At 63.0% G+C, this 55,478-nt stretch carries 52 protein-coding genes and 1 pseudogene (1 of these 53 only partly in view); 29 read left to right on the top strand and 24 right to left on the bottom strand.

Annotated features, from left to right (window positions below; translation table 11 throughout):
• Positions 1-83: 83 nt before the first annotated feature.
• Entirely contained in the window at positions 84-758 is a 675-nt protein-coding gene (gene rpiA, locus LU682_RS27990) for a ribose-5-phosphate isomerase RpiA (RefSeq protein WP_003249004.1), read from the bottom strand.
• Between the two features lie 133 nt (positions 759-891).
• Here rpiA and ilvA point away from each other — a divergent pair, with 133 nt between their 5' ends.
• Positions 892-2,406 carry a threonine ammonia-lyase, biosynthetic gene (ilvA, locus tag LU682_RS27985; protein ID WP_010955682.1) on the top strand — a complete coding sequence of 505 codons (1,515 nt, stop codon included), beginning with the start codon at positions 892-894 and terminating at the stop codon, positions 2,404-2,406.
• 147 nt (positions 2,407-2,553) lie between these two features.
• A complete protein-coding gene (locus LU682_RS27980) occupies positions 2,554-2,979 on the top strand; it encodes a DUF2269 domain-containing protein (RefSeq protein ID WP_010955681.1) in 426 nt (141 codons plus the stop codon).
• A gap of 130 nt (positions 2,980-3,109) precedes the next feature.
• On the opposite strand, the gene LU682_RS27975 is transcribed toward LU682_RS27980, so the two are convergent.
• The gene (locus tag LU682_RS27975; RefSeq protein WP_010955680.1) at positions 3,110-3,766 is read right to left on the bottom strand and encodes a histidinol-phosphatase; all 657 of its coding nucleotides are present in this window, start codon (positions 3,764-3,766) and stop codon (positions 3,110-3,112) included.
• Positions 3,767-3,907: 141 nt separating this feature from the next.
• On the opposite strand from LU682_RS27975, the gene LU682_RS27970 reads away from it, so the two are divergent.
• Positions 3,908-4,387, top strand: coding sequence for an RNA pyrophosphohydrolase (locus LU682_RS27970; protein WP_003249017.1), 480 nt, complete (start codon positions 3,908-3,910; stop codon positions 4,385-4,387).
• Positions 4,388-4,409: 22 nt separating this feature from the next.
• Positions 4,410-6,689, top strand: a complete 2,280-nt coding sequence (ptsP, locus tag LU682_RS27965; protein WP_003249020.1) for a phosphoenolpyruvate--protein phosphotransferase — start codon at positions 4,410-4,412, stop codon at positions 6,687-6,689.
• A gap of 133 nt (positions 6,690-6,822) precedes the next feature.
• Here ptsP and LU682_RS27960 read toward each other — a convergent pair whose 3' ends face one another.
• Complete coding sequence (locus LU682_RS27960; protein WP_060489062.1) at positions 6,823-7,569, bottom strand: NRDE family protein; 747 nt, start codon at positions 7,567-7,569, stop codon at positions 6,823-6,825.
• Between the two features lie 130 nt (positions 7,570-7,699).
• Here LU682_RS27960 and LU682_RS27955 point away from each other — a divergent pair, with 130 nt between their 5' ends.
• From LU682_RS27955 to LU682_RS27945, 3 genes are read left to right on the top strand one after another with little or no spacing between them, the layout of a single operon-like run.
• A complete protein-coding gene (locus tag LU682_RS27955; RefSeq protein WP_003249024.1) occupies positions 7,700-8,482 on the top strand; it encodes a sulfite exporter TauE/SafE family protein in 783 nt (260 codons plus the stop codon).
• Between the two features lie 16 nt (positions 8,483-8,498).
• A complete protein-coding gene (gene lgt / locus LU682_RS27950) occupies positions 8,499-9,305 on the top strand; it encodes a prolipoprotein diacylglyceryl transferase (RefSeq protein WP_010955678.1) in 807 nt (268 codons plus the stop codon).
• A 51-nt stretch (positions 9,306-9,356) separates the two neighbouring features.
• A complete protein-coding gene (locus tag LU682_RS27945; protein WP_010955677.1) occupies positions 9,357-10,328 on the top strand; it encodes a thymidylate synthase in 972 nt (323 codons plus the stop codon).
• A 56-nt stretch (positions 10,329-10,384) separates the two neighbouring features.
• Here LU682_RS27945 and cadR read toward each other — a convergent pair whose 3' ends face one another.
• Positions 10,385-10,828: a cadmium resistance transcriptional regulator CadR gene (gene cadR, locus LU682_RS27940; RefSeq protein ID WP_010955676.1), complete on the bottom strand. Its 444-nt coding sequence runs from the start codon at positions 10,826-10,828 to the stop codon at positions 10,385-10,387.
• Between the two features lie 83 nt (positions 10,829-10,911).
• Here cadR and LU682_RS27935 point away from each other — a divergent pair, with 83 nt between their 5' ends.
• The 6 genes from LU682_RS27935 to LU682_RS27910 all read left to right on the top strand — a co-directional run bounded on the left by LU682_RS27935 (position 10,912) and on the right by LU682_RS27910 (position 19,540).
• Entirely contained in the window at positions 10,912-13,164 is a 2,253-nt protein-coding gene (locus tag LU682_RS27935; RefSeq protein WP_010955675.1) for a heavy metal translocating P-type ATPase, read from the top strand.
• Between the two features lie 9 nt (positions 13,165-13,173).
• Positions 13,174-14,043, top strand: coding sequence for a LysR family transcriptional regulator (locus LU682_RS27930; protein ID WP_010955674.1), 870 nt, complete (start codon positions 13,174-13,176; stop codon positions 14,041-14,043).
• A gap of 213 nt (positions 14,044-14,256) precedes the next feature.
• Complete coding sequence (locus LU682_RS27925; RefSeq protein ID WP_010951689.1) at positions 14,257-15,315, top strand: IS110-like element ISPpu11 family transposase; 1,059 nt, start codon at positions 14,257-14,259, stop codon at positions 15,313-15,315.
• A 396-nt stretch (positions 15,316-15,711) separates the two neighbouring features.
• Positions 15,712-16,770, top strand: a complete 1,059-nt coding sequence (locus LU682_RS27920; protein ID WP_232914927.1) for a putative 2-aminoethylphosphonate ABC transporter ATP-binding protein — start codon at positions 15,712-15,714, stop codon at positions 16,768-16,770.
• Between the two features lies 1 nt (position 16,771).
• Positions 16,772-18,496: a putative 2-aminoethylphosphonate ABC transporter permease subunit gene (locus tag LU682_RS27915; protein WP_010955672.1), complete on the top strand. Its 1,725-nt coding sequence runs from the start codon at positions 16,772-16,774 to the stop codon at positions 18,494-18,496.
• An 18-nt stretch (positions 18,497-18,514) separates the two neighbouring features.
• Positions 18,515-19,540 carry a putative 2-aminoethylphosphonate ABC transporter substrate-binding protein gene (locus LU682_RS27910; RefSeq protein ID WP_010955671.1) on the top strand — a complete coding sequence of 342 codons (1,026 nt, stop codon included), beginning with the start codon at positions 18,515-18,517 and terminating at the stop codon, positions 19,538-19,540.
• A gap of 137 nt (positions 19,541-19,677) precedes the next feature.
• Here LU682_RS27910 and LU682_RS27905 read toward each other — a convergent pair whose 3' ends face one another.
• Positions 19,678-21,042 (bottom strand): GTPase/DUF3482 domain-containing protein, encoded by a 1,365-nt coding sequence (locus LU682_RS27905; protein ID WP_049588316.1) that lies wholly within the window; start codon positions 21,040-21,042, stop codon positions 19,678-19,680.
• Positions 21,035-22,426, bottom strand: a complete 1,392-nt coding sequence (locus LU682_RS27900; RefSeq protein WP_010955669.1) for a DUF2868 domain-containing protein — start codon at positions 22,424-22,426, stop codon at positions 21,035-21,037. Before LU682_RS27900 ends, LU682_RS27905 begins: the two co-directional genes overlap by 8 nt.
• A gap of 54 nt (positions 22,427-22,480) precedes the next feature.
• On the opposite strand from LU682_RS27900, the gene LU682_RS27895 reads away from it, so the two are divergent.
• On the top strand, positions 22,481-22,996 hold the full coding sequence (locus LU682_RS27895) for a dihydrofolate reductase (protein ID WP_010955668.1): 516 nt from the start codon (positions 22,481-22,483) through the stop codon (positions 22,994-22,996).
• Positions 22,997-23,127: 131 nt separating this feature from the next.
• Here the strand turns inward: LU682_RS27895 and LU682_RS27890 are convergent, their stop codons facing one another.
• Complete coding sequence (locus tag LU682_RS27890) at positions 23,128-24,519, bottom strand: L-cystine transporter (RefSeq protein ID WP_010955667.1); 1,392 nt, start codon at positions 24,517-24,519, stop codon at positions 23,128-23,130.
• A 244-nt stretch (positions 24,520-24,763) separates the two neighbouring features.
• Here LU682_RS27890 and LU682_RS27885 point away from each other — a divergent pair, with 244 nt between their 5' ends.
• The 3 genes from LU682_RS27885 (at position 24,764) to darG (ending at position 27,295) form a co-directional block, all read left to right on the top strand.
• Positions 24,764-25,819 carry an HAD family hydrolase gene (locus LU682_RS27885; RefSeq protein ID WP_010955666.1) on the top strand — a complete coding sequence of 352 codons (1,056 nt, stop codon included), beginning with the start codon at positions 24,764-24,766 and terminating at the stop codon, positions 25,817-25,819.
• A 97-nt stretch (positions 25,820-25,916) separates the two neighbouring features.
• Positions 25,917-26,207, top strand: coding sequence for a DarT ssDNA thymidine ADP-ribosyltransferase family protein (locus tag LU682_RS27880; protein WP_049588314.1), 291 nt, complete (start codon positions 25,917-25,919; stop codon positions 26,205-26,207).
• Positions 26,207-27,295 carry a type II toxin-antitoxin system antitoxin DNA ADP-ribosyl glycohydrolase DarG gene (darG, locus tag LU682_RS27875; protein WP_010955665.1) on the top strand — a complete coding sequence of 363 codons (1,089 nt, stop codon included), beginning with the start codon at positions 26,207-26,209 and terminating at the stop codon, positions 27,293-27,295. The genes LU682_RS27880 and darG overlap by 1 nt, the downstream gene beginning before the upstream one ends.
• A gap of 67 nt (positions 27,296-27,362) precedes the next feature.
• Here darG and ilvD read toward each other — a convergent pair whose 3' ends face one another.
• Together ilvD and LU682_RS27865 are read right to left on the bottom strand one after the other, a co-directional pair.
• Complete coding sequence (gene ilvD / locus LU682_RS27870; RefSeq protein WP_010955664.1) at positions 27,363-29,204, bottom strand: dihydroxy-acid dehydratase; 1,842 nt, start codon at positions 29,202-29,204, stop codon at positions 27,363-27,365.
• Positions 29,205-29,474: 270 nt separating this feature from the next.
• Positions 29,475-30,671 carry a class I SAM-dependent rRNA methyltransferase gene (locus LU682_RS27865; protein WP_232914926.1) on the bottom strand — a complete coding sequence of 399 codons (1,197 nt, stop codon included), beginning with the start codon at positions 30,669-30,671 and terminating at the stop codon, positions 29,475-29,477.
• 175 nt (positions 30,672-30,846) lie between these two features.
• Here LU682_RS27865 and LU682_RS27860 point away from each other — a divergent pair, with 175 nt between their 5' ends.
• A complete protein-coding gene (locus LU682_RS27860; RefSeq protein ID WP_172835041.1) occupies positions 30,847-31,665 on the top strand; it encodes an HDOD domain-containing protein in 819 nt (272 codons plus the stop codon).
• 3 nt (positions 31,666-31,668) lie between these two features.
• A complete protein-coding gene (gene mutM / locus LU682_RS27855) occupies positions 31,669-32,481 on the top strand; it encodes a bifunctional DNA-formamidopyrimidine glycosylase/DNA-(apurinic or apyrimidinic site) lyase (protein ID WP_010955661.1) in 813 nt (270 codons plus the stop codon).
• Between the two features lie 90 nt (positions 32,482-32,571).
• Here mutM and LU682_RS27850 read toward each other — a convergent pair whose 3' ends face one another.
• From LU682_RS27850 to LU682_RS27830, 5 genes are all read right to left on the bottom strand, one after another.
• Entirely contained in the window at positions 32,572-32,823 is a 252-nt protein-coding gene (locus LU682_RS27850) for a YfhL family 4Fe-4S dicluster ferredoxin (RefSeq protein WP_003249063.1), read from the bottom strand.
• 101 nt (positions 32,824-32,924) lie between these two features.
• Positions 32,925-33,410 (bottom strand): pantetheine-phosphate adenylyltransferase, encoded by a 486-nt coding sequence (gene coaD, locus LU682_RS27845; RefSeq protein WP_010955660.1) that lies wholly within the window; start codon positions 33,408-33,410, stop codon positions 32,925-32,927.
• Positions 33,411-33,522: 112 nt separating this feature from the next.
• Complete coding sequence (locus LU682_RS27840; protein ID WP_010955659.1) at positions 33,523-35,121, bottom strand: GMC family oxidoreductase; 1,599 nt, start codon at positions 35,119-35,121, stop codon at positions 33,523-33,525.
• Between the two features lie 20 nt (positions 35,122-35,141).
• Positions 35,142-35,627: a hypothetical protein gene (locus tag LU682_RS27835; protein WP_010955658.1), complete on the bottom strand. Its 486-nt coding sequence runs from the start codon at positions 35,625-35,627 to the stop codon at positions 35,142-35,144.
• A 10-nt stretch (positions 35,628-35,637) separates the two neighbouring features.
• Positions 35,638-37,068, bottom strand: coding sequence for a coniferyl aldehyde dehydrogenase (locus LU682_RS27830; protein ID WP_010955657.1), 1,431 nt, complete (start codon positions 37,066-37,068; stop codon positions 35,638-35,640).
• Between the two features lie 150 nt (positions 37,069-37,218).
• On the opposite strand from LU682_RS27830, the gene LU682_RS27825 reads away from it, so the two are divergent.
• Together LU682_RS27825 and LU682_RS27820 are read left to right on the top strand one after the other, a co-directional pair.
• Positions 37,219-37,884 (top strand): TetR/AcrR family transcriptional regulator, encoded by a 666-nt coding sequence (locus LU682_RS27825; RefSeq protein WP_010955656.1) that lies wholly within the window; start codon positions 37,219-37,221, stop codon positions 37,882-37,884.
• Between the two features lie 35 nt (positions 37,885-37,919).
• Positions 37,920-38,774 carry a sulfurtransferase gene (locus LU682_RS27820; protein WP_010955655.1) on the top strand — a complete coding sequence of 285 codons (855 nt, stop codon included), beginning with the start codon at positions 37,920-37,922 and terminating at the stop codon, positions 38,772-38,774.
• Between the two features lie 102 nt (positions 38,775-38,876).
• Here LU682_RS27820 and LU682_RS27815 read toward each other — a convergent pair whose 3' ends face one another.
• The 6 genes from LU682_RS27815 to LU682_RS27790 all read right to left on the bottom strand — a co-directional run bounded on the left by LU682_RS27815 (position 38,877) and on the right by LU682_RS27790 (position 46,125).
• On the bottom strand, positions 38,877-39,869 hold the full coding sequence (locus LU682_RS27815; protein WP_010955654.1) for a hydrolase: 993 nt from the start codon (positions 39,867-39,869) through the stop codon (positions 38,877-38,879).
• Between the two features lie 60 nt (positions 39,870-39,929).
• Positions 39,930-41,300, bottom strand: a complete 1,371-nt coding sequence (locus tag LU682_RS27810) for a M16 family metallopeptidase (protein WP_010955653.1) — start codon at positions 41,298-41,300, stop codon at positions 39,930-39,932.
• Positions 41,293-42,594 (bottom strand): M16 family metallopeptidase, encoded by a 1,302-nt coding sequence (locus LU682_RS27805; RefSeq protein WP_010955652.1) that lies wholly within the window; start codon positions 42,592-42,594, stop codon positions 41,293-41,295. The genes LU682_RS27810 and LU682_RS27805 overlap by 8 nt, the downstream gene beginning before the upstream one ends.
• A 90-nt stretch (positions 42,595-42,684) precedes the next feature.
• Complete coding sequence (gene rsmD, locus LU682_RS27800; RefSeq protein WP_010955651.1) at positions 42,685-43,287, bottom strand: 16S rRNA (guanine(966)-N(2))-methyltransferase RsmD; 603 nt, start codon at positions 43,285-43,287, stop codon at positions 42,685-42,687.
• Positions 43,287-44,777: a M16 family metallopeptidase gene (locus LU682_RS27795; protein ID WP_010955650.1), complete on the bottom strand. Its 1,491-nt coding sequence runs from the start codon at positions 44,775-44,777 to the stop codon at positions 43,287-43,289. Before LU682_RS27795 ends, rsmD begins: the two co-directional genes overlap by 1 nt.
• On the bottom strand, positions 44,770-46,125 hold the full coding sequence (locus LU682_RS27790) for a M16 family metallopeptidase (RefSeq protein ID WP_232885746.1): 1,356 nt from the start codon (positions 46,123-46,125) through the stop codon (positions 44,770-44,772). Before LU682_RS27790 ends, LU682_RS27795 begins: the two co-directional genes overlap by 8 nt.
• A gap of 231 nt (positions 46,126-46,356) precedes the next feature.
• Here LU682_RS27790 and ftsY point away from each other — a divergent pair, with 231 nt between their 5' ends.
• The 4 genes from ftsY (at position 46,357) to rpoH (ending at position 50,503) form a co-directional block, all read left to right on the top strand.
• Positions 46,357-47,841 carry a signal recognition particle-docking protein FtsY gene (gene ftsY / locus LU682_RS27785; protein ID WP_010955649.1) on the top strand — a complete coding sequence of 495 codons (1,485 nt, stop codon included), beginning with the start codon at positions 46,357-46,359 and terminating at the stop codon, positions 47,839-47,841.
• 2 nt (positions 47,842-47,843) lie between these two features.
• Positions 47,844-48,515 carry a cell division ATP-binding protein FtsE gene (gene ftsE, locus LU682_RS27780; RefSeq protein WP_003249079.1) on the top strand — a complete coding sequence of 224 codons (672 nt, stop codon included), beginning with the start codon at positions 47,844-47,846 and terminating at the stop codon, positions 48,513-48,515.
• Positions 48,512-49,537 (top strand): permease-like cell division protein FtsX, encoded by a 1,026-nt coding sequence (ftsX, locus tag LU682_RS27775; RefSeq protein ID WP_010955647.1) that lies wholly within the window; start codon positions 48,512-48,514, stop codon positions 49,535-49,537. Before ftsE ends, ftsX begins: the two co-directional genes overlap by 4 nt.
• A 111-nt stretch (positions 49,538-49,648) precedes the next feature.
• Positions 49,649-50,503 (top strand): RNA polymerase sigma factor RpoH, encoded by an 855-nt coding sequence (rpoH, locus tag LU682_RS27770; protein WP_003249083.1) that lies wholly within the window; start codon positions 49,649-49,651, stop codon positions 50,501-50,503.
• 198 nt (positions 50,504-50,701) lie between these two features.
• Here the strand turns inward: rpoH and mtgA are convergent.
• Positions 50,702-51,447, bottom strand: a pseudogene (gene mtgA / locus LU682_RS27765) (monofunctional biosynthetic peptidoglycan transglycosylase).
• A gap of 29 nt (positions 51,448-51,476) precedes the next feature.
• Here mtgA and LU682_RS27760 point away from each other — a divergent pair.
• From LU682_RS27760 to trmB, 4 genes are all read left to right on the top strand, one after another.
• Complete coding sequence (locus LU682_RS27760; RefSeq protein WP_010955645.1) at positions 51,477-51,848, top strand: DUF423 domain-containing protein; 372 nt, start codon at positions 51,477-51,479, stop codon at positions 51,846-51,848.
• Positions 51,849-51,950: 102 nt separating this feature from the next.
• Positions 51,951-52,151, top strand: coding sequence for a sulfur carrier protein ThiS (thiS, locus tag LU682_RS27755; RefSeq protein WP_003249090.1), 201 nt, complete (start codon positions 51,951-51,953; stop codon positions 52,149-52,151).
• Positions 52,152-52,205: 54 nt separating this feature from the next.
• A complete protein-coding gene (locus LU682_RS27750) occupies positions 52,206-53,018 on the top strand; it encodes a thiazole synthase (protein ID WP_003249091.1) in 813 nt (270 codons plus the stop codon).
• 9 nt (positions 53,019-53,027) lie between these two features.
• Positions 53,028-53,750: a tRNA (guanosine(46)-N7)-methyltransferase TrmB gene (gene trmB, locus LU682_RS27745; protein WP_004575478.1), complete on the top strand. Its 723-nt coding sequence runs from the start codon at positions 53,028-53,030 to the stop codon at positions 53,748-53,750.
• A 173-nt stretch (positions 53,751-53,923) separates the two neighbouring features.
• On the opposite strand, the gene LU682_RS27740 is transcribed toward trmB, so the two are convergent.
• The 3 genes in view from LU682_RS27740 to rdgB are tightly spaced (at most 9 nt apart) and all read right to left on the bottom strand, a layout consistent with a single transcriptional unit that may run on beyond the window.
• The gene (locus tag LU682_RS27740) at positions 53,924-54,250 is read right to left on the bottom strand and encodes a DUF3392 domain-containing protein (protein WP_003249095.1); all 327 of its coding nucleotides are present in this window, start codon (positions 54,248-54,250) and stop codon (positions 53,924-53,926) included.
• A gap of 9 nt (positions 54,251-54,259) precedes the next feature.
• On the bottom strand, positions 54,260-55,435 hold the full coding sequence (gene hemW / locus LU682_RS27735; RefSeq protein ID WP_010955643.1) for a radical SAM family heme chaperone HemW: 1,176 nt from the start codon (positions 55,433-55,435) through the stop codon (positions 54,260-54,262).
• Positions 55,432-55,478 carry the end of an RdgB/HAM1 family non-canonical purine NTP pyrophosphatase gene (rdgB, locus tag LU682_RS27730; RefSeq protein ID WP_010955642.1) on the bottom strand. Its footprint extends 550 nt past the window's final position, so only the last 47 of its 597 coding nucleotides appear in the window; its start codon lies off the right edge, out of view; it ends in the stop codon at positions 55,432-55,434. Before rdgB ends, hemW begins: the two co-directional genes overlap by 4 nt.

Genomic DNA, 55,478 nt, shown 5'->3' with positions numbered 1-55,478 from the left:
CGGGTAAACCCGCTCCTACAGGGATCGCCACGGTTCCAGGCCGGTGGGGTACCTTGTAGGAGCGGGTTTACCCGCGAAGGGTTTTACTCGGCCTTCAGGCTCTTCACGCCTTCAGCGGTGCCCAGCAGCAGCAGATCCGCCGGCCGCGCCGCGAACAGGCCGTTGGTCACCACGCCGACGATGGCGTTGATCTGCGCTTCCAGCTCCACCGGGTTGGTGATCTGCAGGTTGTACACATCCAGGATCACGTTGCCGTTGTCGGTGACCACGCCTTCACGGTACACCGGGTCGCCACCCAGCTTCACCAGCTGACGCGCCACGTGACTGCGGGCCATGGGGATCACTTCGACCGGCAGCGGGAAGGCCCCCAGTACCGGCACCAGCTTGCTGCCGTCGGCGATGCAGATGAAGGTCTTGGCCACGGCCGCGACGATCTTTTCGCGGGTCAGCGCTGCGCCGCCGCCCTTGATCAGGTGCAGGTGTGCGTCGCTCTCGTCGGCACCGTCCACGTAAAACTCAAGCTCGCTTACGCTGTTCAGTTCGTAGACCGGGATGCCATGGCCCTTCAGGCGCTGGGCAGTGGCTTCGGAGCTGGCGACTGCGCCGTCGAACGCGGTCTTGTGCTGAGCCAGGGCATCGATGAAGAAGTTGGCGGTCGAACCGGTACCGACGCCTACGACGCTCTTTTCATCCAGCTTGGGCAGAATGAAGTCGACAGCGGCCTGGGCGACGGCCTGTTTGAGTTGGTCCTGGGTCATGCGGGCTCCGGAAGGGGCAGGGCGGTTTCAAAGTTGCCTAGTATAACGGCTCGCACGGCTTTGCTGTGGTCGCCCGACGTAGCGCTGGGGTAGACTCCCAGCCCTCGTCCCGCGGCCCAGTGATGCTTTCCCGATGCTCGAACAGTACGTCAAGAAGATCCTCACCTCGCGCGTCTATGACGTTGCCGTCGAAACCCCGTTGCAGAGCGCCGGGCAGCTGAGCAAGCGCCTGGGCAACCAGATTCTGCTCAAGCGCGAAGACCTGCAGCCAGTATTCTCGTTCAAGATCCGCGGCGCGTATAACAAGCTGGCCCAGCTGAGCCCGGAAGAACTGGCCCGCGGGGTGGTGACCGCCTCTGCCGGCAACCACGCCCAAGGCCTGGCCCTGGCCGCGCGTGAAATGGGCATCAAGGCCACCATCGTGATGCCCAAGACCACTCCGGAGATCAAGGTCGAAGGCGTGCGCTCGCGCGGTGGCAAGGTGGTGCTGCATGGCGACTCGTTCCCTGAGGCACTGGCCTATTCGCTGAAACTGGTCGATGAAAAGGGCTTCGTCTACGTTCACCCTTACGACGATCCGCACACCATCGCCGGGCAGGGCACCGTCGCCATGGAAATCCTGCGCCAGCACCCTGGCCGGCTGGATGCGATCTTCGTGCCGGTGGGCGGTGGCGGCCTGATCGCCGGCATTGCTGCCTATGTGAAGTACCTGCGCCCGGAAATCAAGATAATCGGTGTCGAGCCGGACGATTCCAACTGCCTGCAGGCGGCCATGGCTGCCGGTGAGCGTGTGGTGCTGCCGCAGGTCGGGCTGTTCGCCGATGGCGTGGCGGTGGCGCAGATTGGCCAGCACACCTTCGATATCTGCCGCCACCATGTGGACGAAGTCGTCACTGTCAGTACCGATGAAATCTGCGCAGCAATCAAGGATATCTACGACGATACCCGCTCGATCACCGAGCCTGCTGGCGCGCTGGGTGTGGCGGGCATCAAGAAGTACGTCGAGCTATACGGCGTCAGCGGCCAGACCTTGGTGGCCATCGACTCCGGTGCCAACGTCAATTTCGATCGCCTGCGCCATGTGGCCGAACGTGCCGAGCTGGGTGAAAAGCGCGAGGCGATCATCGCCGTGACCATCCCTGAGCGCCCGGGTAGCTTCAAGGCCTTCTGCGAGGCTATCGGCAAGCGTCAGATCACCGAGTTCAACTACCGCAAGCACACCTCTGACGAAGCGCATATCTTCGTTGGGGTGCAGACCCACCCGGAAAACGACCCGCGCGCGGCGCTGGTGCAGCAACTGACCGAACAGGGCTTCCCGGTTACCGATCTGACCGACAACGAATTGGCCAAGCTGCATATTCGTCATATGGTCGGCGGCCACTCGGCCGGTGCCAGCGACGAAATGGTGCTGCGCTTCGAATTCCCCGAGCGGCCAGGGGCACTGTTCAACTTCCTCAACAAGCTGGGCGGGCGCTGGAACATCTCGATGTTCCACTACCGCAACCATGGCGCGGCTGACGGGCGCGTGGTGGCGGGGCTGCAGGTGCCGGAGGACGAACGTCACCTGGTGCCGGCAGCGCTGGCCAAGATCGGTTACCCGTACTGGGACGAGACCGAAAACCCGGCCTACAAACTGTTCCTGGGCTGAGCGGCTAAGCTAGGGCTGATGGCCCTTTCGCGGGCTTGCCCGCTCCCACAGGTACTGCGCAGGCCTCAAGGCCTGAGATACCTTGGCAGGAGCGGGTAAGCCCGCGAAGAAGCTACCGCAAAATGCCAGTTTAAGGACGACCGAGAGATGGAACACCTGACCACGCTCAAGACCCTGCACATCATCGCCACCGCGCTGCTGTTTCTGGGCGCCCTGGGCCTGGCGATCTGGACCTGGCGCGCTCGCCGTCAGGGCGATGCCGAAGCCTACGCCAAGCTGCTGCGCCGGCCGTTGGTGTTCGTCTGGTTGGTGATGGGCCTGTGCCTGGTGAGCATGCCGTTCACCGGCTGGTGGCTGGTACACCTGGTGGGCTGGCCACTGGGGCAGACCTGGGTGTTGGCATCCAGTGTCATCTATACATTTGGCGCGTTTGCCGTGTGGTGGCTGCTGGTGCGGCTGAACCGGCTGCGCAAGGCCGAGGTGGTAGGGTTGCGGTTTACCCTGGCGCTGGCGGTATTCAGTGGGGTTTGCTTCCTGTCCATTGCCGGGCTGATGGGGGCCAAGCCGGTCTGACAGCCTTGTGCTGATTGTGCCGGCCTATTCGCGGGTGAGCCCGCTCCTACAGGTACAGCGCAGCCCTCAAGGCCTGTGGTGATTCCTGTGGGAGCGGGCGTGCCCGCGAAAAGACCGGCACGGGAAAACCTCAATCCCGCAGCGAGATCACCGGCCACCCACGCTTATCCGCCTCGGCCCGCAGGTCCGGGGCCGGGTCCACTGCCACTGCATGCGTCACCCGCTGCAACAACGGCAGGTCATTCATCGAGTCGCTGTAGAAGTAGCTGTCCTCAAGATCAAAGCCGTTCTCCAGCATCCAGCGCTCCAGCCGCGTCACTTTGCCTTCACGGAAACACGGTATATCGGTACTACGCCCGGTGTAGCGGCCGTCGCGCACCTCGCATTCGGTTGCCAGCAACACCCGCACCCCCAGGCGCCGGGCGATCGGTGCGGTGACGAAGCGGTTGGTAGCGGTGATGATCACCAGCTGGTCGCCCGCCTCGCGGTGCTGCTGCAGCAAGGCCAGGGCCTTGGGCAGGACGATGGGCTCGATGCAGTCGCGCATGAAGTCGCGGTGCCACTCGTCGAGCCGGGCCATGGGTGTTGCCGCCAGGATCTCCATGGAAAAGGCCAGGTAGGCCTGCAGGTCCAGGGTGCCATTGAGGTAATCCTGGTAGAAGCTGTCGTTGCGTTGCTTGTAGGCGACCGGGTCGAGAATGCCGCGCTCGCAAAGATAGTCACCCCAGGCATGGTCGCTGTCGCCACCGAGGAGGGTATTGTCCAGGTCGAATAAAGCCAGGCGCATCGCGGTCACTCGCATCAGCCACAGGGTAGGCCCGCAGAATACGGAGTTTTCACGCAGCTGCACATAAGCTTGGCGGGCGCGTTGCTGCGCTCGCAAGCTTTGTGGAACAATGCGTTGACATGCGTTTGCGAGGTTGCTGCCGTGATCGACCCGGATGGTTTTCGCCCCAATGTCGGGATCATTCTCACGAATGATGCCGGGCAGGTGCTATGGGCTCGACGGATCAACCAGGATGCCTGGCAATTCCCCCAGGGTGGTATCAACCCTGACGAGACGCCGGAAGACGCCCTGTACCGCGAGCTGAACGAAGAAGTTGGCCTTGAACGCGACGATGTAGAAATTCTTGCCTGCACCCGTGGCTGGTTGCGTTATCGTTTACCCCAGCGATTGGTACGTACCCACAGCCAGCCGCTGTGCATCGGCCAGAAGCAGAAGTGGTTCCTGCTGCGCCTGGTGAGCAACGAACAACGGGTGCGGATGGACCTGACCGGCAAGCCGGAATTCGACGGCTGGCGCTGGGTGAGCTATTGGTATCCGCTGGGCCAGGTTGTGACATTCAAGCGCGAGGTGTACCGGCGCGCCCTGAAAGAGCTAGCACCGCGTCTGTTGACGCGCGACTGACGACGGAGTTCGACCCCGAGCCATGCTCAATACGCTGCGCAAGATCGTCCAGGAAGTAAACTCCGCCAAAGATCTCAAGTCGGCGTTGGGGATCATTGTCTTGCGCGTCAAGGAAGCCATGGGCAGCCAGGTCTGCTCGGTCTACCTGCTCGACCCGGAAACCAACCGCTTCGTGCTGATGGCTACCGAAGGCCTGAACAAGCGCTCCATCGGCAAGGTCAGCATGGCCCCCAACGAAGGCCTGGTTGGCCTGGTCGGTACCCGGGAAGAGCCGCTGAACCTGGAAAACGCCGCCGACCACCCGCGTTACCGCTACTTTGCCGAAACCGGCGAAGAGAAATTCGCCTCCTTCCTGGGTGCGCCGATCATTCACCACCGCCGTGTGGTCGGGGTACTGGTCATCCAGCAAAAGGAGCGCCGTCAGTTCGACGAGGGCGAGGAAGCCTTCCTGGTCACCATGAGCGCCCAGCTTGCCGGGGTTATCGCCCACGCCGAGGCTACCGGCTCGATCCGTGGCCTGGGCCGTCAGGGCAAAGGTATTCAGGAAGCGCGCTTCGTGGGTGTGCCGGGTTCGCCTGGTGCCGCGGTGGGGCGTGCGGTGGTGATGTTGCCGCCGGCCGACCTGGAAGTGGTCCCGGACAAGACCGTCGATGACATCGACGCCGAACTCAAGCTGTTCCAGAACGCCCTGGAAGGTGTGCGCGACGACATGCGCAAGCTGTCGGCCAAACTGGCCACCCAGCTGCGCCCGGAAGAGCGTGCGCTGTTCGACGTCTATCTGATGATGCTTGAAGACGCAGCCCTGGGCGGTGAGGTGACCGAGGTCATCAAGACCGGCCAATGGGCCCAGGGCGCCCTGCGCCAGGTGGTTGGTGAGCACGTCAACCGCTTTGAGCTGATGGACGACGACTACCTGCGTGAGCGTGCCTCCGACGTCAAGGACCTGGGGCGCCGCCTTTTGGCCTACCTGCAGGAAGCGCGCTCGCAGTCGCTGGTGTATGCCGACAACACCATCCTGGTCAGTGAGGAACTGACACCGGCCATGCTCGGTGAAGTGCCGGAAGGCAAGCTGGTCGGCCTGGTCTCGGTACTCGGCTCGGGCAACTCCCATGTCGCCATCCTCGCGCGGGCCATGGGCATCCCCACGGTGATGGGCCTGGTCGACCTGCCATACTCCAAGGTCGACGGTATTGAACTGATCGTCGACGGCTACAAGGGCGAGGTGTTCACCAACCCCAGCGAAGTGCTGCGCAAGCAGTACAGCGAAGTGGTCGAGGAGGAACGCCAGCTGGCCCAAGGGCTGGATGCACTGCGCGAACTTCCGTGCGTCACCCCCGACGGCCATCGCATGCCCCTGTGGGTCAACACCGGCCTGCTCGCTGACGTGGCCCGTGCCCAGCAGCGCGGCGCCGAAGGGGTAGGCCTGTACCGCACTGAAGTGCCGTTCATGATCAACCAGCGCTTCCCCAGTGAGAAAGAGCAGCTGGCCATCTACCGTGAGCAACTGGCGGCCTTCCACCCGCTGCCGGTGACCATGCGTACCCTCGACATCGGTGGCGACAAGGCACTGTCGTACTTCCCCATCAAGGAAGAAAACCCGTTCCTTGGCTGGCGCGGCATCCGCGTCACCCTCGACCACCCGGAAATCTTCCTGGTACAGACCCGCGCCATGCTCAAGGCCAGCGAGGGCCTGAACAACCTGCGCATCCTGCTGCCGATGATTTCCGGCATTCACGAGCTGGAAGAGGCGCTGCACCTGATCCACCGCGCCTGGGGTGAAGTGCGTGACGAAGGTACCGATGTACCGATGCCACCAGTGGGTGTGATGGTGGAAATTCCAGCGGCTGTGTACCAGACCAAGGAATTGGCGCGGCAGGTGGACTTCCTGTCGGTAGGCTCCAACGACCTGACCCAGTACCTGCTGGCGGTGGACCGCAACAACCCGCGGGTCGCCGACCTGTACGATTACCTGCACCCGGCGGTACTGCAGGCGCTGAACACGGTGGTGCGCGACGCCCATGGCGAAGGCAAGCCGGTGAGCATCTGCGGCGAGATGGCCGGTGACCCGGCGGCGGCGGTCCTGTTGATGGCCATGGGCTTCGACAGCCTGTCGATGAACGCCACCAACCTGCCGAAGGTGAAGTGGATGCTGCGCCAGATCAATATGGGCAAGGCCAAGGAACTGCTGGCCGAGGCCTTGAGCCATGACAACCCGCAGGTTATCCACAGCTCGCTGCAACTGGCCCTGAAGAACCTTGGGTTGGCGCGGATGATTGGGCCTGGGGCTAATAAAACCCTGTGAGGGTGATGCTGTTTGTGCCGGCCTCTTCGCGGGTGAACCCGCTCCTACCACGTACACACATCTGGGGTTGGACCCAGGCCGTTGTAGGAGCGGGTTCACCCGCGAAGAGGCCCGAACAGACAACATCAAATACTCAGACCAACAACTCAATTTCCCCCAAATGCCCGCCAAAAGGCCCGAAACTGCGCTCAACCAGCCGCCTTTGCCCCTGATCATCCACAATCAGCACTGTGCTCGCCCGGGTCCCGTAATTCTGGCTGGCGATGAAGACGCTCGACAGCAACTTCTCGGTCGCCAACCCCACGCCTGTTTCGGGTAGGTCACCATCAGCCGCGGGCTCGTTATCCGCGAGTAAAGCCAGCAGCCTGTGCGGCTCCGGCGTGTCCAGCAGGTTTTCCAGCCCGTCACGTGCCTTCACCAGCTTCGGCCACGGTGTATCCAGCCCGGCGTTCGAAAGCCCATAAACCCCAGCCTTCAGCAGGCGCGGCGTGGCCTCACGGGCATGCAGATAACCCAGTCGCTGCCCATCACCCACCAGCAAATTGAACCCCGAGTACTGCCCGCTACGGCTGGCCACCTGGTCCAGGTAAGCCTCGACTCCTAGCTCGCCCTGCAGAAACGCTGCCACCAGCTCACCCCGCGAGCGAGGCCCCTGCGCCTGGCCCGGGTCGCGGATGTTGGTCAGCGCGGCAAAGCGCCCCTGTGGGCCTACGCCCAGCCAGGTACCGCCTGCCTCCAGGTCGCGCCCGGCATGCACCCCAGGTGCATCCTCCCAGGCCGCCAGGGGCTGAGTGGGGCGGGCATAGAATTCGTCGCGGTTGGCCGCCACGATCAGCGGCAGGGCGTGCCCCGGCCGCCAGGCAAATACGATCAGGCACATAGGTTGGGCCTCTGTGTTTTTTGGTCACTGTACCCACAGGAACGATGCGGATCCATCCTGACACAGAGTTCACTAGAGCCCCGAGCCCGGCTTCCGTTACCATGCCGGATTGATTTCTAGGGGACGCCGAATGGAATTCGTGCTCTATCTGTTGTTGGGCGCCTGTGCCGGTGTGCTGGCCGGGCTGTTCGGCGTGGGCGGCGGCATCATCATCGTGCCGGTGCTGGTGTTCAGCTTTACCCTGCAGGGTTTCGACGCTTCGGTGCTGACTCACCTGGCCGTCGGCACGTCTTTGGCCACCATCGTCTTCACTTCGATTAACGCCGTGCGGGAGCACCACCGCAAGCGCGCGGTGCAATGGCCGATCTTCATCTGGATGACCATCGGCATCCTCCTGGGGGCCGGTGTCGGTGCCAAGACCGCTTCGCTGATCCAGGGGCCACTGCTGCAAAAGATCATCGGTGTGTTCGCCCTGGTCATCGCCGCGCAGATGGCCCTTGACCTCAAACCCAAGGCCAGCCGTGGCGTCCCCGGCAAACCTGGGCTGATCGGTGCAGGTGGCGTGATTGGCTGGGCCTCGGCCATTTTCGGCATTGGCGGTGGTTCGCTGACGGTGCCGTTCCTCACCTGGCGTAGCCTGCCCATGCAGCAGGCAGTGGCCACGTCATCGGCCTGTGGCCTGCCGATTGCTGTGGCCAGTGCCCTGAGCTTCATGCTGCTGGGTTGGCACGAGGAGCACCTGCCGCCCCACAGCCTGGGTTACGTGTACCTGCCGGCGCTGGTCGGCATTGCCGTGACCAGCATGTTCTTCGCCCGCTTCGGCGCGCGCCTGGCGCACAAGCTGTCGCCCCGTTTGTTGAAACGCCTGTTCGCAGCCCTGTTGTTCTGTGTTGGCCTCAGCTTTTTGATTTGAATCGAGAGGAAGTTCCATGCTGCCTTACCCGCAGATAGACCCCGTGGCCTTGGCCATCGGGCCGCTGAAAATCCATTGGTACGGCCTGATGTACCTGATCGGCATCGGCGGTGCCTGGCTGCTGGCCTCACGCCGGCTGAACCGCTTCGACCCCACCTGGAACCGCGAGAAGCTGTCCGACCTGGTGTTCTGGCTGTCGATGGGGGTGATTGTCGGCGGGCGCCTGGGCTATGTGCTGTTCTACGACCTGCACGCCTACCTGGCCAACCCGACGCTGATCTTCGAGGTATGGAAAGGCGGTATGTCGTTCCACGGTGGCTTCATCGGCGTGATGCTGGCGGCCTTGTGGTTCGGCAAGCGCAACAACAAGTCGTTCTTCGAGCTGATGGACTTCGTCGCCCCGCTGGTGCCGATTGGCCTGGGGGCCGGGCGTATCGGCAACTTCATCAACGCCGAACTGTGGGGCAAACCCACCGACGTCCCATGGGCGATGATCTTCCCGCCGTTCAGCGACCCGGCCCAGTTGCCGCGCCACCCATCGCAGCTCTACCAGTTCGCCCTTGAGGGCGTGGCGCTGTTCGTCATCCTGTGGCTGTTCTCGCGCAAGCCACGGCCGACCATGGCGGTGTCGGGAATGTTCTCGTTGTGCTATGGCATCTTCCGCTTCGCCGTGGAGTTTGTCCGGGTGCCGGATGCACAACTCGGTTACATCGCGTTCGGCTGGCTCACTCAAGGCCAGTTGCTGTGCATTCCGATGATAGTCGGTGGCCTCGTCTTGATCTGGTGGGCTTATAATCGCAAGCCTACGGCGAAACCCGCCTGATTAATCCCACGGCAGGGGCGATCCCCCTGCCGTTTTTGCTACAGGTAAGCCATGAAACAGTATCTGGACCTGGTCCGCGACGTCATTGATAACGGCACGTTGCAGGGAAACCGCACCGGCATCCGCACCATCAGCCTGCCGGGCGCGATGCTGCGTTTCGACCTGCAGAAGGGCTTTCCGGCCATTACCACGCGCAAGCTGGCGTTCAAGTCGGCGATCGGTGAAATGGTCGGTTTCCTGCGTGGGGTGAAAAACGCCGGTGAGTTCCGCGAGCTGGGCTGCAAGGTCTGGGACCAGAACGCCAACGAAAACGCCCAGTGGCTGGCCAACCCGTTCCGTCAGGGCCATGACGACCTGGGCGAGATCTATGGTGTGCAATGGCGCCAGTGGCCGGGCTACAAGCGCATCCCGCTGAGCAACCCGGCGGCCATCGAAATGGCCGAGCAAGCCGGTTTCCGCCGCATTGCCCAGGACGAAGAGGACGGCGTCGCGTTCGTCATCCTGTACAAGGCGATCGACCAGGTACGCCAGTGCCTGGACACCATCGCCAACGACCCGGGTAGCCGCCGCATCCTGTTCCACGGCTGGAACTGCGCGCAACTGGACGAAATGGCACTGCCACCGTGTCACTTGCTGTACCAGTTCCACCCGAATGTCGAGACCAGGGAAATTTCCCTGACCCTCTACATCCGCTCCAACGACCTGGGGCTGGGCACGCCGTTCAACCTCACCGAAGGCGCGGCGCTGCTGTCGCTGTTCGGCCGCCTGACCGGCTATACACCGCGCTGGTTCACCTACTTCATCGGCGATGCCCATGTGTATGAAAACCACCTGGACATGCTGAACGAGCAGCTCAAGCGCGAGCCGTTGGAAGCGCCGAAGCTGGTGATCAGCGACCGTGTTCCGGCATTTGCCGAAACTGGCAAGTATGAGCCGGAGTGGCTGGAGAAGATTGAGCCGAGTGATTTCTGGCTGGAAGGCTATGAGCACCATGCGCCGATGACAGCGCCGATGGCGGTCTGATAGATCTCTATTGTTAGAACTGACCTCTTCGCGGGTTCACCCGCGAAGCTTTTGGCTCAATGCCCGTGACTCCGCCCCACATGGGAATGTTCGGTATCCGGTACCGATACCGCCCCGTTTGTCTCCAGTTGCTGCAAGATCGCGCATTCACTCCCCTGCGCGTTGCAGCGCCGCCGCAGCTCCACCAGCTGCTCCTGCAATGCCACCAAGCCATCGATCCGCGCCTGAACATGCTCGATATGCTCGTCGATCAGCGCATTGACGCTGCCGCACGCGTCGTCGGGGCTGTCGCGCAGGCGTAGCAGGCTGCGAATTTCGTCCAGGGTCATGTCCAGCGTGCGGCAGTTGCGGATGAAGGTCAGCCGCTCCACATGGGCCTGGGTGTACAACCGGTAGTTGCCCTCGCTGCGCGCCGGCTCTGGCAGCAGGTTTTCACGCTCGTAGTAGCGGATGGTTTCCACCGCGCAGTCGGTGGCTTTGGCCAGTTCTCCGATCTTCATCACGAAATCTCCAGCAAGTGGCTTGACCCTATAGTGGCTACAGGGTGTTCACTTGGCAACAGGCTCAATTTAAGGATGACCCCATGAACCAGCCTGTCAGCCACGAACACAAGCATCCGCACGATCACGCTCATGGTGATGACGACCATGGCCATGCTGCCCACGGCCACAGCTGCTGCGGCGCCAAAGCCGCGCCGCCGCTGGTGCAACTGAGCGAAACGGCCAGTGCCCAGGCACAACTCAGTCGTTTCCGCATCGAGGCCATGGACTGCCCCACCGAGCAGACCCTGATCCAGGACAAACTGAGCAAGCTGGCCGGTATCGAACAGCTGGAATTCAACCTGATCAACCGCGTGCTTGGCGTGCGCCACACCCTGGACGGCACCGCCGATATCGAGCGGGCGATCGACAGCCTGGGCATGAAGGCCGAGCCGATAGCGGCCCAGGACGACGGCAGTGCCAGCGTGCCACAACCGGCCAAGGCCCACTGGTGGCCACTGGCATTGTCGGGCGTCGCCGCGATCGCCGCCGAAATCGTGCACTTTGCTGCACTGGCCCCTGAGTGGGTGGTGGCGGGGCTGGCGCTTGCCGCGATCCTCGGTTGCGGCCTGGGTACCTACAAGAAGGGCTGGATTGCCCTGAAAAACCGGAACCTCAACATCAATGCGCTGATGAGTATCGCCGTGACGGGGGCCGTATTGATCGGCCAGTGGCCGGAAGCGGCTATGGTGATGGTGCTGTTCACCGTTGCCGAACTGATCGAAGCGCGCTCGCTGGACCGTGCGCGCAATGCCATTGGCGGGTTGATGCAGCTGACCCCGGACATGGCCACGGTGCAGCAGGCCGATGGCCAGTGGCGCGAGCTGGACGTGCGTGAGGTGGCCATCGGCGCACTGGTGCGGGTGCGCCCCGGTGAGCGCATCGGACTGGACGGTGAAGTGACCCGCGGGCAATCCAGCGTCGATCAGGCGCCGATTACCGGTGAAAGCCTGCCTGTGGAGAAGGGGGTGGGTGACAAGCTGTTCGCTGGCACCATCAACCAGGCGGGGGCGCTGGAGTTTCGCGTCACCGCCGCTGCCGGGCAGTCGACCCTGGCGCGGATCATCAAGGCGGTGGAGGAAGCGCAAGGCGCGCGGGCGCCTACCCAGCGCTTTGTCGACCGTTTTTCGCGCATCTACACCCCGGTGGTGTTCGCCATCGCCTTGGCCGTGGCGCTGATACCACCGCTGTTCCTGGCTGGCGCCTGGTTCGACTGGGTTTACCGCGCCTTGGTGCTGCTGGTGGTGGCCTGCCCGTGCGCGCTGGTGATCTCGACCCCGGTGACCATCGTCAGTGGCCTGGCCGCCGCCGCGCGCAAAGGCATCCTGATCAAGGGTGGCGTGTACCTGGAGGGTGGCCGCCACCTTGATTTCCTGGCCCTGGACAAGACCGGCACCATCACCCATGGCAAGCCGGTGCAGACCGACGCCAAGGTGCTGGCGCCGCTGTTCGAAGACCGTGCGCAAGCCTTGGCGGCCAGCCTGGGCGAGCGTTCGGACCACCCGGTGTCCCGCGCCATTGCCGAGTTCGGCAAGCAGCAAGGCCTGGCCTTGAGCGAGGTCAGTGACTTCGTTGCGCTGGCCGGGCGTGGCGTGCGTGGCGTCATTGCCGGTGAGGTCTACCACTTGGGCAACCACCGCCTGGTCGAGGAGCTGGGGCTGTGTTCGCCAGCGCTGGAGGCCCAACTGGATGCGCTGGAGCGCCAGGGCAAGACCGTGGTCCTGCTGCTTGACCGCTCCGGGCCACTGGCACTGTTCGCCGTGGCCGACACGGTCAAGGACAGCAGCCGTCAGGCGATCGCCGAATTGCATCAGCTGGGTATCAAGACTGTCATGCTGACCGGTGACAATCCGCATACTGCGCAGGCCATTGCTGCCGTGGTGGGAATCGACCGCGCCGAGGGCAACCTGTTGCCGGCCGACAAGCTGAAAACCATTGAGGCGTTGTACGCACAAGGCCATCGGGTGGGCATGGTCGGTGACGGCATCAACGACGCCCCGGCGCTGGCCCGCGCCGAAATCGGTTTTGCCATGGCTGCTGCCGGCACCGACACCGCCATCGAGACGGCCGATGTGGCGCTGATGGACGATGACTTGCGCAAAATCCCGGCCTTCGTCAGGCTGTCGCGCCAAAGTGCGGCGATCCTCATGCAGAACATCGTGCTGGCGTTGGGCATCAAGGCGATATTTCTGGCGATCACCTTCGCCGGCATGGCCACGATGTGGATGGCGGTGTTCGCTGATATGGGCGTGAGCTTGCTGGTGGTGTTCAACGGCTTGCGCCTTTTGCGCAAATAGAGGACGTACATGCTGAGTTCCGAGCTGAAGGCCTTCTACATGGTGGCCCGTCTGGGCAGCATCACCCAGGCGGCGAAGAAGCTTGGCCTCAGCCAGCCCACGGTGACCACGCAGATCCGCAGCCTGGAAGGCCAGTACGCCGTGGAGCTGTTCTACCGCGGCGGGCGGCGCCTGGTGTTGAGCGAGGAGGGCTTACGCCTGCTGCCGATGGTCAAGGCGCTGCTGCAGCAGGAAGCCGACATCGAGTTCGAGCTGCGCAACAGTGGCCAGGCCCAGGGCAGCCTGCGCATTGCTGCCACTGCGCCTTACTACATTCTCGACCTGGTCAAGATCTATCGCGAACGCCTGCCGCAGGTTGAAGTGGCGGTGGAGATCGGCAACTCGCAGCAGGTGCTGGAAATGCTCGAGGATTACCGGGTGGACATTGCCGCGTCGTCGCAATGGGTGGAGGACGCACGGTTGGTGCGGCGGATACTGGGCACTGACCCTTTGGTGGTGGCGGTGCACCGCAACCATCCGCTGGCCCATCGCCAGACGGTGTCGATCGAGGTGGTGTCGGGGCATTGCCTGCTGATGCGGGAGAAGGGCTCGACCACACGCAAGCTGACCGAGCAGATGATGCAGGAGGCTGGGGTCAAGGCCAGCGCCATGATGGAAATCGGCAGCCGCGAGTCGATCCGCGAAGCGGTGCTGCGCAATATCGGCATCAGCGTGATTGCCCGCCATGAGGTGCCGCACAATCCCGAACTCCGGGTGCTGGCGCTGGAAAATGCGCCGGTGATGCATGAGTACCTGTATTGCCTGAAGGAGCGGCGCCAGGCCCGGTTGCCGGCGGCATTCCTGGGGGTGGCGCAGGAAGTGGCCGGTTCGCAGTTCTAGATTCGTGTTGGCTTGTTCGCGGGTAGACCCGCTCCTGCATTTCTGCGTACATGCATGCCTGCATTTCTGCGAACACGCATTCCGTTGTAATCGATGGACTCGCCCCCGCCGAGGCATCACAGTGCCACGGTGGTGTTCGAAGAAGCCAACGGCAGCGAGGGCGAGACCATGAAAAAGCATAGTTCGAAACACGATTCCCTGTCTTCCACTGATGTGGAGCTTTGCACAACCATCTGCGTAGACCTGGCCAAACAGGTCTTCCAATTAGCAGGCGAGGACGCTACTGGTCGGGTGATCTACGAAGATCGCATCAAATCCCGCCAAGCGTTCCACGATTTCCTGCTCAGGCTGCCAACGACCGTGGCCGTCTTGATGGAGTGCGGTCCAGGTGCGCAAGCCTGGGCCAGGCTGCTGCAGGCCAAAGGTAATCCGGTTCGCATCCTGCCGGCGCAACGTGTCGCCGAACATCGCAGCGGTGCAAAGAACGATCGTAACGACTGCTATGCCATTTTGCGTGCCGGTCGCGATACGAGCATCGCTTCGATACCGATCAAGAGCACCACAGCACTGGCTATTCAAGCGCTGCACCGTATCCGGCGCGGTAACATCAAGCGACATACCGCGCTGGGTAATCAGATCCGTGGTTTGCTACTTGAGCATGGCGTATCCATGCCCCAGGGCGATGCCGCGATCAATAAGCATGTGCCTCAGGCGCTTGAGGATGCTTCCTTGCCTCTACCCGACCTGTTGCGCGAGTTGCTCGATGAGTTGCTGATGGACTGGTTGTCTCTAGGTGAACGCATAACGGCGCTGAGCCGCCGGCTCGAAGCGACCGCCCAAGAGGATAAAGTCGCTCAGCGGCTGATCACCATTCGCGGCGTCGGCCCTATCATTGCCACGGCGATCGTGGCGAAACAGACCGACCCCAGCCGCTTCGCCAGTGGCCGAATGTATTCCGCCTTCTTCGGTATCGTGCCCGATCAGCACAGCAGCGGAAACAAAATCAGATTGGGCAAGATGAGCAAGCGCGGTGACGGCTACATACGCAGCCTGATGATCCAGGGCGCGCATTCCGTCTTGAGCCAGCTAAGGCCTGATTCCGATCAGCCAGATGATCGCCGCCTCTTGCGCTGGCTATCCCGCCTTGGGCGCAAGGAGGCGGCGATCAGGCTGGCTAATCGAAATCTGCGGATTATCTGGGCCCTGTTACAGAGCGATCAGGTTTACCAACGCAAACCGAACGAAAAACCGGAGGCGGCTATGAGCCTCTGACCAACCGGGTAATGCCACCGGGGCGCTAGGCGCTCCAACCCCTGCTAGTGAACATTGACCCTAGGTAAGACCGTCGCAGACCGATGCCTCCGCTCCTACAGGCCTGATAGTGGCCTCAATGTAAACGGCACACTGCGAGCTCACCACGATGTTGGCCAGAAGCAAAAAGCTTCCTCGAATAGGCCTGATACATAGATGCAACCGGGTTCCTATGTTCAAAAAAGCAGCTAGACAGTGTGGGCGAGTCCATACATAGGAGCGGGTTTACCCGCGAAGAGGCCGGTACAGGCCACTACTAAATCTACCTATACCACTATCACCGGCTTTTGCCTTAAAGCCACAGAACCTTCGCACAGCCTGCCTAGCATGGCCCCATCTCTTCGATGAGGCCATGCCATGAACCACACCACCCCCGGCGCACAGATTAAAGTGCGCAACATCCACAAGCGCTTCGGTGCCTTTACGGCGCTCAACGATGTCTCTCTGGACATCGCCGCGGGCGAACTGGTGTGCCTGCTCGGCCCATCCGGCTGTGGCAAGACCACGCTGCTGCGTTGCATTGCCGGCCTGGAGCGCCAGGATCGCGGTACGCTGTACATCGGCGAACGCGATATCTCCGATCTGTCCCCCCAGGCGCGGGACTACGGCATCCTGTTCCAGTCCTACGCGCTGTTTCCCAACCTTACCGTCGAAGCCAATATCGCCTATGGCCTGACGGGCAGTGGTCGCGAGCAGGCCCGCCAGCGGGTTGCCGAAATGCTCGAACTGGTAGGCCTGTCTGGCAGCGAGAAGAAGTACCCAGGCCAGCTCTCCGGTGGCCAGCAGCAACGTGTGGCCCTGGCCCGCGCGCTGGCACCGTCGCCATCGCTGCTGCTGCTCGATGAGCCGATGTCGGCGCTGGACGCCCGGGTGCGCGAGCACTTGTGCACCGAACTGCGTCAGCTGCAGCGCCAACTGGGCATCACCACGTTGATGGTTACCCACAACCAGGACGAGGCCATGTTGATGGCCGACCGCATCGTGGTGATGAACAACGGCCAGGTCGAGCAGTACGCCACCCCGCAGGAAATCTATGACCACCCGGCCACGCCGTTCGTGGCCGAGTTCGTCGGCCAGGGCAACTGGCTGCCGTTCCAGCGCAGCAGCGACAGCCATGCCCTGGTCGGCGACATGAACATGCGCCTGGCGCCGGGTTCAGCCCAGGCCAGCAGTGGCCGGCTGTTCTGCCGCCCGGAAGCGATCACGGTCAACCCGGTGGTGCACGAAGAAAATCTGTTCCCGGCCATGGTCCGCGAAATCACCTTCCTCGGTAACCGCTGCCGCATGAGCTTTGAACTCAAGGCCCTGCCAGGCCATGCCCTGCTGGCCGAGCTGGCCCCTGAGGCCATGCCGCGCCTGGGCTCGCAGGACATCTGGGTGGCGTTGCCGCCGCAGAGCCTGCAGGTGTTTGCCTGAGATGGCCGCGCCAATGTCCCTGCCGTTGAGCCAGGCCAAAGCCGCGCCGCGTGCTGGCATCGCCCTGGGTGACCGGCTGTTCGTCGTCGGCGGCAAGAGTCTGCTGCTGATCCTGTTGGTGCTGGCCGTGCTGATGCCGTTGCTGGCGATCTTCTGGCGTGGTTTCAGCGGTGAAGCGGGCCAGGGCGGTGGTTTGCTGGCGGCCCGTGAACTGTTCACCAGCGCCAGTTTCCACTGGCTGCTTGGCAACAGCCTGTCGGTGGCCTTCACCGTCGCGGCCATTGTGGTACCGCTGGCCTATTTGTTCGCCTTTGCCCTGCAACGCACGTTGATCCCGGCCAAGGGCCTGTGGCGGGGGATTTCGCTGCTGCCATTGCTGGCACCGTCGATGCTGCCGGCCATCGCCCTGGTCTACCTGTTTGGCAACCAGGGCCTGCTGCGTGGGTTGCTCAGCGACAATATCTACGGCTTCTGGGGCATCGTGCTGGGCGAGGCCATCTATACCTTCCCGCATGCGCTGATGATTCTGCTGTCGGCACTGTCACTGGCCGATGCTCGCCTGTTCGATGCGGCCTCCAGCATGGGGGCAGGCTCGTGGCGTGCGTTCACCAGCATCACCTGGCCGGCCTCGCGCCAGGCGGTATTCGCGGCGTTTTGCCTGGTATTCACGCTGACTATCACAGACTTCGGTGTACCGGTCGTGGTGGGGGGCGACTACCAAGTGCTGGCGCTGGAAGCCTACAAGGCGGTGGTGGGCCAGCAACAGTTCGGCCGTGGCGCGCTGATCGGCATGGTGCTGCTGTTGCCGGCCCTGTTCAGCTTTACCGTCGACGCCTGGCTGCGTAGACGCCAGGGCGAGGCCATGGGTGGCCGTGCCCAGGTGTTCGAACCCAAGCCATCACGCGGCCGCGATGCCTGCTTCCTGACCATTGTGCTGCTGGTGTGCGCGGCGTTGCTGGTGGTGATCGGTATGGCGGTGTACTCCTCGCTGGTCACTTTCTGGCCCTACAACCTGTCGTTGTCGCTGCGCCACTACATGTTCGAAGACACTGCCGGTGGCGGCTGGCTGGCCTACCGCAATAGCGTGACCATGGCCATTGGCACCGCGCTGATCGGCAGCATCGTGATCTTCACTGGTGCCTACCTGATGGAGAAGACCCAGGGCCAACGCCTGCTCAACCATGCGCTGCGCCTGCTCAGCTTCATCCCCATGGCCGTGCCGGGCCTGGTACTGGGCCTGGGCTACGTATTCTTCTTCAACCTGAACGGCAACCCGCTGCATGTGCTGTACGGCGGCATGGGGTTGCTGGTGGTGTGCACCATTGCCCATTACCTGACCACCGCGCAGATGACCGCGACCACCGCCCTGCGCCAGCTCGACGGCGAGTTCGAGGCCGCCGCGCTGTCGCTGAAAGCGCCGTTGTACAAGCACTTCCTGCGCGTGACCGTGCCGATTTGCCTGCCGGCGCTGCTGGACATCATCCGCTACCTGTTCGTATCGGCGATGACCACTGTGTCGGCAGCGATCTTTCTGTACAGCCCCGACACCCTCCTGGCTGCCATTGCCGTGCTGAACATGGACGATGCCGGCAACGTTGGCGGTGCCGCCGCCATGTCCACCTTGATCCTGCTGACCAGTGCCGGCGCCTCACTGTTGCTGGCTGCAGCCTCGCGCGGCCTGCTGCGCCGCTCCCAAGCCTGGCGCCAACGCGCCGCGACCGTCTGACCTGTAAGGAACCTACCCATGCACAAGCACCTTGCACTTGCCGTTGCCGTTTCCGCCGTGTTCAGCCTGCAGGCTTCGGCCGCCGATACCCAACTGACGGTCTACACCGCCCTGGAAGCCGAGCAACTGAAAACCTACAAGCAGGCCTTCGAGAAAGCCAACCCGGATATCGAGATCAAGTGGGTGCGTGATTCCACCGGTATCATCACCGCCAAGCTGCTGGCGGAGAAAGAGCGCCCGCAAGCTGACGCTGTGTGGGGGCTGGCGGCATCGAGCCTGGCCATCCTCGACCAGAACGGCATGCTCGAAGCCTATGCGCCAAAGGACCTGGGCAAGATCTCCGGCAATTATCGCGACGCCGCCAACCCGCCAGCCTGGGTCGGCATGGACGTGTGGGCCGCCACCATTTGCTTCAACACCATCGAGGCCGAGAAACAGGGTCTGAGCAAACCGGTGAGCTGGCAGGACCTGACCAAGCCTGAGTACAAAGGCAAGATCGTCATGCCCAACCCGGCCTCGTCCGGCACCGGCTTCCTGGATGTCAGTGCGTGGTTGCAGACCTTTGGCGAGCCGCAGGGCTGGGCCTACATGGATGCGCTGCACCAGAACATTGGCCAGTACGTTCATTCCGGCTCCAAACCGTGCAAGCTGGCGGCGGCGGGCGAGTTCCCGATCGGTATTTCGTTCGAATACCCGGCCGTTCAGCTCAAGCGCCAAGGCGCGCCGTTGGACATCGTGCTGCCAAAGGAGGGTTTGGGCTGGGAGATCGAGGCAACCGCAGTGATCAAAGGCTCGCCCAAGGCCGATGTGGCCAAGCGCCTAGCCGATTTCTCGGCCAGCCCGGCGGCCATGGAACTGTACAAGGAAAACTTCGCCGTACTGGCCGCGCCGGGCATCGCCAAGCCGCAGACCGAGCTACCGGCGGATTATGAGCAGCGGTTGATCAAGAACGACTTTGTCTGGGCTTCTAAAAACCGTGACCAGATTCTGGCCGAATGGCGCAAGCGCTATGACGGCAAGTCGGAGAAGGTGGCCCAGCAGTAACGCTTCACTATTGCAGGGTCGGCCTCTTCGCGGGTAAACCCGCTCCTACGCCGGATTGGTGGTGGACGCACATCGGTGGTTGTACAAAGGCCGCCCGTAGGAGCGGGTTTACCCGCGAAGAGGCCAACCCTGCTGGCTCAAATCTGTGAAACCAGCGCCTCCAACTGCTCCTGCCGCTCAGCCTGATTCAGCTTGGCCCCGGGATTCAGGGTGGACCACTGCGGGTGCGCCCGCGCTTTGACCAACGCCTCCGGCAACTTGCCCTCACGCCAGGCCTTTTCATCCAGCTCACCCAGGCGAATGCTGTCTTGCGCCGCATGCCCGCGGTTATCCAGCGCCACCATCAACTGCTGCTGACGCAAGGCCAGCAGACGCAATACCGTGTCGTCCACGGTCAGCTCGCGCTTGCCCTTGAGCTTGCCCATCAACCGCGAACCATAGTTGCGCGCCGTCTGCAGCGCACCGCCGGCAATCGCCCCGGCCAGCGCCGCCGCGCCGAGGGTAAGGCCACCAACCAGCAAGTCGACCCCGGCCCCCGCTGCCGCCCCCGCCGCCACGCCGCTGCCCAGGCGCACGCCCAGCAGTTTCAACGTTTCCGGATTGAACAAGTCATCGCCCCAGCGGCCGTCCAGCAACGGCAGGTCGCTGGCATGGGCGTCCTCGCGGCGGAAGGCATACAGCTTGAGCAAGGCTTCGACGCAGCGTTGTTCTCGTTGGCGTATGTCCTGGCGCAGCGCTTCGATGGCCCGAGCTTCTGCCGCTGGTTCGGCCTCGACACTGCGCCGGCATGCAGCGCAATCGAGCAGCAGTTCGGCGATCAGGCGCTTGCCGCTGTGCCGGCGTGCCAAACGCTGTGCCTGCTGGTCGTCGATCAGCCGTTGCAGCGCCGGGCGGGCGTTTTCCAGCAGCAGCGCCAGGCTTTCGTACAAACGGCGCTCACCATCCTCTGGCGGGGCCACGCTGTCGAACCGTACCAATGCGTGAAGCCCAAGCCGGGCAAGGGCTTCACGCCATTCAGGCTCGCGGTGCTGGCTGCTGGCGACGAAGTTGAGCACCGGCAGCAACGGCTTGCCGCAGTTGGCCAGCACTTCCAGTTCGTCGCGGTACTTGGCCAGCACCGGCTCGCGCGCATCGATCACATACAGGCCGGCATGACTGGCCAGCAGTTGGCGCAATACCTTGGCCTCCTGCTCGAAGCGTTGGCGCGCTTCGCTGCCCTGCAGAAAACGCTCCAGCCGGGCAGGGCCGTCCAGGCGCTCGCCTGGGCGCTCCAGGCGTTCAAGGTAGTCGAGCAGGGCGATGGCATCTTCCAGGCCGGGCGTGTCGTACAGCTCCAGCAAAGGTTCACCGTCCACCGACAGCCGTGCACCTTCCACATGGCGAGTAGTGCTGGGGCGGTGGGACACTTCGCCAAAACCGACGTCGCGGGTCAGGGTGCGCAGTAGCGAGGTTTTGCCAACATTGGTATGGCCGACCACGGCCAGTTTCAGTGGCTCAGTCATGGCCATGCTCCAGCCAGGTCAGCGGTGAGGTGTCGGCATGTTGCAGGCCAAGGCGGTCAAGGGCTTCGTGCCAATCGCCCAGGCGCTCGGCATCGAGGGGCTGGCCCGGTGCAGCCTGCAGCAGCCAGATACGGGTTGCGCCGGCATTGCGCGCCAGTTCGGCGAGCAGCGCCAAGCTGCCGCGGTCGGGCGAGCGGCGTGGGTCGCAGGCGATGGCCAGGCGTGCCGGTGGGAAGCGGCTGAGCTGCTCCAACAGCCGGTTGCGTGATTCGCGGCTGTCGAGCACGCCGGCATCGGTCACGCTTTTGGGCAGGGCCGGTGGCCAAGGGCGCTGGTCGTCCAGCTCCAGGCCCACCAGCAGGGCACCGCTGCTGCCGCTTTCCAGCTGCCCGGCGGCAAACTGTGGCAAGGCTTGCGGGGCAGCATCCTGCACGCCGATGCGCTCGCTGCGCGGCATCAGTGCCTCGCGCAGTTGCGCGTAGCCGGGCAGGCCCAGGTCCAGCGTCAGGCGTTCACGGCCCTGGCGCCAGCGCCACAGGCATAACCCGGCCAGCAGCAGGCGGGGCAGCAGGCCGTATACCAGCACCACGCCGAGCAGCCAGCTGGCCCAGGCCTGGCGGGCCACGTCCAGGGCTGGCAGGCTGTCGCCGCTGGCGCGGATCATGGCTTCGTCGGGCACGGCGAAGCCCAGCAACGACGGGAGGGCGCCCAGTGCTTGGGTCAGGTGAATGAACGGGTCGGCGGCGAGCAAGGTGGTTTCCCAGACAAAGCCATAGCGCCGGGTCGCCAGCAAGACCAGTAGCATGCCCAGCGCGGTGAGCATCGCCAGCAGCCACAGGCCGTGTACCAACAGGCCGAGCAGCCACCGGTTGAGGCGTTGACGTTGCAGCAGCACCAGCAGCGCTGGCGCCAGGTGCGCGGCCTTGGCATCGCGGGCAAAGCGTTCGCTTAGCCACAGCCACAAGCGGCCCAGCCCTGCGCCATGCTCGCCGCTCAGGGCAAAACCCATGCCCCAGCCAAGTAGCATCAGCAGGTTCAGCCCGAGCAGGCTGCCCAGCGCCCAGAACACATTCACCGGGCGCTGCCCGTCACCGAGGGCGGCCAGCCCCAGGCCCGTGCCGCTGAGCACGGCCATCAGCAGCAGGGCCAGCAGCGCCAGACGCGCGCCCTGCTTCCAATGGCGCAGGGCGCCGGTCATGTCATCGCGCTCGGCCAGGAACAGCGCACGTGTTTCGATGCGCGTGGCCAGGTCGCCACCTAGCTGGCGGGCGTGGCGGTTGGCTTCCTGGTCTTCCAGCGGGCCGGCATGTTCTTCGCGCAGGCGTACCGCTTCGGTGAGCCAGCGCTTGTCCAGTGGCGTGGGTGCAGTCACAAGGTCTTCCATTGCACAGGTCAAGGCAGAAGCATAACCCACACGCCCGGTGCTATCCTCGCTGGCATGAATACATCACTCCCCCTCAGCCTGATCGCGGCTTATGCCGAGAACCGCGTGATCGGCATCGACAACTCCATGCCCTGGCATTTGCCGGGGGACTTCAAGTACTTCAAGGCCACCACCCTGGGCAAGCCGATCATCATGGGGCGCAAGACCTGGGACTCGCTGGGGCGGCCGCTGCCTGGGCGGCTGAACATCGTGGTCAGCCGCCAGCCGGGGCTTGAACTTGCAGGTGCCGAAGTGTTCGCCTCGCTTGAAGAGGCGTTGGTGCGGGCCGAGCAGTGGGCGCGCGAGCAGGGCGTCGGTGAGCTGATGCTGATTGGGGGCGCGCAGCTGTACGGGCAGGCGCTGGAGAAGGGGCTGGTCAGCCGCATGTACCTGACGCGGGTTGAGTTGGCGCCAGAGGGGGATGCGTGGTTCCCGGCGTTTGATGAAGGGCAGTGGAGGCTGACTTCTAGCGAGGCACAGGCTGAGGAAGGTAAGCCGGCGTATCACTTCGAGGTTTGGGATAAGGGTTGAGATTGTTGGGGTCTGCTTTGCAGCCCTTCGCGGGTGAACCCGCTCCTACGGGGGGGCGCAGGGTGTTCAGGTTTTGAGCAAGACACGAGCGGCCTTGTCGCGAAAGGGGCGCAATGCGCCCCGGCGATCTGTCAGGTGTGGCTCAGCTCGGCATGTTCATCACCGGCCAGCACTTCCTTGTCAGTCTCTTTCAACAGCTGGCTGGTGACAACGCCCGCCGTCATCGAACCGTTCACGTTCAACGCCGTACGGCCCATGTCGATCAGCGGCTCCACCGAAATCAGCAACGCCACCAGTTCCACCGGCAAGCCCATGGCTGGCAGCACGATCAGCGCGGCAAAGGTGGCACCGCCGCCCACGCCGGCAACCCCTGCAGAGCTCAGCGTGACGATGGCCACCAGGGTGGCGATCCACAGCGGGTCGAAGGTGTCGATGCCTACTGCTGGCGCGACCATCACCGCCAGCATGGCCGGATAGAGCCCGGCGCAGCCGTTCTGGCCAATGGTGGTGCCGAACGATGCGCTGAAGCTGGCGATCGATTGCGGCACGCCCAGACGGCGGGTTTGTGCCTCGATGTTCAGCGGAATGCTGGCGGCGCTGGAGCGGCTGGTGAAGGCGAAGGTCAGCACCGGCCACACCTTGCGGAAGAAGCGCAGCGGGCTCACGCCGGTGGCGGCGAGGATGATGCCGTGCACCACGAACATCAACCCCAGGCCCAGGTACGACACCACCACGAAGCTGCCCAGCTTGAGGATGTCCTCCGTGTTGGAACTGGCCACTACTTTGGTCATCAACGCCAGCACGCCATAGGGGGTCAGCTTCATCACGACCCGCACCAGGCGCATTACCCAGGCCTGCAGGGTGTCGATGGCCGACAGGGCGCGCTCGCCCTTCTCGGCGTCGTCCTTGATCAAGTGGAGCGCGGCCAGGCCGAGGAACACGGCAAAGATCACCACGCTGATGATCGAGGTCGGCTTGGCCCGCGCCAGGTCGCCTATCGGGTTGCTGGGGATGAACGACAGCAGCAGTTGCGGGATGTTGAGGTCGGCGACCTTGCCCGCGTAGTCACTGTGGATAACCTGCATGCGTGCGCTTTCCTGGGCGCCGGCCACCAGGCCCTCGGCGCTGAGGCCGAACAGGTTGGTCAACACAATGCCGATCAGGGCAGCAATGGCAGTGGTCAGCAGCAGGGTGCCGATGCTCAGCACGCTGATGCGGCCCAGCGAAGAGGCATTGTGCAAACGTGCCACGGCACTGAGGATCGAGGCGAAGATCAGCGGCATGACGATCATTTGTAACAGGCCGACATAGCCGTTGCCGACCAGATCGAGCCAGGCGATGGTTGCCTTGAGCACGGGGTGGCCTGCGCCATAGATCGTATGCAGCACAAGGCCGAAGACCACGCCCAGCACCAGGCCAAGCAGTACCTTCTTGGCCAGGCTCCAGTCGGTGCGGCGGGTTTGTGCCAGACCCAGCAACAGGGCCAGGAACGCCAGCAGGTTGAGTGACAGCGGCAGGTTCATTGAAGCTCCAGCAGAAAAAAGCAGAAGTGGCATCGCCTCTGTGAGCGATTGCGAACGGAAATGCTAACAGCCTGAAAACAAACGAATTTATACCCAAATGGAATTTCCATAGTCGTTTATGGAATAACGGGATGTCGCAGATTGCAATGAACAAGGCGTTTGCAGCTGCCTGGAGGTCGTTATCGGGGGCTTGCAGTGGGGATTGTTGCACTAGCGTTTCTGGGTCATTTCAGGAGATTCGTACATGAAAGTCGCTGTGAAAGCCGCCGCCATCGGCCTGTCCCTGCTGTTCAGTATCGAAACCTTCGCCACGGAGCTCAAACACTGGCCCGCCGACGCGGCCAAACAGCTCGACAGCATGATCGCCGCCAATGCCAACAAGGGTAACTACGCGGTGTTTGACATGGACAACACCAGTTACCGCTATGACCTGGAAGAAGCCTTGCTTCCGTTCATGGAAAACAAGGGGCTGCTAAGCCGCGACAAGCTCGACCCTTCGTTGAAGTTGATGCCGTTCAAGGACACTGCCGAGCACAAGGAAAGCCTGTTCAGTTACTACTACCGGCTGTGTGAAATCGATGACATGGTCTGCTACCCGTGGGTAGCCCAGGTGTTCTCGGGCTTTACCTTGCAGGAGCTGAAGGCGCAGGTGGATGAGCTGATGGCTTCGACCAAGCCGATCCCCAGCACCTATTACGAAGGCGACCAGGTCAAGGCCATCGAGGTTCAGCCGCCCAAGGTCTTCAAGGGCCAGGCCGAGCTGTACAACAAGCTGATGGAGAATGGCATCGAGGTCTATGTGGTTTCGGCGGCCTCCGAAGAGCTGGTACGCATGGTCGCCTCGGACCCCAAGTATGGATACAACGTGAAACCCCAGAACGTGATTGGCGTGAGCCTGCTGCTCAAGGACCGCGCCAGCGGCCAGCTGACCACTGCGCGCAAGCAGATCAGCGCCGGGCACTACGATGCCAAGGCTAACGAGGGCCTGGAGCTGACCCCTTACCTGTGGACCCCGGCCACCTGGATGGCGGGCAAGCAGGCGGCGATCCTTACCTACATCGATGAGTGGAAGAAACCGGTGCTGGTGGGCGGCGACACGCCGACCAGCGATGGCTACATGCAGTTCCACGGGGTGGATGTGGGCAAAGGCGGTATCCACCTGTGGATAAACCGCAAGGCCAAGTACATGGACCAGCTCAACGGGATGATTGCCAAGAATGCGGCGGCGCAGGCCAAGGAAGGGTTGCCGGTGACGGCAGACAAGAACTGGGTGATCGTCACGCCGGAGCAGATTCAATAGGGGTTAGGTTTGATTTGAGCCGGCTGCGCCCTGGCAGGTGTGGATCCAATGACTATGGTTGATGGCACATGGATGTCATTTCTGCCGGAGGTTGCCAGTGGCTATTCGAGATCAGCAGTTCATCTACCACCTGACAAGCATTGAAAATGTCCCTTCCATCATGCGAAGGGGCTTGCTTCCCAGAGCCCATTTGCAGGCCGGTTTTACCGATATCGCTGATCCTGAAATTATCGAAGGCCGGCGGGATGAGGGGCTGGAACATGTCCCAGTTGCTGCCCTTCTGGGAATTGTCTGCTACAACGAAGCTTTGAAGGGGCGTGTCGACAAGGAGGTTCAGCAACGTCGATTGAATCTCCCTGTGTATGCTCGTCCTGGGTGGTACTTCTAATGATCCACTTTATGCAAGGTAACCTGCTGGAGGCCAAGGCCGAAGCGCTGGTTAACACAGTTAACACCGTAGGGGTGATGGGGAAAGGCATCGCGCTGATGTTCAAGGAGCGTTTTGTCGAGAACTATCGCCAGTATGCTGCTGCCTGCAAAGCGAAAGAGGTAGTTACCGGGAAGATGTTTGTTACTGAAGTGCGTGAGCTGGACGGTCCACGCTGGATTGTGAATTTTCCAACCAAGCGGCATTGGCGCTCACCTTCGCAAATCGGCTGGATCGTCGAGGGCCTTCATGATTTGCGCAACTTCATTATCAATAACCAGGTGGCTTCGATTGCTATCCCTCCACTTGGTGCTGGTAATGGAGGGTTGTCTTGGGCTGCGGTACGAGAACAGATTCAGAGGGTGCTGGGTGATCTGGACGCGGATGTTTTCGTTTTCGAGCCTACGGCAAATTATCAAAACGTTTCCAAGCGCAGTGGTGTTGAGGTTTTGACCCCGGCTCGAGCCTTGATTGCAGAGCTTGTGCGCCGCTATTGGGTGCTGGGGATGGAGTGCAGCTTGCTCGAAGTCCAGAAGCTTGCCTGGTTACTGGAGCGATCAATCGAGCGGTTCACGCCAGGCATCAACCCATTGGAATTGAAGTTTGTCGCTCATAAGTATGGTCCTTACGCCAACCGGCTTGAGCACCTGCTAGATAACCTGGATGGCAGCTATTTACACTGCCGAAAGCGGATCAGCGATGCAGGCCCTCTGGACGTTATCTGGTTTGATGAGGGGCGCAAGTCATTTTTACAGGCGTATCTGAACAGTGAAGCCAAGGCCTATTTGCCGGCGTTGGAGTTCACTGCCGAGTTGATTGATGGTTTCGAGTCTCCGTTTGGTATGGAGCTGCTGGCCACCGTTGATTGGTTATTGCATGAAGATGGTGTTGAGCCGACAGTCCCTGCAGTTCGCGAACACCTGAAAAGTTGGTCAGGAGGGGTAGGTGCCGCTGCTCGAAAAAGCAAACTGTTCGATGACGAGGCACTTGGAATCGCTCTCCAAAAGCTGTCAATGTTTCGATCCGACCCAGCCACCTCGCTTCACTGACCGTCAATGAACAATCAAAAAAAACCGGCGCCCAGGGCGCCGGTTCTTATTTCACGCTAAAAGCACCTCAGAGGCCTTCCAGCATTGCCTTGTTACGCACCGCACCCTTGTCGGCACTGGTGGCCAGCAGGGCATAGGCCTTGAGCGCGGTGGTTACCTTGCGTGGACGGACCTCGGCTGGCTTCCAGCCCTTCTTGTCCTGCTCGACACGGCGTTGCGCCAGCTCTTCATCGCTGACCAGCAGGTTGATCGAGCGGTTAGGGATGTCGATCAGTACCTTGTCGCCGTCGCGCACCAGGCCGATGGCGCCGCCCGCCGCGGCCTCTGGCGAGGCGTGGCCGATCGACAGGCCCGAGGTACCGCCCGAGAAGCGACCGTCGGTGAGCAGGGCGCAGGCCTTGCCCAGGCCTTTGGACTTGAGGTACGAGGTCGGGTAGAGCATTTCTTGCATGCCCGGGCCGCCTTTCGGGCCTTCGTAGCGGATGATGACGATGTCGCCGGCTTTCACCTCGTCGGCGAGGATGCCGCGCACGGCGCTGTCCTGGCTTTCGAAGATCTTCGCGGTGCCCTCGAACACGTGGATCGATTCGTCGACACCGGCGGTTTTGACCACGCAGCCATCCAGTGCGATGTTGCCGTACAGCACGGCCAGGCCGCCCTCTTGCGAGTAGGCGTGTTCAAAGCTGCGGATACAGCCGTTTTCACGGTCGTCGTCGAGGGTTTCCCAACGGGTCGACTGGCTGAATGCGGTCTGGGTCGGGATACCGGCAGGGCCAGCCTTGAAGAAGGTGTGCACGGCTTCGTCATCGGTCTGGGTGATGTCCCATTTGGCGATGGCTTCTTCCATGCTGCGGCTGTGCACGGTCGGCAGGTCGGTGTGCAGCAGGCCGCCACGGGCCAGCGAACCGAGGATGCTGAAGATGCCGCCGGCGCGGTGGACGTCTTCCATGTGGTACTTCTGGATGTTCGGCGCCACTTTGCACAGCTGCGGCACTTTGCGTGACAGGCGGTCGATGTCGCGCAGGTCGAACGCCACTTCGCCTTCCTGTGCTGCTGCCAGCAGGTGCAGGATGGTGTTGGTCGAGCCGCCCATGGCGATGTCCAGCATCATGGCGTTTTCGAACGCTTTGAAGTTGGCGATGCTGCGTGGCAGGACCGACTCGTCATTCTCGCCGTAGTAGCGCTTGCACAGCTCGACGATGGTACGGCCGGCCGTGAGGAACAGCTGCTCGCGGTCGGAGTGGGTGGCCAGGGTCGAACCGTTGCCCGGCAGGGCCAGGCCCAGGGCTTCGGTCAGGCAGTTCATCGAGTTGGCGGTGAACATGCCGGAGCACGAACCACAGGTCGGGCAGGCGCTGCGCTCGTATTCGGCGACTTTCTCGTCGGAGGCCGTGGAGTCGGCCGCGATGACCATGGCATCGACCAGGTCCAGGCCGTGGCTGGCCAGCTTGGTCTTGCCGGCTTCCATCGGGCCGCCGGAAACGAAGATCACCGGGATGTTCAGGCGCAGGGCGGCCATCAGCATGCCGGGGGTGATCTTGTCGCAGTTGGAGATACAGACGATGGCGTCGGCGCAGTGCGCATTGACCATGTATTCCACGGCGTCGGCAATGATTTCGCGGCTTGGCAGCGAGTACAGCATGCCGTCGTGGCCCATGGCGATGCCGTCATCGACCGCGATGGTGTTGAATTCCTTGGCCACGCCACCGGCGCGTTCGATTTCGCGAGCCACCAGCTGGCCCAGGTCCTTCAGGTGCACATGGCCCGGTACGAACTGGGTGAACGAGTTGGCGATGGCGATGATCGGTTTCTTGAAGTCTTCGTCCTTCATCCCGGTGGCGCGCCACAGGGCACGGGCGCCGGCCATGTTGCGGCCTTGGGTGGAAGTCTTGGAACGATAATCAGGCATGAAACACTCCTGGCGGCTTAATCAGGTCACAAATAGGGGAGTGAGCTTCTCTTGTCCTTTGCGCCGCAGGCCGGTTGCCACTGGCACGGATGGGGCCAAGACCGCGCGGGATCGCCGCGTGCTTGACCAGAGCTCATAAACCCGCCGGGGATGACTGGCGATGAATAGGCCGATTCTACACCGCTGGCGCGGTGAGGGAATGCAGATGTGGATGGTTGGCGGGGGGATTGCGGCAGGAAAGGGCCGCTGGGCGGCCCTTTTTGGCAGATATCAGCTGTTTGGCAGTAACCGGCAGGTGATGCTTTTGATGTAGCGGGTTTCGGCGATGGCCGGGTGTACCGGGTGATCCGGGCCCTGACCGCCTCGCTCGAGCAGCTGCATGTTGCGGTCCAGGTGGCGGGCACTGGTCAGCAGGATGTTGTTCAGGTCGTCCTCGGGCAGGTGCATCGAGCACGAGGCGCTGACGAGGATGCCGTCTTTGTTCAACATGCGCATGGCCTGTTCGTTCAGGCGGCGGTAGGCCGCTTCGCCGTTTTTCAGGTCCTTCTTGCGCTTGATGAAGGCAGGTGGGTCGGCAATGATCACGTCGAAGCGTTCTTCGGCCGCCTTGAGCTCTCGCAGGGCTTCGAACACGTCGCCTTCGATGCAGGTCAGCTTCTCGCTGATGCCGTTCAGTGCAGCGTTACGCTCCACGCCGTCCAGGGCAAAGCCCGAGGCATCGACGCAGAACACTTCGCTGGCGCCGAAGGCACCGGCCTGCACGCCCCAGCCGCCGATGTAGCTGAACAGGTCGAGTACACGCTTGCCCTTCACGTACGGTGCCAGGCGGGCGCGGTTCATGCGGTGGTCGTAGAACCAGCCCGCCTTCTGGCCTTCGCGCACCGGAGCTTCGAACTTGACGCCGTTCTCTTCCAGCGGCACCCAGTCCGGCACTTCGCCGTAGACGGTCTCGACATAGCGCTGCAGGCCTTCGGCGTCGCGCGCGGCCGAATCGTTCTTGAACAGGATGCCGCTGGGCTTGAGCACCTGCACCAGTGCGGCGATCACGTCATCCTTGTGCGCTTCCATGGTGGCCGAGGCCAACTGCACCACGAGGATATCGAAGAAACGGTCGACCACCAGGCCTGGGAGCAGGTCGGAGTCACCGTAGACCAGGCGGTAGCACGGCTGCTCGAACAGGCGCTCGCGCAGCGACAGGGCGACGTTCAGGCGGTGTACCAGCAGCGACTTGTCCAGCGGCAGCTTGATGTCGCGTGACAGCAGGCGGGCGCAGATCAGGTTGTTCGGACTCAGCGCGACGATGCCCAGCGGCTTGCCGTTGGCTGCCTCGAGAATGGCCTGCTGGCCCGCCTGGAAGCCTTGCAAAGGGGTCGCGCTGACATCGACTTCGTTGCTGTAGACCCACAGGTGGCCGGCGCGCAGGCGGCGGTCGGCATTGGCTTTGAGGCGAAGGCTGGGCAGGGACATGACGTCGCTCCGGGAAAAAGAGCGGGATTATAGCGTGTCTGCTGTGCTTTCGCCTTTAGAGGTGTGGTAACCGGGGGCGCTTAGAGGGTTAAAATGCCGCGTCCTAAACGAGTGTGCACGTATGTCCCAAGAACTCAGCGCCGAACAGATCCAGCAAGCCTTGCAAGGCATCACCATCCCGCCTCAACCGCAGATCATGGTCGATCTGCAGTTCGAGCAGTACATGCCTGACCCGGACCTGGAAACCATCGCCAAGCTGATTTCCCAGGACCCGGGCCTCTCCGGCGCCTTGCTCAAGCTGGTCAACTCTCCGCACTTCGGCTTGTCGAACAAGATCGGTTCGATCCAGCGTGCGGTGAACCTGCTAGGTAGCCGTTCGATCATCAACCTGATCAACGCCCAGTCGATCAAGGGCGAGATGAGTGACGAGACCATCGTTACCCTCAACCGCTTCTGGGATACCGCCCAGGACGTCGCGATGACCTGCCTGACGCTGGCCAAGCGTACCGGCATACAGGCGGCGGACGAGGCCTATACCCTTGGCCTCTTCCATGACTGTGGCGTGCCGTTGATGCTCAAGCGTTTCCCCGATTACATGGACGTGCTGGAAGAGGCATACGCCAAAGCCGACGAAGAAACACGCGTGGTCGATACCGAAAACCGCACGTTCAACACCAACCATTCAGTGGTCGGCTACTTCACAGCCAAATCCTGGCGCTTGCCCGAGCACCTCAGTGCGGCCATCGCCAACCACCACAATGCCTTGGCCGTGTTCCGCGACGATACCTCGCGCAATACCCAGAGCCAGCTGAAAAACCTGCTGGCGGTGCTGAAGATGGCTGAGCATATCTGCGCGTCCTACCGGGTGCTGGGCAACCAGGCGGTGGACCACGAATGGAATGTGGTGGGCCCCTTGGTGCTCGATTACATTGGATTGTCGGAATACGATTTCGAAAACCTCAAGCAGAACATTCGCGAGTTGGGCGGACACTGACACATGCCGGAATTGCCAGAAGTAGAAACCACCCGACGCGGTATTGCGCCACACCTGGAAGGCCAGCGGGTCAGCCGTGTGGTGGTTCGCGACCGGCGGCTGCGCTGGCCGATTCCGGAAGACCTCGATGTGCGTCTGTCAGGGCAGCGCATCGTCAGCGTGGAGCGACGCGCCAAGTACCTGTTGATCAATGCCGAAGTGGGTACGCTGATCAGCCACTTGGGCATGTCGGGCAACCTGCGGCTGGTCGAGCTGGGCTTGCCGGCGGCCAAGCATGAGCATGTCGACATCGAGCTGGAGTCCGGGCTGATGCTGCGTTACACCGACCCTCGCCGCTTTGGTGCCATGCTGTGGAGCCTGGACCCTCTGAACCATGAGTTACTGCTGCGCCTGGGGCCTGAGCCGCTGACCGACCTGTTCGATGGTGAACGGCTGTTCCAGCTGTCCCGCGGGCGGTCGATGGCGGTCAAGCCGTTCATCATGGACAACGCGGTGGTGGTAGGGGTGGGCAACATCTACGCCACCGAGGCGTTGTTTGCCGCCGGTATCGACCCACGCCGAGAGGCGGGCGGGATTTCCCGGGCGCGCTACCTGAAACTGGCGATCGAGATCAAACGGGTGCTGGCGGCGGCCATCGAGCAGGGCGGTACCACCCTGCGCGACTTTATCGGTGGCGACGGGCAGCCGGGGTACTTCCAGCAGGAACTGTTTGTGTACGGGCGTGGCGGGCAGCCGTGCAAGGTATGCGGCACTGAGTTGCGCGAAGTGAAGCTGGGGCAGAGGGCGAGCGTGTACTGCCCGCGCTGCCAACGATGAAACGTTCGCTGCGAACCTGTTGAAGCGAAACCTAAACTGTGGGAGCAGGCATGCCCGCTCTCACAGGGACCGTGCAGGGAAGGGCAATGATCAGCCCTTGCCAGTGATCCGGCGATACTTGGCCATCAGCTGTTCTTCGGTTTCCGGATGCGCTTCATCCAGCGGGATGCAGTCGACCGGGCAGACCTGCTGGCACTGCGGCTCATCGTAATGGCCTACGCACTGGGTGCACAGGTTAGGGTCGATCACGTAGATCTCTTCGCCTTGGGAGATAGCCTCGTTCGGGCACTCGGGTTCGCAGACGTCGCAATTGATGCAATCGTCGGTGATGATCAGGGACATGGGGACTCCGGCCGGGGCTCACAGCCCGGGCATGTTCAACGCAATGGGCACAATTGTGCCGCATTCGCGCCCGCAGTGCACGCGGGCGCGACAATCAGGCGTCAGGCTTGCTTCTTGAAGCGTTCAGTCAGTGCGTCGGCCACCACCGGGTGGACGAACTTGCTGATATCACCGCCCAGCGCTGCAATCTCCCGGACCAGGGTCGAGGAAATGAACGAATAACGCTCCGACGGCGTCAGGAACAGGCTCTCGACATCAGGGGCCAGTTGCCGGTTCATGTTCGCCAGCTGGAACTCGTACTCGAAGTCGGACACCGCACGCAGGCCACGCAGGAAGACGTTGGCGCCCTGTTCCTTGGCGAAATGCGCCAACAGGGAAGAGAAGCCGATGACTTCGACATTGGGCAGGTGCTTGGTGACCTCACGGGCGAGCTCAACCCGTTGTTCCAGGGGGAACAAAGGGTTTTTCTTGGGGCTGGCCGCCACCGCGATGATCACGTGGTCGAATAGCCGCGAAGCGCGCTCGACCAGATCGCCATGGCCTTTGGTAATGGGGTCGAAAGTACCCGGGTACAACACTCGGTTCATCGCGTCATCCTGGCTGGAGTGCGTTGGGGAGTCGGATGGTAGCGCAGCGACGGCGCCCCGGCCAAGTCATGCGGCCGACTGATGGCACTATAGACAGGGGCCATGTTCGTTGTCATGCGCTGTGTGCCAGGCGGCTGACCAGTGCTTCGCTGAGCCTGGCGCTGATGGCATACACCGACAATTGCGGGTTGGCGCCGATGCTGGTGGGGAACAGTGAACCGTCGTGAATCGACAGGTTTTCCAGCTGGTGATGGCGGCCCAGGCTGTCGCACACCGCGTGGCGCGGGTCTTCGCCGAGGGCGCAGCCGCCCATCACATGGGCGCTGCCCAAGCGCGTGCGGAAGGGCTCCAGGCGCAGTTTGTCGATCATGGTCAGGGCCTGTTCCAGGCTAGAGGCGGCGCTGGCGTCGCTATGCACCGGGGTTACATGGGTGGCGCCAGCGGCAAACTGGACGTGTGCCATGCTGCGGTAGGCGCGCCGCAAGCCGTCCCGCAGGTAGTCGGTGACCGGGTAATCGAGCACAGGTGAACCATCGCCGCGCAGCTCCACGGACCCGCCCTGGCTTTCGGGGTGAAAACCATCGCGTAGCAGCGCCAGCATCACATGGGTATGGGGCAGCTCGGCCATGCGCTGGGCATTCTCGTGGCCTTGCCCGCCCAGCAGGGTGCTGGCCAGGGCCGGGTGCAGTGGCGGCACTTCCAGCTTGTAGCCAACCGGACCGTCTGCGCCGTCTTGCCACTGAAAGTGATCGCTGTAAATCGACTGCGGGGCGCCATAGTAAGGGTCGATACGCTCGCTGAAGCGTGCCGCACTGAAGTTGACCAGGTGCAGGAAGGTTCGCTTGCCCAGGCGACCATGCGGGTCGGGCGCGGCAGAGCGCAGCAGCAGGGCCGGGCTGTTGATACCGCCACCGGCCAGGAGGTAATGGCGTGCCTGCACGCTGACCTGCCTGCCGGTAGGGTGTATGCCCTGGGCGTCCAGGGCCTGGCATGTCAGGCTCTGAATGCGTTCGCCGTTGTGAGCGAAGCGCTCGGCCCGCGCCAGATACAGCAGTTCGCCGCCTTGCTCGAGGGTGGCAGGTATACGGGTCACCAGCATCGATTGTTTGGCATTCACCGGGCAGCCCATGCCGCAGTAGCCCAGGTTCCAGCAGCCGCGCACATTGCGCGGGATCACCCCCCAGCGGTAACCCAGCTGTTCGCAGCCCCGGCGCAGCACATCGTTGTTGGCATTCGGCGGCAAGGCCCAAGGGCTGATGCCCAGTTCCTGCTCCATGCGCTCGAACCAGGGGCGCAGTTCATCCTCGCCCAAACCGTTCACGCCATGGACCGAGGCCCAGTGCGCCAGGGTTTGCGGCGGGGTACGAAAGCTTGAGGTCCAGTTCACCAGCGTGGTGCCGCCCACGGCGCGGCCCTGCAGGATGGTAATGGCGCCATCCTTGCTCATGCGCCCCAGCCCTTCCTGGTACAGGCTGGCGTAGGCTTCGCTCTCCAGCAGGTGGAAATCGCTGCTGGTCTTCAGTGGGCCTTCTTCGATCAGCAGTACCTTGAAACCGGCAGCGCTGAGCATCTGCGCACTGGTGGCGCCGCCGGCACCACTGCCGATCACGGCAATGTCGGCCTCCAGAAACAGGTCGTGCTCCAGGCGCGAGGCGTCGTGGGTGATCCAGCCGCGTTCGAGGCCTTGGCGAAACGGGTCGGGGACAGGCATTGGCGATGCTCTTGTTGTTTTCAGATTTTCGGTGGGCCCGGGTAACCGCAGTCTGCCCAGGATTCGGGGCGTTCGTACCAGGCCATTTGCAGCAGTTGCAGCAACGAGGCGTGCCCCATGCGTAGCAGGTTCAGCGAGCTGTCCTGCCAGCGTTGCAGGAACGCCGTGACCTGCGTGGCGCCAGCTTGGCCCCAGCTGCCCCAGACGCCGGTCAGCGGGCCGCGAGTCAGCGGCAGGCTGAGCACGTCGAACAATTGCCGGGTGAGCTTGAGCATTTCCGGCGACAACGACGCCAGCTTGTTGTCGAGGCTGCGCAACACCGGCGCATCGGTGGCCTGTGTACCGGCCAGGACCACCGGGATCAGCGCACGCAGCAGGGGCAGGTCGTCGTCACGAAGTACCTGATAGCCGGTCGCGGCGGTTTGCACGCTGCACCCCACCAGGCTGGCACCCGCCAGAAAAGCACTGGCGCCGAGGCTGAAACGCAGCAGGTCGCGGCGGTGCATGGTGCGATCCTCAGCGGATGAACAGTTTGTAGACCAGGCGCTGCAAGGCTTTGCCATAAGGCGGGTAGATCAGCCGTGCGGCGTTGAAGCGTTGTTTGGCAAGTACCGCCTTGGCCTTGCTGAAGGTGAGGAAGCCGTCATGACCATGGTAGTGGCCCATGCCTGAAGGGCCGATGCCGCCGAAGGGCAGATCGTCCTGGGCAACATGCAGCAAGGTATCGTTCAGGCACACACCGCCGGAGTGGGTGTGACGCAGCACATGCTCCTGGGTGCGGCGGTCATAGCCAAAGAAGTACAGCGCCAATGGGTGTGGGCGCTGGTTGATGTAGGCCAAGGCCTGATCGATGCCGTCATAAGGCACTAACGGCAATAGCGGGCCGAAGATTTCGTCCTGCATCACCTGCATGCTGTCGTTCACGTCCAGCAGCAGGTGTGGTGGCAGGCGCCGGCCCTGAGGGGCTTCGCCTGGGTACAAGTCGAGTACTTGCGCGCCTTTGGCGCGAGCATCGTCCAGCAGGTGCTGCAAGCGCTGCAACTGGCGCGGGTTGATGATGGCGGTGTAGTCGGGGTTGTCGGCAATACGCGGGTACAGGCGGTGCACGGCGCGCTGGTAGGCGTCGCTGAAGGCGGGCAGCCGTTCGCGCGGCACCAGTACGTAGTCGGGGGCGACGCAGGTTTGGCCGGCGTTGAGGGTCTTGCCGAAGGCGATGCGCTCGGCGGCGCTGTCCAGCGGCACATCGTCAGAAACAATAGCGGGGGATTTGCCACCCAGCTCCAGGGTGACCGGGGTCAGGTTGTGCGCGGCAGCCTGCATCACCTGGCGGCCCACGCTGGTTGCACCAGTGAACAGCAGGTGGTCGAAGGGCAGGCGGGCGAAGGCCTGGCCCACCTCGACCTCACCGAGCACAACGCTGACCAGGTCTGTGGGGAACACACGCTCGAGCAGTTGCTGCAGGGCCAGGCCCGTCGCGGGCGTGGCCTCGCTAAGCTTGAGCATGACCCGGTTGCCGGCGGCCAGGGCGCAGGTCAACGGGCCGATGGCGAGGAACAACGGGTAGTTCCACGGCACGATGACGCCGACCACGCCCAAGGGTTGATAGCGCACCTGTGCGCTGGCCGGCTGGAACGCCAGGCCGACGCGGCGTCGGCGGCTGCGCATCCAGCGTTGCAAGTGCTTTTCGGCGTGGCGCAGGCCTTGCACCGACGGTAGCAGTTCGGCCAGCAAGGTCTCGTCGGCGCTGCGCCCGGCAAAATCCTGGCTGATGGCTTCGATCAGTTCTGCCTGGCTGCTCAGCAAGGCTTCACGCAGGCTCTTCAGCCACTGGCGCCGCTGCGCCGCTGGTGGCAGCGGGTTACCGGCAAAGGCCAGGCGCTGGGCCGCGAACGTCGTCGCGAGGTCGAGGTCGAATTGCACAGGGGGCAAGGCACTGGGCGAGTTCATGGTGATGTCGAGTCCGGGCCGGGGTTGCCTAGAGCCTATACTCTAATTTGGACCATGGTGCGAATTTTTACATGCCGTTCAACGGTGCATTCCATCTGTAATACGCCGTAAGATAAACCTTTGATGAAGGCCCGCAGACTGGGAGCGAGCATGGCCCCGCGCATGAAGACCCGAGAGCGCATCGTGCAGAACAGCCTGGAGCTGTTCAACCAGCAGGGCGAACGCAGCGTCAGTACCAACCACATTGCCGCGCACATGGAAATCTCGCCCGGCAACCTGTATTACCACTTCCCCAACAAGCAGGCGATCATTGCCCTCTTGTTCAGCCAGTACGAAGCGCTGGTGGACAGTTTTCTGCGCCCGCCGCAGGGCCGCGCGGCAACCGTGGAAGACAAGCGCTTCTACCTCAAGGCCTTGCTGGCGGCGATGTGGAACTACCGCTTCCTGCACCGTGACCTGGAGCATCTGCTGGACAGCGATGCCGAACTGGCCGCCCGTTACCGGCGTTTTTCCGAGCGCTGCCTGCGCCAGGGCCAGGCGATCTACCGCGGCTTCGTCGAGGCTGGCATCCTGGCCATGGTGCCGGCGCAGATCGAGTCACTGACCATCAACGCCTGGATCGTGCTGACATCATGGGTACGTTTTCTCAGCACCACGCGTGAACATTCTGCGCACTTGGGTGAAGAAGCCTTCAAGCGCGGCGTCTATCAGGTGCTGGTGCTGGAGCTCGGTTTCGTCACCGACAATGCCCGTACTGCCGTAGAAGCGCTGTGTCAGGAATTCCATGTACCGTTCAACCAGGCCCTGGAGCTCTAGCCCAGGGCTCTTGTGCCATCGATCAGGAGATTGTCATGCCCCTTGCGCAATTGATCACCCCGCAGCAGTTGGCCGAGCGTCTGGGCTCGCCCAAGTTGGTGATCCTCGACTGCCGCTTTGCCCTCGAGGATGTGGACTATGGCCAGCGCAGCTATGCCCTGGGGCATATTGAGGGGGCGCATTTTGCCGACCTGGACCGGGATCTCAGCGGTCCGGTGAGCAAGGGGCGCACCGGGCGCCACCCATTGCCCGATCCGCAGCGGCTGGTCGAGCGCCTGCGAGAGTGGGGCCTGAACAACGACAGCGAGGTGGTGCTGTACGACGACGGCCCCGGCGCCTTTGCCGCCCGCGCCTGGTGGCTACTGGTCTGGCTGGGCAAGCGCAGTGGTGTGGCGATTCTCGACGGTGGCCTGAAGGCCTGGCACGCAGCGAGCCTGCCGTTGAGCCTGGACCCTCCACCCAAACGTGAGGGCACTTTCAGTGGTGAACCTGACGCGAAGCTGCTGATCGATGCCGACCATCTGGGCAAGCGCCTTGGTAGTGCAGATCTGACCTTGATCGATGCGCGTGCCTTGCCGCGTTTTCGTGGTGAAGTGGAACCGATCGACCCGGTGGCGGGGCATATTCCCGGTGCCCAGTGTGCGGCGTTTACCGACAACCTGGGGGATGACGGGCGTTTTCTGCCGGCGGATGAGCTAAAGCAGCGTTTTGCCGAAAAGCTGGCTGGACGGGCGCCGGAGCAGTTGGTGTCTTATTGTGGGTCTGGGGTAACCGCTTGCCATAACCTGTTTGCGCTGGCGCTGGCGGGGTACCCGCTGGGCAAGCTGTATGCGGGGTCGTGGAGTGAGTGGATCAACAACCCGCAGCATGCGGTGGCCACCGGCGAGTAAGCAGACCGGGTTGAACCCCCGCGGTGGGTGGCACCGGCAATGCCGGTGTTCGCGGGCATGCCCGCTCCCACAGGGGGCGCGCAGCCTTTACCAATTCGCGGGCTAGCTACCGTCCACCAGCCACTGCGGAATCCGTCGTTCCAAGTAGTACCCCGGATTTCGCAGGCTACCATCGACAAATCCCACATGCCCACCGCGGTCATGCAGTTCGAAGCGGGTTTGTGGTGATAGTTCACGGGCCGTCGGCAGGCTGTGGCTGGACACGAACGGGTCATCGCTGGAATGGATGATCAGCGTAGGTGTGCGGTTCTGGCCAAGGAAGAAGTGGCTGGATGAGCGGCGATAGTAGTCGTGCGCATCGCGAAAGCCATTGAGCGGTGCAGTGACTTTACCGTCGAAGTCCCAGAATGTGCGCAAATTGGTGAGTTGGCCCAGGCGTTCCAGTGTCGCCAGCTGTTCATGCTGGCCCCGGGCGTGGAAGTGCCGCTGCTTGAGCTGAACATACGCCAGCATCTCGCGCATGAAATGCGCCTGATACACCTTGGAGAACCCTTGGCCGATACGGTCGGCACAGTGGTCCAGGCGAAAGGGCACCGAAACTGCAGCCGCTGCCTCCAGTTGGCTGGCGACGCCGCTCTCTCCCAGGTATTTCAACAGTACATTGCCACCCAGCGAATAACCCACTGCATACAGCGGCGCCAGCGGGCGCTGGGCGCGAAGATGGCTGACAATTTCCGCCAGGTCTTCGCTGGCGCCGGAATGGTAGCTGCGCGGCAACAGGTTGGGCTCGCCTGAACAACCCCGCCAGTTCACGGCCACACTGGCCCAGCCGCGATCTTGCAGCGCTTGCTGCAAGCCTTTCACGTAGGGCGAGTGAGACGAGCCGGTCAGCCCATGCAGCACGATGACCAGTGGCGCATGGGGTTGGTGCGGGCCATGCCAGTCCAGGTCGATGAAGTCGCCGTCGGCCAGCCACAGCCGCTCTCGGTCACGCTGCAGCTCAGGCAGCTTGCGCCAGAGCGGCCCCCACAGGGTCTGCAGGTGGGGATTGGACAGGCCGATGGCCGGACGGAATGTGGCGTTGTGGCTGGGCATGCTGGGTGGCTCATGATGTGCCCTGCTAGCTTGCCATGAAACAGCGCCACAGTACCTGCGCTATTGGTCGGGGGCTGGCAGCGGCTGTTGCTGAACGCCTGGTCCGACACTGACAAGTACCTTGTGGCTCAGGGCCAGCCGGCGCTGCATGACGGCTCGGACATCTGCCGGGGTAAGTTCGGCAATACGGGCGCTGTACGTGTCGAGATGATCGGCAGGTTGCCGCTGATGGGTTACTTCCGTCAGCAGTGTTGCGAGTTGCCTGTTCTGCGCGATCCCTCGCAGCAACTGCCCTTCCAGCTGTTTGCGTGCCAGTTGCAGCTCCAGCTGGGTGGGCCCTTCGTCGATGAACGCCTGCAGCAGGGTTTCTACCAGTGCCTGCGTGCCCTGCACATGCTGGGGCGCAACCTCCCATTCCACGGTGAACAGGCCGCCTGCACTCAATGGCAATACATGCGTGTGCACGCCGTAGGTCAGGCCGCGTCGTTGGCGCAACTCCACCATCAAGCGCGACTCGAGGCCCTCTCCCAGAACAGCGCTTGCCAAGGCCAGGGCCAGAAACTCCGGATCGTTGGCGGGTACGTTCATTGGCAGTGCCAGCAGGATCGCACTGCTGGCGCCAGCCTGCTCGACGGCTATCGTCGCGCTGGGAGCTGATGGGGCCGCCGGTAGTTCAGTGGCCGACCAGCCTTGCGGCAGGGCCTGGCTGATCTGTTGTGAGATGGCTTGGGCTTGTCCAGGCGAAAGGTCGCCTACCACGACCATCTCAAGGTTGCTGGCGCTGTAGGCGCGTTGGTGGAATGCCCGCAAGTCCTCAGGGGTAATGGCCTCGATACCTTGAGCGGTGCTGCCCAGAGGGTTGCCGTAAGGATGCCCGTTGAACAGGTGGCGGAAGACTTCGCTACGTGCTCTGAGGATGGGTAGCCGCTCGCGCGATGCATGGTTTTGCAGCAACTGGCGCTTGATCCTGGTCAGGGCCATTGGATGGAAGACAGGGTGGGCCACGAGGTCGGTGAACACCGCCAAGGCCGGGTCGAGCAGAGAAGGGGGGCTAAGGCTGCGAAGGCGCAGCGTCGCATGTTCCAGACGTACTTGTTTTTCCATGACCGCCCCCAGGCGCTCCAGGTGCTCAGCCTGCTGGGCAGCCGTGTAGGCTTGGCTACCCTCATCGAGCATGGAGAGCGTCAAGGCTGCCAGGCCAGGGTACAGAGTGTCCTGCGTGGTGCCGGCCTTGAACCGTAGTATCACGTCAACGATTGGCAGTTCCCGTGCTTCAACGAATTTGACGTCCGTGCCCGCAGTCGTCTTCCACGCTTGAACCTGTGTATGGATGGTTTCGAACTGGTCCAGGTCAAGTCCCTGGGCAGAGAGCAGCCCGCCGTAGAGGTTGTTGGCTCCGGCAGGCTGTTGCAGGGTCGTTGAGTCAGTCATGAGCGCTTTCCTTGTGGTGCGTGAACGTGAAGGCTGCACGGGAATGGGTGAGGAATTCATAGGCAGCCAGGCCTACCTGCTCGGCTGTCACGGTCTCGATGGCCTGTTGTTCTTCCTCGAGCGAAATAACCGGCAAGCCACAGGCGGCCTGTTTACCCATGGTTTGGGCCTGCTCGGCAATGTCGTCCCGTTCGAACAGCAGCCTGGCCAGCAGACGAGCCTTGGCACGTTGCAGGTGTTCCTTGGCTGGCGCCGACTGGCGAAACGCTTCGATCTCCTGCACCAGTCGTTCGGCGGCGGTCTGCGGGGTTACGTTTGGGCTGCAGAACGCGTAAAGGGTCAGCAAGCTGTCACCGCGCTGCCAGGGTTCATAGGTCGCTTTGATGTATTGCAGGATTGGTTCTTCCAGCAGCAGCCTGCGCTGGAGGATGCTGCTGTAGCCGTTGGCAAGCAGATCGGGAAGCAGACGCAGCGCGTAGGCCTGCCTGGCAGACTGCGCGGTACGCTGGCTGGGTAGTTTGAAGCTTATGATCACGCCGTTGTGCAAGCCTGGCAGGCGCAGCGTCTGAAAACGCCGGCCCTGGGAGGAGGGCCCTGTGGGTAAGGGCCGCATCGGCAAGCGATGGGCGGGGATCGCCGCAAAGTGGCGCGTCACCAAGGTTTGTAGTTGTAGCAGGCTGATGTCGCCGGCCACGGCGAGGGTGGCATTGTTGGGGTGGTACCAGGTCTTGTACCAGGTACGCGCTGCGGCTGGAGTGAGGCTCTCCAGATCTGACATGTGGCCAATGACAGGCGTGCCATGGCCACTATTGCCGTAAGCCAGCAAGTCGTGATGCTCCAGCGCCAATGCCCAAGGGTTGTTGTCCACTGCCTCGCGTCGCTCAGCCATGACCACTGCCAGTTCCCGAGCAAAGGGCGTATCGCCGAGGGTGGCACTGGCCATGACATCAGCCATGGCCTCCAGGGCAATTTCCAGGTGGCGGGTTGGCAAGGTGAGCGGAAATACCGTGGCATCCGCATAGGTGAATGCATTCGGGTCGCCGCCCAAGCGGGTCATGAGGGTTGAGTACTGGCCAGGCGCCAGTTTGCTGCTGCCCTCGAACAGTAGATGCTCCAAGGCATGGGACAGGCCGGTGTGGCCTTCAGGTTCGTAGCTGGAGCCTACGTGGTACCACAGCTGCACGCTGACCAGTGGCGCACGGTGGTCTTCACGCAGGCAGACGTGCAGGCCGTTGGCGAGGGTAAAAGAACCTTTCGAGGCTGCCATTAGCGGCGGGGAGGGGTGTTCGGCCATGGTTGAACTGCTCCTTCAGGAAATGAAGGTGCAGCTTCAACCATGGCGCAGGTGGGGTGCGGTAACTAAGTACACCCAAGCCGCGGGTAATCAGCCCCGCTGCCAGAGTGCGTAGTGCACCTGGCCGGTCTTCTTCTCGCGGTGCAGGCGCCAGTTGCCCGGCAGCTGCAAGGTCGAGGGTGCCGCTTCGCTTTCGGTGTAGACCCATGCCTGCTCGCCCAGCCACTGATTCTGCTCCAGCATGTTGCAGGTGTTGGCCAGCAGGTCCTGATGGAACGGCGGGTCGAGGAACACGACATCGAACTGCTGCTTGGCCGGGCCTTGCAGGTAGCGCAGGGCGTCGGTTTGCAGGATTTGCCCGCGAGGGCAGCGCAGGATTTCGAGGTTGTTCTTCAGGTTGGCGATGGCCGCAGGGTTGCTGTCCAGCGCCACGGCGTCCTCGGCCCCACGGGACAGGGCTTCGAGCACCAGGGCACCACTACCGGTGAAGGCGTCCAGCACGCGGGCGCCCTCGATGTAGGGGGCCAGCCAGTTGAATACGGTTTCCCGCACGCGGTCAGGCGTTGGCCGCAGGCCTTCGCCTTCCGGCACCGCCAGGCGGCGGCTGCGCCATTCGCCGGCGATGATGCGCAGGTGGCCCTGGCCCTTGCTTTGGCCCGCTTGCGGGCGGGCGGGAGGGGTGGATCTTGGCATTAGTGCTCCGGTACCCCGAGCGGTTGCTCGGAGGGCTTGTCAGTGGGTGCTGGCAGCGGTTTTTGTGGCACTTTCGGGCCAACGGTGACGATCACCAGTTTATCGGCTGACAGGTGTTTGTTCATGGCTGCCTTGACCTGTTCGACGGTAAGGGCCTGGGACTGTTGCATGAAGTCCTCAAGCCAGGTCAGCGGCAAGTTGTAGAAGCCGATTGCGCCCAGTTGGCCGACGATGCTGGCATTACTGGCGTTGGACAGCGGAAAGCTGCCGGCCAGCTCGCGCTTGGCATCGTCCAGTTCCTGTTGGGTCGGGCCCGTCTTCAGGTAGTCGGCGAGAATGCCTTGCACCAGCTTGAGCGTACCTTCGCTGAGCTCGGCACGGGTTTGCAGGTTGATCATGAACGGGCCGCGTACCTGCATCGGGCTGAATACCGAGTACACGCCGTAGGTCAGGCCGCGCTTCTCTCTCACCTCGCTCATCAGCCGGGTACCGAAGGCGCCACCGCCAAGGATCTGGTTGCCCATGGACAGGGCTGGCCAGTCCGGGTCCTGGCGGTCGATCCCCAGTTCGGCCAGCATCAGGTGGGTCTGCTTGGACGGGAAGTCGATGTGGGTCAGGCCGGCCTTGGCGTCTGCGGGTTGGGCCGGTGCGGCCAGCGCAGGGCCCTTGGGCAGGCCGGCAGACACCTGTGCGGCGATGGCTTCGGCCTCTGCACGGCTGAGGTCGCCGACCAGGGCGATTACCGCATTGCCGCCGGTATAGGCCTTTGCGTGGAACGCGCGCAACTGCGCAAGGCTGATGCCCGTGATGCTCTCGGCGGTGCCGTCGCTTGGGTGGGCGTAGGGGTGGTCGCCATAGAGCTTGCCGAAAAGGGCCTTGCCGGCGATCTTGCCGGGGTTTTGCTTCTCATACTCGAAGCCAGCCAGCATCTGGTTCTTGATGCGCTTGAGGGCATCCTCGGGGAATGTCGGCTTGCCCGCCACCTCTGTAAACAGTTTGAGGGCCGGTTCGCGCTTGTCCTTGGCACTGAGGCTGCGCAGCGATGCGACGGCCATGTCGCGGTAGGAGCCGTTGCCAAAGTCTGCACCCAGGCCTTCGAAGCCCTCGGCGATGGCGGTGACGTCCTTGCCGGCCACGCCCTCGTTGAGCATGGCGTTGGTCAGAGCGGCCAGGCCTGGCGTGCCGCCATCCTGGCTGCTGCCGGCGGCGAAGGTGACACGCAGGTCGAACATGGGCAGTTCGCGAGCCTCGACGAACAGCACCCGGGCACCCTCGGCGGTGTTCCAGTGCTGGATGTTCAACTGACGCCGGCTGGGTGCCTTGCCATTCAGTTCGGCCAGCGACTGCAAGGTGTTGGCCGGGCGGGCCGCGCTGCTGTCGGCCTTGGCAGCGTTATCGGCCATGGCCGGAGCGGCCAGCACTGCCGCCAGCGCCAGGGCACGAATGCCCGTGGCCAGCAGGGTTGGGCGTGGTGCGCGGCGATCACTCATGGGCGGACTCCTCGGGCAGTACATGGGCAACGCTCAGGCGTTCGCGGGTGAAGTAGGTGCGCGCGGCGTTCTGGATGTCCTGCGGGGTGACGCGCTTGAGCTCGTCCAGTTCGCTGTCGATCAGCTTCCAGGACAGGCCGACGGTTTCCAGCTGGCCGATGGTGGTGGCCTGGCTGCTGATGGAGTCGCGGTCGTAGACCAGGCCGGCGATGACCTGGGCGCGTACGCGTTCCAGCTCTTCGGCGCTGGGCGGCGTGCTCTTGAGTTCTTCAAGCAGCTGCCAGATGCCTTTCTCGACGTCGGCGAGGGTTTTCTGCTTCTGCACATTCGGCGTCGCCGAGATCAGGAACAGGCTGTCGCCGCGGGTGAAGGCGTTGTAGCTGGACGACGCGCCGGCCACCAGTTCCTGGCCACGCTCCAGGCGGGCCGGCATGCGGGCGCTGTAGCCGCCGTCGAGCAGTGCCGAGATCAGGCGCAGGGCATGTACCGTCCGAGGGTCCTTGGCGGTGGGCAGACCGGGCACGTTGAAGCCGTAGATCAGGCTTGGCAGCTGGGTGCGTACGTGCAGGGTCAACTGGCGCCAACCTGGTTCAGCCAGCTCCAGAGGCAGCTTGGCTGGCGGTACGGCGCGCTTGGGAATATTGCCGAAATACTTCTGCGCCAGGCCCTTGACCTCGTCGGCGGTGACATCACCGACCACCACCAGGGTGGCGTTGTTGGGGGCGTACCAGGACTCGTACCAGTGGCGCATTTCCTCGACCTTCATGCGCTCCAGGTCGGCCATCCAGCCAATGGTCGGCGTGTGGTAGCCGCTGGCCGGATAGGCCATGGCGCGGAACAGCTCGAATGCCTTGGCATTGGGCTGGTCGTCGGTGCGCAGGCGGCGTTCTTCCTTGATGACCTCGATTTCGCGGCTGAACTCGTCGGCAGGCAGGCGCAGGCTGGCAAGGCGGTCGGCCTCCAGTTCCAGGGCTACCGGCAGGCGGTCGCGGGCCAGCACTTGGTAATAGGCGGTGTAATCGTCGCTGGTGAAGGCGTTTTCATCGGCGCCGAGGTCACGCAGAATGCGCGAGGCCTCGCCGGGGCCGACCTTGGCGCTGCCCTTGAACATCATGTGTTCCAGCGCATGGGACAAGCCGGTCTGGCCCGGGGTCTCGTAGCTGGAGCCGACCTTGTACCAGATCTGCGAGACCACCACCGGGGCACGATGGTCTTCGCGGACCACGACCTTCAGGCCATTGTCGAGGATGAATTCGTGGGTGGGTTGCACATCGGCGGCGAAGGCCGCGAGCGGCAGGCAAAGCGTGCCGAGCAACAGGCCAGCGGCGCGGCGGGCTAGAGCATTCATACGGTGTTTAACCTGTTCGGCGGCCCGCTGGGTTTAGCGTCGGCGGGCCAGGAGGTGCTAGGATACTGATCCGGTTGCCTGGCGACCATGCCTGTCGCCGTTCTGGCCCACAGGACACTAAGTCAAAACGTTGCGCATGAACCAGCCGGCTTCAAGATAGTCTGTTCTGCGTAGAGAGAATTCCCGATTGGCCGTAGCTGGCCTATCGCTACCCTGAGATAGCCGTCTTCCATGTTTGGTTCCAACGACGACAAAAAAGCGCCGGCCGAGGCTGGTGAGAAGAAAGGCCTGTTCAGCTGGTTTCGCAAGAAGCCGCAGCCACCTGCGGGAGCGGGCGTGCCCGCGCATGAACCCCCCGCTGTCGAGCAGTCTGCAGCCGCTCCGGTCGAGGGATCTGCCGCCGAAGCGCCACAGGCCCCCGAACCCGTTCAGGCCGTTGCGGCCCCACAGCTGGCTGAGCCGCAGCCGGTCGCCGCACCCCCCCGGCCTCCGGTAGTCGAGGCCCCCGTCCCTGAACCGGTTGCGTCGCAGCCGTTGCAGGCGCCTGAGCCAGAGCCGGTCGCATCCCAGCCGCTGGTGGCACCTGCCCCGCAGCCGGTTGCGTCCATGCCCTTGCAGGCGGCCCCTGTGGAGTCTGCCCCTGTCGAGGCCGCAGCGCCGGTCAGCAACCTGGTGCTGCCGGTTGCCGAAGAGCCCGTGGCCCTGGTGCCGGACCTGGAGCCGAAGGCACCGCCCGCAATCCCGGAACGCGCGGCACCAGCCCCTGTTGCTGCACCCGTCGAACAGGCCAAGCCCGGCTTCTTCGCGCGCCTCAAGCAAGGCCTGTCCAAGACCAGTGCCAGCATCGGCGAGGGCATGGCCAGCCTGTTCCTCGGCAAGAAGGTCATCGACGACGACCTGCTCGACGAAATCGAGACGCGCCTGCTGACTGCCGACGTGGGTGTGGAGGCTACCTCGGCCATTGTCCAGAACCTGACCCAGAAGGTCGCGCGCAAGCAGTTGGCCGATGCCGATGCCCTGTACAAATCGTTGCAGGAAGAACTGGCTGCGCTGCTGCGCCCGGTCGAGCAGCCGCTGAACGTACAGGCCCAGAACAAACCCTATGTGATCCTTGTGGTTGGCGTGAACGGCGCCGGCAAGACCACCACCATTGGCAAACTGGCGAAAAAGCTGCAACTGGAAGGCAAGAAGGTCATGCTGGCTGCCGGTGATACCTTCCGCGCAGCGGCGGTCGAGCAGTTGCAGGTGTGGGGCGAGCGTAACCAGATTCCGGTGATCGCCCAGCACACGGGCGCCGACTCTGCTTCGGTAATCTTCGATGCCGTGCAGGCCGCCAAGGCGCGTGGCGTCGACGTGCTGATCGCCGACACTGCCGGCCGCCTGCACACCAAAGACAACCTGATGGAAGAGCTGAAGAAGGTTCGCCGGGTCATCGGCAAGCTCGACGTTGAGGCGCCGCACGAGGTGCTGCTGGTGCTTGACGCCGGCACCGGCCAGAACGCCATCAGTCAGGCCAAGTACTTCAACCAGAGCGTCGAGCTGACCGGCCTGGCCCTGACCAAGCTGGACGGCACTGCCAAGGGCGGGGTGATCTTCGCCCTGGCCAAGCAGTTCAACATCCCGATCCGTTTCATCGGCGTCGGTGAAGGCATCGACGACCTGCGTACCTTCGAAGCCGAGCCGTTCGTCAAGGCTCTGTTCGCCGAGCGAGATTGACCATGATCCGATTCGAGCAGGTTGCCAAGCGCTATCCCAACGGTCATGTGGGTTTGCATGAGCTGAGTTTCCGGGCGCGCCGGGGCGAATTCCTGTTCGTCACCGGCCACTCGGGCGCTGGCAAGAGCACCTTGCTGCGCCTGTTGCTGGCCATGGAGCGCCCGACCAGCGGCAAGCTGATGCTGGCAGGGCAGGACCTTGGCCAGATCAGCAATGCGCAAATCCCGTTCCTGCGCCGGCAAATCGGCGTGGTGTTCCAGAACCACCAGCTGTTGTTCGACCGCACCGTGTTCAACAACATTGCCTTGCCGCTGCAGATTCTCGGCCTGTCCAAGGTCGAGATCGCCAAGCGCGTGGACTCGGCCCTGGAGCGTGTATCGCTGTCCGACAAAGGCGAGCTGTTCCCGGCCGACCTGTCCACCGGGCAGCAGCAGCGGGTGGGTATCGCCCGCGCCATCGTTCACCAGCCGGCTCTGCTGCTGGCCGACGAGCCCACCGGTAACCTCGACCCGCGCCTGGCTGCAGAGATCATGGGCGTGTTCGAGGACATCAACCGCCTGGGCACGACGGTATTGATCGCCAGCCACGACCTGGCGCTGATCGCGCGCATGCGTCACCGCATGCTGACCTTGCAACGCGGCCGCTTGATCGGCGATGGGGAGGCCGGGCAATGAACACAACACGTACGCCGAAGGTTTCCGAGCGGGTCGCACCGAAACCGGCCGATCCGCAACCTGCGAAGAAAAAGCGCGGTGAAGACGATGATGGCCCGGACTTCCGCACCCTGCTGCATGCCTGGCTGGAAAGCCACCGTGCCAGCCTGGCCGACAGCCTGCGCCGCCTGGGCAAGCAGCCGATCGGCAGCTTCTTCACTTGCCTGGTCATGGCCGTGGCGCTGAGCATGCCGATGGGCCTGTCCTTGTTGCTGAAGAACGTCGAGCAGCTTGGCGGTTCGTGGCAACGCGCTGCGCAGATTTCGCTGTACCTCAAGCTCGATGCCGGCAGCCGCGATGGCGAAGCGCTGCGCGACGAGATCAAGGGCATGCCTGGCGTGGCGGACGCCCAGTATGTCAGCCGCGAGCAGGCCCTGGAGGAGTTCCAGCAGCAGTCCGGCCTGGGCGAGGCCTTGCGCGAACTGCCTGACAACCCACTGCCGGGTGTGGTGGTGGTAACCCCGACCGAGGTCGACAAACCGGCCCTGGACGCCTTGCGTCAGCGCCTGTCGGAGCTGCCGCGGGTGGACGTGGCGCAACTGGACCTGGTCTGGGTCGAGCGCCTGGCAGCCATCCTCAAGCTGGGTGATCGCTTCGTCTTCGGCCTGGCCGTGATGCTGATTTCTGCCCTGCTGTTAGTAATCGGTAACACAATTCGTCTACACATTGAAAACCGTCGTATCGAGATCGAAGTGATCAAGCTGGTCGGCGGCACCGACGCCTACGTGCGCCGGCCTTTCCTGTACATGGGCGCCCTGTATGGCCTGGGCGCAGGCCTGCTGGCGTGGGGCATCCTGGCGTTTGGCCTGAACTGGCTGAACGAGGCGGTGGTAGGGCTTTCCGGGCTGTATGGCAGTGACTTCGCCTTGGGCGGCGTTCCGGCTTCCGATGGTCTGTCGCTCTTGATCGGAGCAGTGTTGTTGGGGTATATCGGTGCATGGATTGCAGTCGCCCGCCACTTGAACGAGCTGGCGCCGCGATAGTTTTTACGTGCCAGCATTGACATTTTCTTCACTGTGGAACTTGTACCGTCGTTCCAGGTCAATGTTGGCAGCGCCCACAAGGTGCGAGTTTTGTAAGTCGGAGGTTCTTGAATGACCACATCGTTGCAACCTGCCTATGCCCTGGTACCCGGTGCAAACCTGGAAGCCTATGTGCACACGGTCAACAGCATCCCGCTGCTGACGGTCGAGCAGGAGCGTGATCTGGGCGAGCGTCTCTATTATGAGCAGGATGTCGAGGCCGCTCGTCAGATGGTGATGGCCCACCTGCGTTTCGTCGTACATATCGCCCGTAGTTATGCCGGCTACGGGTTGGCCCAGGCTGACCTGATCCAGGAAGGCAACGTCGGCCTGATGAAAGCCGTCAAGCGCTTCAACCCGGAAATGGGCGTGCGCCTGGTGTCGTTCGCCGTGCACTGGATCAAGGCAGAGATCCACGAGTTCATTCTGCGCAACTGGCGCATCGTCAAGGTGGCTACCACCAAGGCTCAGCGCAAGCTGTTCTTCAACCTGCGTAGCCAGAAGAAGCGCCTGGCGTGGCTGAACAACGACGAAGTGCATCGCGTGGCGGAAAGCCTTGGCGTCGAGCCGCGCGAAGTGCGCGAGATGGAAAGCCGCCTCAGCGGCCAGGACATGGCCTTTGACCCGGCAGCGGAAGCTGACGACGACAGCGCCTTCCAGTCGCCTGCGCATTACCTGGAAGACCACCGTTACGATCCGGCGGTGCAGCTTGAGGATGCCGACTGGAGTGACAACTCCACCAGCAACCTGCACGAAGCGCTGCAGGGCCTGGACGAGCGTAGCCGCGACATTCTCTACCAGCGTTGGCTGGCGGAAGAGAAGGCCACGCTGCATGAACTGGCAGACAAGTACAGCGTATCGGCTGAGCGTATTCGCCAGTTGGAGAAGAATGCGATGAACAAGGTCAAGGCACTGATCGCTGCCTGATTGAGTCTGGGTTGTAAAGAAAAGCCGCTGGCCCTATGGGGTGAGCGGCTTTTTTGTTTGGCTTTGCCGGCCTCTTCGCGGGTAAGCCCGCTCCTACAGGGGATGCGGTTGCCTGTAGGCGCGGGTTTGCCCGCGAGGAGGCCGGGGATGCGGTTGCCCGTAGGAGCGGGTTTACCCGCGAAAGGGCCGGGCCTGCATTCAAAGCTTTCTGGAGGAGTCCAGCTGCATCAGGTAGCTGGGCCCGCCCAGCTGGCTCATCTGCCGGCGAATCCAGCCGGCCCGGCTGGCCACGTAGGCACTCGGTCGGCTGGCACTCCACTTGATTGGGCTTGGCAGCACCGCTGCCAGCTGCGCTGCCTGCTGGCGGCTGAGCCGGCTGGCGTCGACGCCAAAGTGATAACGCGCCGCTGCCTGGGCACCAAACACGCCCTTGCCCCACTCGGCGCTGTTCAAATAGACCTCGAGAATCCGTTCCTTCGACCAGAACAGCTCGATCAGTGCGGTGAACCAGGCCTCCAGCCCCTTGCGAAACCAGCTGCGGCCTGACCACAGAAACAGGTTCTTGGCCACTTGTTGGGTCAGGGTGCTGGCGCCGCGAATGTTGCCGCCACGCTCGTTGTGGGCCAGCGCCGCCTGAATGGCCGGGAGGTCGAAGCCCCAGTGGCTGGCGAACTTCTGGTCCTCGCCAGCAATGACTGCAACCTTGAGCTCATCGGAGATGTTCTCCCATGGCTCCCAGTCGCGCTGCAGGTCGATCGGTTCACCATTCACCCATGACTGTACCTTGCGCTCGACCATCAGCGCCGTGCCGGGCGGTGGTACCCAGCGGAACACCAGCACCAGCACGATGCTGCCGGCAACGAACCAGAGCAGGGCGCGGGAGAGGCGACGGATAAGCGTTGACAGCATGTCGATGGCTTGGCCCTAAGGGTGGAAGGGGCCATTATACAGACCCGATACAAGGAGTCGTCCCATGCTTCGCAGCTTCCTGATGCTTGCCGCCTTTTTTGGCTTTACCGGTGTCGCCCTGGGCGCCTTCGCCGCTCATGGCCTGAAAAACCGGCTGACGGCTGACTACCTGGCAATCTTCCATACCGGCGTGACTTACCAACTGGTCCATGCCTTGGCGATCTTCGGCGTTGCGGTGCTCTCGGCGCACCTGCCCGGGCGCCTGGTCGGGTGGGCTGGCGGCCTGTTTGCGTTGGGCATCGTGCTGTTCTCCGGCAGCCTGTACCTGCTGACCCTCAGTGGCCTTGGCAAGCTTGGCATCATCACCCCGATTGGTGGCTTGTGCTTCCTTGTCGGCTGGCTGTGCCTGGGCCTGGCAGCCTGGCGGCTGGGCTGACCGAGTGGTCCACAATCACGACTAATGGCGCGCACCGCCCTTGGGTTGCAGGGCGGTTCGGCGCTAGAATGCTGGCCCCAAAGAACAATGGTGGCCGTGCGCATGCGCATTAAATTGAACGGTGAACCTTACGAACTGCCTGCCGGCGAAAGCGTTGCAGCCCTGCTGGCGCGCCTGGAGCTGACCGGGCGCCGTGTTGCAGTGGAACTGAACCTGGATATCGTGCCGCGTAGCCAGCACGACAGCACGCTGCTGAATGACGGCGACCAGGTCGAAGTGGTCCACGCCATCGGTGGCGGCTGACAGCAGCCCGGCGGTTCACAAGCAAGCCCTGCAACCTTTTCCCGAGGAACAACGATGAGCAACGTTCGTAGCGACAAGCCCTTCACCCTGGCCGGGCGTACTTTCCAGTCGCGCCTGCTGGTCGGTACCGGCAAGTACCGTGACATGGAAGAAACCCGCCTGGCCACCGAGGCCTCGGGTGCCGAAATCGTCACCGTCGCTGTGCGCCGCACCAACCTTGGCCAGAACGCGGGCGAGCCGAACCTGCTCGATGTACTGTCGCCCGACAAGTACACCATCCTGCCGAACACTGCAGGCTGCTTTGACGCGGTGGAAGCGGTACGCACTTGCCGTCTGGCCCGCGAACTGCTCGATGGGCGCAAATCGCACGAGTCCCGGACGCTGGTGAAGCTGGAAGTGCTGGCCGACCAGAAAACCCTGTTCCCCAACGTGATCGAAACCCTCAAGGCAGCCGAAGTGCTGGTCAAGGAAGGCTTCGACGTCATGGTCTACACCAGCGACGATCCGATCATCGCCCGTCAGCTGGCCGAAGTCGGCTGCATCGCGGTCATGCCGCTGGCTGGCCTGATTGGCACCGGTCTGGGTATCTGCAACCCCTACAACCTGCAGATCATCCTGGAAGAATCCAAGGTACCGGTGCTGGTCGATGCCGGTGTGGGTACCGCCTCCGACGCCACCATCGCCATGGAAATGGGCTGTGAGGCGGTGCTGATGAACTCGGCCATCGCCCACGCCCAGCAGCCAGTGCTGATGGCCGAGGCCATGAAACACGCCATTGTCGCGGGTCGCATGGCCTACCTGGCTGGTCGTATGCCGAAGAAACTCTATGCCAGCGCCTCCTCGCCGCTGGATGGTCTGATCAAGTAAGAGCAACTGATGACTGAATCGCACGATACGCCGATCACCCCCGACGGCGAAGCCCGCCCACACCGCCGCATCAAGAGCTTCGTGATGCGTGCCGGGCGCATGACCGAAGGCCAGCAACGCGGTCTGGACCAAGGCGGCCCGCTGTACATCCTGCCACTGGCTGATAGCCCGGTGGACTACGACCAGGTGTTCGGCCGTTCGGCCCCGCGCACCTTGGAGATCGGCTTCGGCATGGGCCATTCCCTGCTGGAAATGGCCGCTGCCGCACCTGAGCAGGATTTCATCGGTGTGGAAGTGCACCGCCCGGGTGTTGGCGCGCTGCTCAATGGCGTGCTGACCCAGGGGCTGAAAAACCTGCGGGTGTATGACTGCGATGCCATCGAAGTGCTGAACCGCTGCGTGGCGGATAACAGCCTCGATCGGTTGATGCTGTTCTTCCCAGACCCTTGGCACAAGGCACGTCATCACAAGCGCCGCATTGTCCAGCTGGAGTTCGCCGAGCTGGTACGTCGCAAGCTCAAGCCCGGTGGTGTGTTCCACATGGCCACCGATTGGGAGCCGTATGCCGAGTACATGCTGGAAGTGATGAGCGCAGCTCCTGGCTATCGCAACCGTGCGGCAGACGGCACCTATGTGCCGCGCCCCGAAGAGCGCCCGATCACCAAGTTCGAACGCCGCGGTGAGCGGCTGGGGCACGGGGTGTGGGACTTGAAGTTCGAGAAGGTGGATTGAGCGGCTGATACGGCCTTTTCGGTAAAACCGCCCTGAAAAGGGCGGTTTTTTCTTTGTAGGAGCGGGTTTACCCGCGAATACGGTAGCGGCGCCCACGGTGAAGGGCGGGTGGAGATTGGCCAGCAGGGCCGGCCCTTTCGCGGTTGAATCCGCTCCTACAAGGGGTCATTCGCTCAGCCGCGGCGATCCGCCACCACGCCAATCAATACCAGCACCACCAGTAACACAGGCGCCAGCGCATAGTTGTTGAACTGGCTGAGCCCCTTCACCACCCACGGTGTGGCATAGATCAGCGCAGCACCGCTACCGATCATGACCATCAGCGCCATGAACGGCACGCGCAGGGCGCCCGCGAGGCCGCCCAGGCGCTGCTCGGCCCAGGCTTTGACATCGGTGCCGAACAGCACCAGCAGGCAGCCTACCAAGGCCAGTGAAATCTCCGACAGGTTGCTGCGGCTCCAGCGGGAAACCGTCGCGAGCAGATCAAGTACCAGATCCATGGGTCATCCTCAGGTCAAGAAATACTGCAGCAGGTCATTGAGGAACAACTGGCCCCTCGGCGTGGCTACCAGTCGATCCGGTTCGACCTGTAAAAGGCCCTTTTGTTCGGCGGCACGGCGTGCTTCCTGTAGCTGTGCCAGTGGCAAGCCGGTGCGCTGGGTGAACAGTTCGGCTTCCACGCCATCGGTCAGGCGCAGGGCGTTCATCAGGAACTCGAACGGCAGTTCATCGACTGGCAGCAGCTTCTCGCCGGCCCTGAACGGCTTGGCCAGGTTCAGGTAGTCCTTGGGCAGGCGGGTCTTCCAGGTACGCAGGATGCGCCCGTCGGCGAAGGTGAGCTTGCCGTGGGCGCCGGCACCAATGCCGATGAAGTCGCCGAAGCGCCAGTAGTTGAGGTTGTGCCGGGCGGCGCGGCCTGCCTGGGCGTAGGCCGATACCTCGTACTGGCGGTAGCCGTGCTCGGCCATCAGCGCTTGGCCGGCTTCCTGAATATCCCAGAGGATGTCGTCTTCGGGCAGCTCTGGCGGCTGGTTCCAGAACACCGTGTTCGGTTCCACGGTCAGCTGATACCACGACAGGTGGGTCGGCCCCAGGTCGATGGCCTGGCGCAGGTCACCCAGCGCGTCGTCCAGCGACTGGTCGGGCAGGCCGTGCATCAGGTCCATGTTGAAATTGTCGAAACCGGCCGCGCGCGCCATGCCGGCGGCTCGAACCGCTTCGTCGCCATTGTGGATGCGCCCCAGTGCCTCCAGCTTGGCTGGCTGAAAGCTCTGCACACCGATCGAAAGACGGTTGATGCCGGTCTGCCGGTAGGCCTTGAACTTGTCCTGCTCGAAGGTGCCCGGGTTGGCTTCGAGGGTGATCTCGATGTCTGGCGCGAACGGAATACGTTGCTCTACGCCACGCAGTAGCCGGCCAAGGGCGCTGGCACTGAACAGGCTTGGCGTACCGCCACCGAAGAAGATCGAGCTGATCGGGCGACCTTGTACGGCAGCCAGCTCCTGGTCGAGGTCGTCGAGCAGGGCTGTGACGTAGGCATCTTCCGGTAGTTCAGGCCCGGCTGCGTGGGAGTTGAAGTCGCAATAAGGGCATTTGCGTACGCACCACGGAATGTGGATGTACAGCGCCAGCGGCGGCAGGCTGCTAAAGCCTGCCGCGCCGGGGGGCGACAGCATTTCGATCATGCCAGGCCCAGACGTTTGCGCAGCAGGGCCATGGCACGGGCGC

The organism is Pseudomonas alloputida (genome assembly GCF_021283545.2).
Taxonomy (GTDB): Bacteria; Pseudomonadota; Gammaproteobacteria; order Pseudomonadales; family Pseudomonadaceae; genus Aquipseudomonas; species Aquipseudomonas alloputida.
The sequence above is the reverse complement of the archived record's forward strand: the minus strand, read 5'-3'. Positions and strand labels throughout refer to the sequence as shown.

Excerpts from the sequence above, each read along its gene's own strand:
- rpiA (WP_003249004.1), bottom strand. The coding sequence starts at position 758 with ATGACCCAGGACCAACTCAAACAGGCCGTCGCCCAGGCCGCTGTCGAC.
- ilvA (WP_010955682.1), top strand. The coding sequence starts at position 892 with ATGCTCGAACAGTACGTCAAGAAGATCCTCACCTCGCGCGTCTATGAC.
- LU682_RS27980 (WP_010955681.1), top strand. The coding sequence starts at position 2,554 with ATGGAACACCTGACCACGCTCAAGACCCTGCACATCATCGCCACCGCG.
- LU682_RS27975 (WP_010955680.1), bottom strand. The coding sequence starts at position 3,766 with ATGCGCCTGGCTTTATTCGACCTGGACAATACCCTCCTCGGTGGCGAC.
- ptsP (WP_003249020.1), top strand. The coding sequence starts at position 4,410 with ATGCTCAATACGCTGCGCAAGATCGTCCAGGAAGTAAACTCCGCCAAA.
- LU682_RS27960 (WP_060489062.1), bottom strand. The coding sequence starts at position 7,569 with ATGTGCCTGATCGTATTTGCCTGGCGGCCGGGGCACGCCCTGCCGCTG.
- LU682_RS27955 (WP_003249024.1), top strand. The coding sequence starts at position 7,700 with ATGGAATTCGTGCTCTATCTGTTGTTGGGCGCCTGTGCCGGTGTGCTG.
- lgt (WP_010955678.1), top strand. The coding sequence starts at position 8,499 with ATGCTGCCTTACCCGCAGATAGACCCCGTGGCCTTGGCCATCGGGCCG.
- LU682_RS27945 (WP_010955677.1), top strand. The coding sequence starts at position 9,357 with ATGAAACAGTATCTGGACCTGGTCCGCGACGTCATTGATAACGGCACG.
- cadR (WP_010955676.1), bottom strand. The coding sequence starts at position 10,828 with ATGAAGATCGGAGAACTGGCCAAAGCCACCGACTGCGCGGTGGAAACC.
- LU682_RS27935 (WP_010955675.1), top strand. The coding sequence starts at position 10,912 with ATGAACCAGCCTGTCAGCCACGAACACAAGCATCCGCACGATCACGCT.
- LU682_RS27930 (WP_010955674.1), top strand. The coding sequence starts at position 13,174 with ATGCTGAGTTCCGAGCTGAAGGCCTTCTACATGGTGGCCCGTCTGGGC.
- LU682_RS27920 (WP_232914927.1), top strand. The coding sequence starts at position 15,712 with ATGAACCACACCACCCCCGGCGCACAGATTAAAGTGCGCAACATCCAC.
- LU682_RS27915 (WP_010955672.1), top strand. The coding sequence starts at position 16,772 with ATGGCCGCGCCAATGTCCCTGCCGTTGAGCCAGGCCAAAGCCGCGCCG.
- LU682_RS27910 (WP_010955671.1), top strand. The coding sequence starts at position 18,515 with ATGCACAAGCACCTTGCACTTGCCGTTGCCGTTTCCGCCGTGTTCAGC.
- LU682_RS27905 (WP_049588316.1), bottom strand. The coding sequence starts at position 21,042 with ATGACTGAGCCACTGAAACTGGCCGTGGTCGGCCATACCAATGTTGGC.
- LU682_RS27900 (WP_010955669.1), bottom strand. The coding sequence starts at position 22,426 with ATGGAAGACCTTGTGACTGCACCCACGCCACTGGACAAGCGCTGGCTC.
- LU682_RS27895 (WP_010955668.1), top strand. The coding sequence starts at position 22,481 with ATGAATACATCACTCCCCCTCAGCCTGATCGCGGCTTATGCCGAGAAC.
- LU682_RS27890 (WP_010955667.1), bottom strand. The coding sequence starts at position 24,519 with ATGAACCTGCCGCTGTCACTCAACCTGCTGGCGTTCCTGGCCCTGTTG.
- LU682_RS27885 (WP_010955666.1), top strand. The coding sequence starts at position 24,764 with ATGAAAGTCGCTGTGAAAGCCGCCGCCATCGGCCTGTCCCTGCTGTTC.
- darG (WP_010955665.1), top strand. The coding sequence starts at position 26,207 with ATGATCCACTTTATGCAAGGTAACCTGCTGGAGGCCAAGGCCGAAGCG.
- ilvD (WP_010955664.1), bottom strand. The coding sequence starts at position 29,204 with ATGCCTGATTATCGTTCCAAGACTTCCACCCAAGGCCGCAACATGGCC.
- LU682_RS27865 (WP_232914926.1), bottom strand. The coding sequence starts at position 30,671 with ATGTCCCTGCCCAGCCTTCGCCTCAAAGCCAATGCCGACCGCCGCCTG.
- mutM (WP_010955661.1), top strand. The coding sequence starts at position 31,669 with ATGCCGGAATTGCCAGAAGTAGAAACCACCCGACGCGGTATTGCGCCA.
- LU682_RS27850 (WP_003249063.1), bottom strand. The coding sequence starts at position 32,823 with ATGTCCCTGATCATCACCGACGATTGCATCAATTGCGACGTCTGCGAA.
- coaD (WP_010955660.1), bottom strand. The coding sequence starts at position 33,410 with ATGAACCGAGTGTTGTACCCGGGTACTTTCGACCCCATTACCAAAGGC.
- LU682_RS27840 (WP_010955659.1), bottom strand. The coding sequence starts at position 35,121 with ATGCCTGTCCCCGACCCGTTTCGCCAAGGCCTCGAACGCGGCTGGATC.
- LU682_RS27835 (WP_010955658.1), bottom strand. The coding sequence starts at position 35,627 with ATGCACCGCCGCGACCTGCTGCGTTTCAGCCTCGGCGCCAGTGCTTTT.
- LU682_RS27830 (WP_010955657.1), bottom strand. The coding sequence starts at position 37,068 with ATGAACTCGCCCAGTGCCTTGCCCCCTGTGCAATTCGACCTCGACCTC.
- LU682_RS27825 (WP_010955656.1), top strand. The coding sequence starts at position 37,219 with ATGGCCCCGCGCATGAAGACCCGAGAGCGCATCGTGCAGAACAGCCTG.
- LU682_RS27820 (WP_010955655.1), top strand. The coding sequence starts at position 37,920 with ATGCCCCTTGCGCAATTGATCACCCCGCAGCAGTTGGCCGAGCGTCTG.
- LU682_RS27815 (WP_010955654.1), bottom strand. The coding sequence starts at position 39,869 with ATGCCCAGCCACAACGCCACATTCCGTCCGGCCATCGGCCTGTCCAAT.
- LU682_RS27810 (WP_010955653.1), bottom strand. The coding sequence starts at position 41,300 with ATGACTGACTCAACGACCCTGCAACAGCCTGCCGGAGCCAACAACCTC.
- LU682_RS27805 (WP_010955652.1), bottom strand. The coding sequence starts at position 42,594 with ATGGCCGAACACCCCTCCCCGCCGCTAATGGCAGCCTCGAAAGGTTCT.
- rsmD (WP_010955651.1), bottom strand. The coding sequence starts at position 43,287 with ATGCCAAGATCCACCCCTCCCGCCCGCCCGCAAGCGGGCCAAAGCAAG.
- LU682_RS27795 (WP_010955650.1), bottom strand. The coding sequence starts at position 44,777 with ATGAGTGATCGCCGCGCACCACGCCCAACCCTGCTGGCCACGGGCATT.
- LU682_RS27790 (WP_232885746.1), bottom strand. The coding sequence starts at position 46,125 with ATGAATGCTCTAGCCCGCCGCGCCGCTGGCCTGTTGCTCGGCACGCTT.
- ftsY (WP_010955649.1), top strand. The coding sequence starts at position 46,357 with ATGTTTGGTTCCAACGACGACAAAAAAGCGCCGGCCGAGGCTGGTGAG.
- ftsE (WP_003249079.1), top strand. The coding sequence starts at position 47,844 with ATGATCCGATTCGAGCAGGTTGCCAAGCGCTATCCCAACGGTCATGTG.
- ftsX (WP_010955647.1), top strand. The coding sequence starts at position 48,512 with ATGAACACAACACGTACGCCGAAGGTTTCCGAGCGGGTCGCACCGAAA.
- rpoH (WP_003249083.1), top strand. The coding sequence starts at position 49,649 with ATGACCACATCGTTGCAACCTGCCTATGCCCTGGTACCCGGTGCAAAC.
- LU682_RS27760 (WP_010955645.1), top strand. The coding sequence starts at position 51,477 with ATGCTTCGCAGCTTCCTGATGCTTGCCGCCTTTTTTGGCTTTACCGGT.
- thiS (WP_003249090.1), top strand. The coding sequence starts at position 51,951 with ATGCGCATTAAATTGAACGGTGAACCTTACGAACTGCCTGCCGGCGAA.
- LU682_RS27750 (WP_003249091.1), top strand. The coding sequence starts at position 52,206 with ATGAGCAACGTTCGTAGCGACAAGCCCTTCACCCTGGCCGGGCGTACT.
- trmB (WP_004575478.1), top strand. The coding sequence starts at position 53,028 with ATGACTGAATCGCACGATACGCCGATCACCCCCGACGGCGAAGCCCGC.
- LU682_RS27740 (WP_003249095.1), bottom strand. The coding sequence starts at position 54,250 with ATGGATCTGGTACTTGATCTGCTCGCGACGGTTTCCCGCTGGAGCCGC.
- hemW (WP_010955643.1), bottom strand. The coding sequence starts at position 55,435 with ATGATCGAAATGCTGTCGCCCCCCGGCGCGGCAGGCTTTAGCAGCCTG.